Origin of the sequence: Nonomuraea sp. NPDC050394 (assembly GCF_044459065.1) — a bacterium.
Lineage (GTDB): Bacteria > Actinomycetota > Actinomycetes > Streptosporangiales > Streptosporangiaceae > Nonomuraea.
On record NZ_JBITIO010000021.1, the window covers coordinates 56,601 to 112,674 of the forward strand.

The 56,074-nt window shown below is 69.2% G+C and carries 54 protein-coding genes (2 of these 54 only partly in view); 28 read left to right on the forward strand and 26 right to left on the reverse strand.

The window, feature by feature from the left end:
- The 6 genes from ACIBKY_RS48565 to ACIBKY_RS48590 all read right to left on the reverse strand — a co-directional run.
- Positions 1–581: the start of an ATP-binding cassette domain-containing protein gene (locus ACIBKY_RS48565; protein ID WP_397108344.1), read on the reverse strand. The gene continues 1,120 nt to the left of window position 1, outside the view; only the first 581 of its 1,701 coding nucleotides appear in the window; its start codon is at positions 579–581; its stop codon lies beyond the left edge, outside the window.
- On the reverse strand, positions 578–2,236 hold the full coding sequence (locus ACIBKY_RS48570) for an ABC transporter transmembrane domain-containing protein (protein WP_397108346.1): 1,659 nt from the start codon (positions 2,234–2,236) through the stop codon (positions 578–580). The genes ACIBKY_RS48565 and ACIBKY_RS48570 overlap by 4 nt, the downstream gene beginning before the upstream one ends.
- 88 nt (positions 2,237–2,324) lie before the next feature.
- On the reverse strand, positions 2,325–2,456 hold the full coding sequence (locus ACIBKY_RS48575) for a SapB/AmfS family lanthipeptide (protein ID WP_397108348.1): 132 nt from the start codon (positions 2,454–2,456) through the stop codon (positions 2,325–2,327).
- A 5-nt stretch (positions 2,457–2,461) separates the two neighbouring features.
- Positions 2,462–4,948 carry a class III lanthionine synthetase LanKC gene (lanKC, locus tag ACIBKY_RS48580; protein WP_397108350.1) on the reverse strand — a complete coding sequence of 829 codons (2,487 nt, stop codon included), beginning with the start codon at positions 4,946–4,948 and terminating at the stop codon, positions 2,462–2,464.
- A gap of 146 nt (positions 4,949–5,094) precedes the next feature.
- The gene (locus ACIBKY_RS48585; protein ID WP_397108352.1) at positions 5,095–6,153 is read right to left on the reverse strand and encodes a sensor histidine kinase; all 1,059 of its coding nucleotides are present in this window, start codon (positions 6,151–6,153) and stop codon (positions 5,095–5,097) included.
- A 190-nt stretch (positions 6,154–6,343) separates the two neighbouring features.
- The gene (locus ACIBKY_RS48590; protein ID WP_397108354.1) at positions 6,344–7,216 is read right to left on the reverse strand and encodes an SDR family oxidoreductase; all 873 of its coding nucleotides are present in this window, start codon (positions 7,214–7,216) and stop codon (positions 6,344–6,346) included.
- Between the two features lie 193 nt (positions 7,217–7,409).
- Between ACIBKY_RS48590 and ACIBKY_RS48595 the strand changes: the two genes are divergently transcribed.
- Positions 7,410–8,459: a dihydrodipicolinate reductase gene (locus tag ACIBKY_RS48595; protein ID WP_397108356.1), complete on the forward strand. Its 1,050-nt coding sequence runs from the start codon at positions 7,410–7,412 to the stop codon at positions 8,457–8,459.
- A gap of 363 nt (positions 8,460–8,822) precedes the next feature.
- Here ACIBKY_RS48595 and ACIBKY_RS48600 read toward each other — a convergent pair whose 3' ends face one another.
- From ACIBKY_RS48600 to ACIBKY_RS48620, 5 genes are all read right to left on the reverse strand, one after another.
- Positions 8,823–9,329 carry a flavin reductase family protein gene (locus tag ACIBKY_RS48600; RefSeq protein WP_397108358.1) on the reverse strand — a complete coding sequence of 169 codons (507 nt, stop codon included), beginning with the start codon at positions 9,327–9,329 and terminating at the stop codon, positions 8,823–8,825.
- Positions 9,326–9,883, reverse strand: a complete 558-nt coding sequence (locus ACIBKY_RS48605) for an NADPH-dependent FMN reductase (protein WP_397108360.1) — start codon at positions 9,881–9,883, stop codon at positions 9,326–9,328. Before ACIBKY_RS48605 ends, ACIBKY_RS48600 begins: the two co-directional genes overlap by 4 nt.
- On the reverse strand, positions 9,880–11,166 hold the full coding sequence (locus ACIBKY_RS48610; protein WP_397108492.1) for an LLM class flavin-dependent oxidoreductase: 1,287 nt from the start codon (positions 11,164–11,166) through the stop codon (positions 9,880–9,882). Before ACIBKY_RS48610 ends, ACIBKY_RS48605 begins: the two co-directional genes overlap by 4 nt.
- Positions 11,167–11,310: 144 nt before the next feature.
- Positions 11,311–11,994 (reverse strand): ATP-binding cassette domain-containing protein, encoded by a 684-nt coding sequence (locus tag ACIBKY_RS48615; RefSeq protein WP_397108362.1) that lies wholly within the window; start codon positions 11,992–11,994, stop codon positions 11,311–11,313.
- A 180-nt stretch (positions 11,995–12,174) separates the two neighbouring features.
- Positions 12,175–13,239: an MBL fold metallo-hydrolase gene (locus ACIBKY_RS48620; RefSeq protein WP_397108364.1), complete on the reverse strand. Its 1,065-nt coding sequence runs from the start codon at positions 13,237–13,239 to the stop codon at positions 12,175–12,177.
- A gap of 115 nt (positions 13,240–13,354) precedes the next feature.
- Here ACIBKY_RS48620 and ACIBKY_RS48625 point away from each other — a divergent pair, with 115 nt between their 5' ends.
- Positions 13,355–14,455: a sensor histidine kinase gene (locus ACIBKY_RS48625; RefSeq protein WP_397108366.1), complete on the forward strand. Its 1,101-nt coding sequence runs from the start codon at positions 13,355–13,357 to the stop codon at positions 14,453–14,455.
- On the forward strand, positions 14,452–15,057 hold the full coding sequence (locus ACIBKY_RS48630; RefSeq protein WP_397108368.1) for a DNA-binding response regulator: 606 nt from the start codon (positions 14,452–14,454) through the stop codon (positions 15,055–15,057). Before ACIBKY_RS48625 ends, ACIBKY_RS48630 begins: the two co-directional genes overlap by 4 nt.
- 5 nt (positions 15,058–15,062) lie before the next feature.
- Here ACIBKY_RS48630 and ACIBKY_RS48635 read toward each other — a convergent pair whose 3' ends face one another.
- The 3 genes from ACIBKY_RS48635 to ACIBKY_RS48645 are packed head-to-tail and all read right to left on the reverse strand — an operon-like array spanning position 15,063 to position 18,159.
- Positions 15,063–16,352 carry an MFS transporter gene (locus ACIBKY_RS48635; RefSeq protein ID WP_397108370.1) on the reverse strand — a complete coding sequence of 430 codons (1,290 nt, stop codon included), beginning with the start codon at positions 16,350–16,352 and terminating at the stop codon, positions 15,063–15,065.
- Positions 16,349–17,602: an MFS transporter gene (locus tag ACIBKY_RS48640; protein ID WP_397108372.1), complete on the reverse strand. Its 1,254-nt coding sequence runs from the start codon at positions 17,600–17,602 to the stop codon at positions 16,349–16,351. Before ACIBKY_RS48640 ends, ACIBKY_RS48635 begins: the two co-directional genes overlap by 4 nt.
- Positions 17,599–18,159 carry an ArsR/SmtB family transcription factor gene (locus ACIBKY_RS48645; RefSeq protein WP_397108374.1) on the reverse strand — a complete coding sequence of 187 codons (561 nt, stop codon included), beginning with the start codon at positions 18,157–18,159 and terminating at the stop codon, positions 17,599–17,601. The genes ACIBKY_RS48640 and ACIBKY_RS48645 overlap by 4 nt, the downstream gene beginning before the upstream one ends.
- Positions 18,160–18,230: 71 nt before the next feature.
- Here ACIBKY_RS48645 and ACIBKY_RS48650 point away from each other — a divergent pair, with 71 nt between their 5' ends.
- The 7 genes from ACIBKY_RS48650 to ACIBKY_RS48680 all read left to right on the forward strand — a co-directional run bounded on the left by ACIBKY_RS48650 (position 18,231) and on the right by ACIBKY_RS48680 (position 26,487).
- Positions 18,231–18,875, forward strand: a complete 645-nt coding sequence (locus ACIBKY_RS48650) for a B3/4 domain-containing protein (protein WP_397108376.1) — start codon at positions 18,231–18,233, stop codon at positions 18,873–18,875.
- 204 nt (positions 18,876–19,079) lie between these two features.
- A complete protein-coding gene (locus ACIBKY_RS48655; protein ID WP_397108378.1) occupies positions 19,080–22,733 on the forward strand; it encodes a multifunctional oxoglutarate decarboxylase/oxoglutarate dehydrogenase thiamine pyrophosphate-binding subunit/dihydrolipoyllysine-residue succinyltransferase subunit in 3,654 nt (1,217 codons plus the stop codon).
- A 57-nt stretch (positions 22,734–22,790) separates the two neighbouring features.
- On the forward strand, positions 22,791–22,967 hold the full coding sequence (locus tag ACIBKY_RS48660) for a DUF6104 family protein (RefSeq protein WP_184972535.1): 177 nt from the start codon (positions 22,791–22,793) through the stop codon (positions 22,965–22,967).
- Positions 22,968–23,055: 88 nt separating this feature from the next.
- On the forward strand, positions 23,056–23,859 hold the full coding sequence (locus ACIBKY_RS48665) for a DUF4097 family beta strand repeat-containing protein (RefSeq protein WP_397108380.1): 804 nt from the start codon (positions 23,056–23,058) through the stop codon (positions 23,857–23,859).
- Positions 23,856–24,560, forward strand: a complete 705-nt coding sequence (locus tag ACIBKY_RS48670) for a PadR family transcriptional regulator (protein ID WP_397108382.1) — start codon at positions 23,856–23,858, stop codon at positions 24,558–24,560. The genes ACIBKY_RS48665 and ACIBKY_RS48670 overlap by 4 nt, the downstream gene beginning before the upstream one ends.
- 37 nt (positions 24,561–24,597) lie before the next feature.
- Positions 24,598–25,554: a zinc-binding dehydrogenase gene (locus ACIBKY_RS48675; protein WP_397108384.1), complete on the forward strand. Its 957-nt coding sequence runs from the start codon at positions 24,598–24,600 to the stop codon at positions 25,552–25,554.
- 75 nt (positions 25,555–25,629) lie between these two features.
- The gene (locus tag ACIBKY_RS48680) at positions 25,630–26,487 is read left to right on the forward strand and encodes an oxygenase MpaB family protein (protein ID WP_397108386.1); all 858 of its coding nucleotides are present in this window, start codon (positions 25,630–25,632) and stop codon (positions 26,485–26,487) included.
- 197 nt (positions 26,488–26,684) lie between these two features.
- Here ACIBKY_RS48680 and ACIBKY_RS48685 read toward each other — a convergent pair whose 3' ends face one another.
- From ACIBKY_RS48685 to ACIBKY_RS48700, 4 genes are all read right to left on the reverse strand, one after another.
- Positions 26,685–27,572, reverse strand: a complete 888-nt coding sequence (locus tag ACIBKY_RS48685; protein ID WP_397108388.1) for a hypothetical protein — start codon at positions 27,570–27,572, stop codon at positions 26,685–26,687.
- 45 nt (positions 27,573–27,617) lie between these two features.
- Positions 27,618–28,046: a type II toxin-antitoxin system VapC family toxin gene (locus ACIBKY_RS48690; protein WP_397108390.1), complete on the reverse strand. Its 429-nt coding sequence runs from the start codon at positions 28,044–28,046 to the stop codon at positions 27,618–27,620.
- A complete protein-coding gene (locus ACIBKY_RS48695; RefSeq protein WP_397108392.1) occupies positions 28,033–28,314 on the reverse strand; it encodes a hypothetical protein in 282 nt (93 codons plus the stop codon). The genes ACIBKY_RS48690 and ACIBKY_RS48695 overlap by 14 nt, the downstream gene beginning before the upstream one ends.
- Before the next feature lie 98 nt (positions 28,315–28,412).
- On the reverse strand, positions 28,413–29,852 hold the full coding sequence (locus ACIBKY_RS48700; protein WP_397108394.1) for an acetyl-CoA synthetase: 1,440 nt from the start codon (positions 29,850–29,852) through the stop codon (positions 28,413–28,415).
- Positions 29,853–30,173: 321 nt separating this feature from the next.
- On the opposite strand from ACIBKY_RS48700, the gene ACIBKY_RS48705 reads away from it, so the two are divergent.
- Complete coding sequence (locus tag ACIBKY_RS48705) at positions 30,174–31,298, forward strand: trypsin-like serine peptidase (protein WP_397108396.1); 1,125 nt, start codon at positions 30,174–30,176, stop codon at positions 31,296–31,298.
- A gap of 64 nt (positions 31,299–31,362) precedes the next feature.
- Here the strand turns inward: ACIBKY_RS48705 and ACIBKY_RS48710 are convergent, their stop codons facing one another.
- On the reverse strand, positions 31,363–31,722 hold the full coding sequence (locus ACIBKY_RS48710; RefSeq protein WP_397108398.1) for an SSI family serine proteinase inhibitor: 360 nt from the start codon (positions 31,720–31,722) through the stop codon (positions 31,363–31,365).
- Between the two features lie 178 nt (positions 31,723–31,900).
- Between ACIBKY_RS48710 and ACIBKY_RS48715 the strand changes: the two genes are divergently transcribed.
- The 6 genes from ACIBKY_RS48715 to ACIBKY_RS48740 all read left to right on the forward strand — a co-directional run bounded on the left by ACIBKY_RS48715 (position 31,901) and on the right by ACIBKY_RS48740 (position 40,276).
- Positions 31,901–32,992: a trypsin-like serine peptidase gene (locus ACIBKY_RS48715; protein ID WP_397108400.1), complete on the forward strand. Its 1,092-nt coding sequence runs from the start codon at positions 31,901–31,903 to the stop codon at positions 32,990–32,992.
- A 202-nt stretch (positions 32,993–33,194) separates the two neighbouring features.
- On the forward strand, positions 33,195–34,277 hold the full coding sequence (locus tag ACIBKY_RS48720; RefSeq protein ID WP_397108402.1) for a trypsin-like serine peptidase: 1,083 nt from the start codon (positions 33,195–33,197) through the stop codon (positions 34,275–34,277).
- 68 nt (positions 34,278–34,345) lie between these two features.
- Complete coding sequence (locus ACIBKY_RS48725; protein WP_397108404.1) at positions 34,346–34,765, forward strand: hypothetical protein; 420 nt, start codon at positions 34,346–34,348, stop codon at positions 34,763–34,765.
- 312 nt (positions 34,766–35,077) lie between these two features.
- On the forward strand, positions 35,078–36,607 hold the full coding sequence (locus tag ACIBKY_RS48730) for a trypsin-like serine peptidase (RefSeq protein WP_397108406.1): 1,530 nt from the start codon (positions 35,078–35,080) through the stop codon (positions 36,605–36,607).
- 433 nt (positions 36,608–37,040) lie between these two features.
- Positions 37,041–38,609 carry a trypsin-like serine peptidase gene (locus ACIBKY_RS48735; protein ID WP_397108407.1) on the forward strand — a complete coding sequence of 523 codons (1,569 nt, stop codon included), beginning with the start codon at positions 37,041–37,043 and terminating at the stop codon, positions 38,607–38,609.
- A gap of 182 nt (positions 38,610–38,791) precedes the next feature.
- Complete coding sequence (locus tag ACIBKY_RS48740) at positions 38,792–40,276, forward strand: hypothetical protein (protein ID WP_397108409.1); 1,485 nt, start codon at positions 38,792–38,794, stop codon at positions 40,274–40,276.
- Positions 40,277–40,324: 48 nt separating this feature from the next.
- On the opposite strand, the gene ACIBKY_RS48745 is transcribed toward ACIBKY_RS48740, so the two are convergent.
- From ACIBKY_RS48745 to ACIBKY_RS48760, 4 genes are all read right to left on the reverse strand, one after another.
- Positions 40,325–40,546 carry a sigma factor-like helix-turn-helix DNA-binding protein gene (locus ACIBKY_RS48745; RefSeq protein WP_397108411.1) on the reverse strand — a complete coding sequence of 74 codons (222 nt, stop codon included), beginning with the start codon at positions 40,544–40,546 and terminating at the stop codon, positions 40,325–40,327.
- Positions 40,547–40,581: 35 nt separating this feature from the next.
- Positions 40,582–41,940 (reverse strand): hypothetical protein, encoded by a 1,359-nt coding sequence (locus tag ACIBKY_RS48750; RefSeq protein WP_397108413.1) that lies wholly within the window; start codon positions 41,938–41,940, stop codon positions 40,582–40,584.
- Positions 41,941–42,043: 103 nt separating this feature from the next.
- Positions 42,044–42,496, reverse strand: a complete 453-nt coding sequence (locus ACIBKY_RS48755; protein ID WP_397108415.1) for a hypothetical protein — start codon at positions 42,494–42,496, stop codon at positions 42,044–42,046.
- Between the two features lie 109 nt (positions 42,497–42,605).
- Complete coding sequence (locus ACIBKY_RS48760; protein WP_397108417.1) at positions 42,606–43,796, reverse strand: NADP-dependent malic enzyme; 1,191 nt, start codon at positions 43,794–43,796, stop codon at positions 42,606–42,608.
- 274 nt (positions 43,797–44,070) lie between these two features.
- Here ACIBKY_RS48760 and ACIBKY_RS48765 point away from each other — a divergent pair, with 274 nt between their 5' ends.
- From ACIBKY_RS48765 to ACIBKY_RS48780, 4 genes are read left to right on the forward strand one after another with little or no spacing between them, the layout of a single operon-like run.
- Positions 44,071–44,922 carry an ABC transporter substrate-binding protein gene (locus ACIBKY_RS48765; RefSeq protein ID WP_397108419.1) on the forward strand — a complete coding sequence of 284 codons (852 nt, stop codon included), beginning with the start codon at positions 44,071–44,073 and terminating at the stop codon, positions 44,920–44,922.
- Positions 44,922–45,731 (forward strand): amino acid ABC transporter permease, encoded by an 810-nt coding sequence (locus tag ACIBKY_RS48770; RefSeq protein ID WP_397108421.1) that lies wholly within the window; start codon positions 44,922–44,924, stop codon positions 45,729–45,731. The genes ACIBKY_RS48765 and ACIBKY_RS48770 overlap by 1 nt, the downstream gene beginning before the upstream one ends.
- Entirely contained in the window at positions 45,728–46,474 is a 747-nt protein-coding gene (locus ACIBKY_RS48775; RefSeq protein WP_397108423.1) for an amino acid ABC transporter ATP-binding protein, read from the forward strand. Before ACIBKY_RS48770 ends, ACIBKY_RS48775 begins: the two co-directional genes overlap by 4 nt.
- Before the next feature lie 47 nt (positions 46,475–46,521).
- Positions 46,522–47,289, forward strand: coding sequence for an ABC transporter substrate-binding protein (locus tag ACIBKY_RS48780; protein WP_397108424.1), 768 nt, complete (start codon positions 46,522–46,524; stop codon positions 47,287–47,289).
- Here the strand turns inward: ACIBKY_RS48780 and ACIBKY_RS48785 are convergent.
- Positions 47,238–47,573: a S24 family peptidase gene (locus ACIBKY_RS48785; RefSeq protein ID WP_379612212.1), complete on the reverse strand. Its 336-nt coding sequence runs from the start codon at positions 47,571–47,573 to the stop codon at positions 47,238–47,240. The two genes, ACIBKY_RS48780 and ACIBKY_RS48785, sit on opposite strands and share 52 nt — an antisense overlap.
- Positions 47,574–47,645: 72 nt before the next feature.
- Here ACIBKY_RS48785 and sodN point away from each other — a divergent pair, with 72 nt between their 5' ends.
- The 3 genes from sodN (at position 47,646) to ACIBKY_RS48800 (ending at position 49,414) form a co-directional block, all read left to right on the forward strand.
- Complete coding sequence (sodN, locus tag ACIBKY_RS48790) at positions 47,646–48,047, forward strand: superoxide dismutase, Ni (protein WP_221341572.1); 402 nt, start codon at positions 47,646–47,648, stop codon at positions 48,045–48,047.
- A 144-nt stretch (positions 48,048–48,191) separates the two neighbouring features.
- A complete protein-coding gene (locus ACIBKY_RS48795) occupies positions 48,192–48,617 on the forward strand; it encodes an anti-sigma factor (RefSeq protein WP_184972484.1) in 426 nt (141 codons plus the stop codon).
- A gap of 17 nt (positions 48,618–48,634) precedes the next feature.
- Positions 48,635–49,414, forward strand: a complete 780-nt coding sequence (locus ACIBKY_RS48800; protein ID WP_379612213.1) for an RNA polymerase sigma factor SigF — start codon at positions 48,635–48,637, stop codon at positions 49,412–49,414.
- Here ACIBKY_RS48800 and ACIBKY_RS48805 read toward each other — a convergent pair.
- Positions 49,411–49,761 carry a hypothetical protein gene (locus ACIBKY_RS48805; protein ID WP_397108428.1) on the reverse strand — a complete coding sequence of 117 codons (351 nt, stop codon included), beginning with the start codon at positions 49,759–49,761 and terminating at the stop codon, positions 49,411–49,413. The two genes, ACIBKY_RS48800 and ACIBKY_RS48805, sit on opposite strands and share 4 nt — an antisense overlap.
- A gap of 566 nt (positions 49,762–50,327) precedes the next feature.
- On the opposite strand from ACIBKY_RS48805, the gene ACIBKY_RS48810 reads away from it, so the two are divergent.
- Together ACIBKY_RS48810 and ACIBKY_RS48815 are read left to right on the forward strand one after the other, a co-directional pair.
- The gene (locus ACIBKY_RS48810; RefSeq protein WP_397108430.1) at positions 50,328–51,269 is read left to right on the forward strand and encodes a diacylglycerol/lipid kinase family protein; all 942 of its coding nucleotides are present in this window, start codon (positions 50,328–50,330) and stop codon (positions 51,267–51,269) included.
- Between the two features lie 273 nt (positions 51,270–51,542).
- Positions 51,543–51,794, forward strand: coding sequence for a WhiB family transcriptional regulator (locus ACIBKY_RS48815; RefSeq protein ID WP_184972476.1), 252 nt, complete (start codon positions 51,543–51,545; stop codon positions 51,792–51,794).
- Between the two features lie 581 nt (positions 51,795–52,375).
- Here ACIBKY_RS48815 and ACIBKY_RS48820 read toward each other — a convergent pair.
- Positions 52,376–53,866, reverse strand: coding sequence for a histidine kinase N-terminal domain-containing protein (locus tag ACIBKY_RS48820; protein ID WP_379612216.1), 1,491 nt, complete (start codon positions 53,864–53,866; stop codon positions 52,376–52,378).
- Positions 53,867–54,796: 930 nt separating this feature from the next.
- On the opposite strand from ACIBKY_RS48820, the gene ACIBKY_RS48825 reads away from it, so the two are divergent.
- A complete protein-coding gene (locus tag ACIBKY_RS48825; protein WP_184972473.1) occupies positions 54,797–55,516 on the forward strand; it encodes a GntR family transcriptional regulator in 720 nt (239 codons plus the stop codon).
- 212 nt (positions 55,517–55,728) lie between these two features.
- On the forward strand, positions 55,729–56,074 hold the 5' end (the start) of the coding sequence (gene bioD / locus ACIBKY_RS48830) for a dethiobiotin synthase (protein ID WP_397108433.1). 371 nt of this gene lie beyond the right edge of the window; 346 of the gene's 717 nt are visible here — the first part of the coding sequence; its start codon is at positions 55,729–55,731; the stop codon falls past the right edge of the window.

Here is a 56,074-nt window from a genome sequence, read left to right on the forward strand (position 1 = left end):
AGGGTCTGGGCGGTGCGCTCGTCGGCTTCGAGATAGGCGCGCTGGCGGCGGTACAGGGCGGGCAGGGAGAGGGTGAACAGCACCGCCCCCAGCACGAACGGCGGCACCACCAGCACGGCCAGCGCCGGATGCAGCGCGACCAGCCCGAGCACCGCGCCCGCCGCCGTGAACGCGAACCCGCGCACGACGGTGACCACCGCCGCGAAGGCGTCCCTGGCCAGCTCGACCTGCAGGTTGATCCGGGCGACCGCGCTCGCCGGCGCGTCCTGCGGCCCCTCGCACAGCGCCCCGCGCACGGCCAGCGTCAGCAGGTCGTCACGGAACGGCTCGGCCACGGCGGCCACAGCCAGGATCACCTGCCGCGCCGCGAACGCCGCCAGCAGCCACGCCGCCCCGAGCGCCGCCAGCCAGGCCAGACCGACGTCCACACGTCCGGCGGCGAAGCCGTCGTCGATGGCGCGGGCGATCGCCAGCCCGATGAGGAAGGCGGGCGCCACCTCGACCACCGACCAGCCCGCGATCCTGGCCAGCGCCCTGGGCCGGGCACGCAACGCCGTCCACACCACCCGGCCGGGCTTCATGACGCGACTCCGGCGTGCTCGAAGACGGCCCGGTATCCGGGGTCCTTCCACAGGCTGGCGTGGGGGGCGTGGCCGCGTACCCGGCCGCCGTCCAGCCAGATCACCCGGTCGGCGCGGGCCGCGGTGGCGGCGCGGTGGGTGACGACCAGCCGCGTACGCCCGCCGAGCTCACCGGTCAGCGCCTCGCCCACCTGCTGTTCCGTCAACGTGTCGAGGCCGGAGGTGGCGTCGTCCAGCACGAGGAAGCGGCCGCCCTGGGCGAAGGCGCGGGCAAGGCCCACCCGCTGGCGTTCGCCGCCGGACATGGGCGCGCGCTCCAGCGGTGTCAGGAAGCCCTGGGGAAGCCGGGACAGGAATCCGTCGGCCCGTGCGGCCCGTGCCGCCCCTTCCGCGGCGCCGGCCGGGGCCCGGCCGAACTCGATGGCCTCTTCCACGGTCTCCCCCAGCAGCACCGGGCGTTCGAAGGCGTACGCGACCGCCTGGCGAAGGGCGGAGGGCGACAGCTCGCGCAGGTTCACCCCGTCCAGCGACACCGTGCCCCGTTCCGGATCGGTGAGCCGCCCGGCCAGCGCGGCCAGCGCGGACTTGCCCGCTCCGGAACGCCCGACCACGGCCGTCACCGACCCGCCGGGCAGCACCAGGTCGCCGACCTCCAGGCCGCCCGCGGCCACGGCGCGGAACTCCACGGTCCCGTCGCCGGGAGGCAGTGTGGCCGCGCCCGTCTCCGTCTCCCGCTCGTCCAGGACCTCGGCCACGCGGTCGGCCGCCGCGCGCGCCCTGGCCAGCCTGGCCACGAAGCCGAGCGCGCCGCTCAGCGCGGCGCCGAGTACGGCGTACCGGGCGGCGGCGTAGAGGTCGCCGACGGTGATCTGCCGGGAGGCCAGCAGGAACCCGCCCATGGCGAGCACCGCCACCTCCAGCACCGGCACCATGATCCCGGCCCTGACCCCGGCGCCCGCCGTGGCCCGCCAGAGGGCCAGACCGTGCGCGCGCAGCGTGGGCAGCGGCGTCAGGACCCGGCGTACCTCGCGCTCCTCGGTCCCGGCGGCGGCGATCGTCCTGGCTCCGGCGAGCGCGTCGACCAGGCGGGTGGCGATCTCGCCCTGCGTCTCCTGGTAGGCGGCGGCGATCTCGCCGCTGGCGCGCATGAAGGCGCGCAGCACGAACATGATGGCGACGAGACCGGCGGCCAGGGTGAGCGTGAGCCGGGGGTCGATGAGGGTGAGGGCCACGAGGCCGCCGATGGTCGGCACCAGCAGCGTGATCACGCTGACGGCCGCGTCCGGCGCGCCGCCGAGCTCCTCGGCGTTCAGTCCCGCTCTGGTGACCAGGTCGCCCTGGCCGAAGCGGCGGGTCATTCCCGGGCCCACGCCCAGCACGCGCCGCATGAGCGCCCCGCGCATCCGGGCCGCCGCGGCGGCTCCGCTCACGCCGCGGGACCAGACGGACAGGCTTTCGCAGACCATGATCACGGCTACCGCGCCGACGGCGGCGGTGAGCCAGGTGGTGCGGTCCTGGCCGTCGATGGTCCGTCCGATCAGGTACGGCAGGGCCAGCTCGGCCGCGGCCCCGGCGGTCGCCGTGAACGCCAGCACGAGGGGCCAGGGGCCGCTGCGCCGTACAGCATCCAAGACGAGCCGATCACCAGACCGCACGGTGTTCCTTTCGGTCTAAATCCTTATCGCTCGAAACTCGGAATCCCGGGACGTCCTTCGCAGACGCCCCGGGACCCCATTTACTTTCTTAGTGGCACAGAGCGACGCTGAGGTTGCTCGGCTTGCCGGAGTGGCACGAAAGGATGGTAAGCGTGCTGCCGCCGCTGGCGACGTCGCTGCTTGCCGGTGCCTCCAGGCCCTGAAGGTCGAGGAGAGTCATGTTGTCTACACCTCCTTCCTGTGCTCGTCTCGGGCAGGTGACTCCAGGAAGGGGAGGTGAGCTCGCGGCTCCGGCACCGCCGTTGCCAGAGCGAGTAACACACCCGCACTTCCTGTAGCCAGATCCATGGACAGCCGCAGCAGCTGATCACCGGGGAAGGCCAGGCCCCCGCCGTACGGCAGGGCGTGCCAGCGCAGATCGCGCGTGCCCTTCCCGAAGGCGGCGAGGATGCCGGCGCGGCCGGTGAACAGGCCCGACTGCACGAAGAAGCCTGATCGCGCGACCAGCCGCAGCTTCTCCAGCTCGGGAGCGAGCTCGGAGGACGGCCGGTGGCGCAGGTAACGTTCGAGGACCATCGCGATGCCGGCCGACCCCTCGTCGAGGTAGGGCAGCAGCCGCCAGCCCTGGTTGACCTGGAGCGAGCCGTCCTCCGCGGTACGGCAGCGCCGCAGGTCCAGGCGGAGCGCGGTCTCGGCCAGGTCGAGCAGGCCGGAGTCGCCGGTGCGTTCGTAGGCGTGGACGAAGAGCAGCGCGGGGCCGGTGAAGCCGTTCATGAGCCCGGCGTGCGGGTTCGTGCCGCCGCTGATCTCGGGCACCTCGACGTCGAGGCGGCCGGCGCACAGCTCCACGGCGCGGCTGGCCGGTTCGTCCAGGCCGAGGTGGTAGAGGTTCAGCCCGATGCCCGACAGGCCGGAGAAGAGGGACGCCTCCAGGCCTTCCCACTTCTCGCGCAGCACGATGTCGGCCACGTCGAGCGCGTCCTGGCGGTGGCCCAGCAGGTCGAGGACGTGCGCGATGCCGTGCAGCCCGTCGTACAGACCGAGGCCGGAACCGGGCGCCGGCTTGGTCGCCCGCTCGCGCAGCCAGTCCTCGTGCACCGGCTCGCAGCCCGCGCTGACCAGCGCGTAGAGCACACCGGCCGCGCCGTGGGCCAGCCCGAGGCCGCCGCCCGGCTTGAACTGCGCCGGATCGCCGGGGAAGAGCCGGTCGTCGCGCTCGGGTGTCGCGCTGGCGGTGATGGCCTTGGCCAGCGCGTCGCGTACCCGCGGCCAGGGGTCCTCGCCGGGGAGCGGCGGCGGCGTCCAGGTCGCGTCGCCGGCGATCGTCTCGACCGCTTCGCCGAGGTCGGCGCCGAACGTCTCTCCCACGATCGCGCCCAGGTGGCGGACCTTGCCGTGGTGGAGCGGCTGCATGATCGTGCACTGGGGCGCGAACAACGCCATCCGCAGGCACGCCAGCGCGTACTCGTCGACCTCGACTCCCTGCCGCTCCTGCGGGGCGACGAAGGCGGGGTGGGCCAGGGCGGCGCGGGCGCCGTCCTCGGCGAGCGTGGCGACCTCGTAGTCGATCAGCACGATCCGGCCGTCGTCGGTGAGCAGGATGTTGTCCGGGTGCAGGTCGCCGAAGACGACCCCGCGCCCGTGCAGCGAGCGCACCGCCGCGTCCACCTGGGCGAGCGTGTCCAGCGCCCAGGCGGTGTACTCCTCCAGGTCGGCGGCCGTACAGGTCGCCCTGGTCAGTGGATAGCGGTGGACCAGCCTGCGCTGCAGCGTCGTGGCCTCCACGAACTCCTGCACGAGGAAGTGGTGCTCGCCCAGCTCGAAGTGGTCGATGAGCGCGGGGGAAGCGTCCAGGCCGGCCAGCCGCGCCAGCATGTCGCGCTCGTGCCCGAGCCGCGCCACCGCGTCCCGGCCGGCCGCGTCGAGCCCGGCGTGCGGCCTGGCCTCCTTGAGCACGACGCGCGCGCCGGTCCGCAGGTCCTCGGCGAGGTAGACGCCGCCGCCGTTGGAGAAGTGCAGGACACTCTCCACCTTGTACGGCAAGCCGTCCAGCTTGACCGCGTTCCTGACGTCCAGGTGCGGCTGAAGGAAGTCGGGCAGGCTCGTCCAGGGCGGCACGGAGAACACCGCGTTCCGCACGTCCGGCACCAGGTTCCCCTCGCCGTCCTCGACGGCCAGCACACGCTCGCCGCTCTCGGACAGGCAGTGGCGCTCGGCGAAGCCGCCGTACCGGACGAACAGGGGGCCGTCGCCGTAGCGCAGGTCGCTCAGGATGTAGGGGCCCTTCACCCCGCGCAGCAACTCGTTGAGCTCCTTGAGCACGAGTTCGAGCTGCGCCTCGTCACGCGGGTAGATGGTGACGAGCTTGCCGCTGGAGGCGCGGGAGGCGGCCTTGGAGCCGAGCATCACCAGCACCGGCAGGCCGCGCAGAAACTTGAAGGCCACGCCGCGGGGCACGCAGTAGTCCCAGATGGCGGAGAGCGCCTTCTCGGCGTCGTCCACCCGGGCGGAGACGTGGATCTTCCATCCCTGGGCCGGCAACGGCTCCTCGTTGACCGGCGCGTAGTACATCCAGGTGTCGGTGGGGTGATGGGTCCAGCCCTCGGGCACCGGGCGGCGGGCGACGGGGAAAAGAGCGTCCGGCGACTTCCGCTCGTCCAGCACGTCATAAAAGACTGGATCCGCCAGACAATACATCTCGTACTGCTCCATCAAGCCCGCCTCCCTGGTGGGAACACCTCTAGAGAATGCGAGCTGGCGGGGCTATTCGTCTAGTTACACGAATCATCAGCAGGTAGGAATACCACACAGCCATTTGTGATGATTTCACAGACGATTAGTTAGGACTCCCCGGGCGATTAGTTGGAATTTCCGGGAATATATACTGACATTCTGAATCGGCCGTGGTGCATGGCCCTGGCCTCGAACCAGCCGCCGTACTCGACGACCCGCTCCCTCAGGTTCCGCAGCCCCTGCCCCGGCTGGTGACGCGGCTTCTTGGCGCCGTCGTTGAGTATCGACAGCAACACCATGCCGCCCTCCTCCAGAACTTGGATCGAGCATTCACGGGCGGTCGTGTGCCGCAGGATGTTGGTCACGCCCTCGCGCAGGACGTAGGTCAGCACCTGGATGGCCGACTGCGGGAGCCCGCCGCAGGCGACGTGGACATGGCAGCTCAGCCCGGCCGACTCCAGCACCGAGCGGGCCGAGCTCAGCTCGGTCTCCAGGGAGTAGCTGCGGCCCAGGTGCGCCACAGAGCGCACGTCCTCGGTCACCCCGCGCACGAGCTCCAGCGCCTCGTCGAGCTCCTCGCGCCCCCGCTCGCTGCTCTTCTCCAGCTGCCGCTGCGCCAGCTCGATCCGCAGGATCAGCAACGTCAGCCGGTGGCCCACGAGGTCGTGCAGGTCACGGGTGAGCCGGTGCCGCTCGTCCTCGACCGCCCGGCAGACCTGGTCGGTCAGGACGGCCCGCAGCGAGTGCGCCCGCACGGTCAGGCTGACCACCGCGTACTCGGCGAACCCCACCACCGGCGCCGCGAGCAGCCACGGCTGGTCGACCACGCTCAGCAACGCCGGCCCGCACCCCAGGGCCACGACCACCAGCGTCCAGGACCGCTTCCTCTCGGCCACCACCAGCAGCGTCCCGGTCAGCAGCACGGTGACCGGCGCCCATCCCGTCCAGGAGAGAAGCGGAACCACCGTCAGCGCCACCTGCCCGGCCAGCGGCAGCCAGGGCGTCCTGCGCCGGCGCAACGTCGCCAGCACCGCCCAGGCGTGCAGCCCGATCACGGCGACCAGGCAGCCCAGCCACACCGCCAGCACGTCGGAGCCCGACGGCAGCACCCTGAGCACGCCGACGACGACCATCCCCACGATCCCCGGTGCCAGCGCGAAGCCGCACAGCACAAGCGGCGACAAGGCGGCGATCCCTAACGAGCGCAGCCGGGAGGGAGGCTCCATGGGTACCCTTCGCGAGCAGGCGAGTCGTGACCGTAACTGCCGCGATTATTTCTTCCTCGAATCACCGGCTTCTAACGGAACATCCTTCCGCCCCGGGACATGGAAAGCGGGCCCCCGCTTGGGAGGCCCGCTGGAGGATCTTCGCTCCTCAGAGCATGGCCTTCATGGAGTCGCCCGCCGTCAGCACGTACGGCTGCTCCGTCATCACCGCCGCCCAGTTGTCGGCGATCGCCTCGGGCGAGAGGTCGTCGGACTTCCAGCCGGGCCCCTCGGCCACGAACACGCGCGCCACCCGGCCACCGCCCACGCTGAACACCTCGCCCGACGCCTCACACGAGTCGTGCGCCAGGTAGGCGACCAGCGCGCTCACCCGCTCCGGCGTGAACTTCGCCTCGAACTCGGCCGGCAGCAGCGCCTCGGTCATGCGGGTCCAGGCGATCGGGGCGATGGCGTTGGCCTTGATGCCGTTGCGCGCGCCCTCGATCCCGAGCGTCTTGGTCAGGCCGACCAGGCCCATCTTCGCGGTGGAGTAGTTGGCCTGCCCGAAGTTGCCGAACAGCCCGGCGGGCGAGGAGGTGTTGACGACGCGGCCGTATCCGGCCTCCTTCATATAGGGGTACGCCGCCTGGCTGACCAGGTAGGAGCCGCGTACGTGCACGGCCAGCACGCCGTCGAACTCCTCCACCGTCATCTTCCCGAACGACTTGTCGCGCAGGATGCCCGCGTTGTTGATGACGACGTCCACGCCGCCGAACGCCTCGACGGCCGTGCGCACGATCGCCTGGGCGCCCTCCGGCGTGGCCACGTTGTCGGTGCTGGCGACGGCCTGCCCGCCGTTCTTCCGGATGAGCTCGACCACGTCCGCGGCGGGCCCGGTCGAGGCCCCGGTGCCGTCCAGTGCTCCGCCGAGGTCGTTGACCACCACCTTCGCGCCCCGCTCCGCCAGCAGCAGCGCGTGTGACCTGCCCAGACCGTGTCCGGCCCCCGTGACGATCGCGACCCTGTCATCGAACCGAAGCATCGAACCTCCACCTCGTCGACCTCGGTTAAAGAGAACAACATTCTAGTACCCGTCCCCTCCCCGGAGAGAAGGCGTCACGCGGGTGTTTGGCGAGCATGAGGGGTTGATCGTCGCGGATAGTGATCAGACAGGTCTTTTTCTGCTAGAGTTCTGGGCTCTGCGCCCGCCCTCCAATCCGGCTTGGAGGCTCTCCATGCCCGCAATCCGCGTGGTCCAATGGGCCACCGGCGCTGTCGGTCGCTACGCGCTGCGAAGCGTGCTCAGCAGACCAGAGTTAGAGCTCGCGGGTGTGCTCGTCTACGACCCCGACAAAACCGGCAAGGATGCCGGAGACCTGGTCGCGCTCCCCCGTACCGGCGTCACATGCACCGACGACGTCGAACGCATCCTGGCCACCGACGCCGACTGCGTGCTGCACATGCCGCTGCCCGCCTCGTACTTCGGCGCCGACCAGGCCGCCGACCTGGAGACGATCTGCGCCCTGCTGGCCTCCGGCAAGAACGTCATCACCACGACCGGCTTCGTCTACCCCAAGTCCTACGGCCCCGGCGTCGTCCAGCGCATCGAGACCGCCTGTGCGGAAGGCGGCACCTCTCTCCACGGCACCGGCGTGAACCCCGGCTTCATGAGCGACTTCCTTCCTCTGGCGCTGAGCGGCCTTTCGTCCAGGGTCGACCACATCTACGTGCGCGAGTCGTCCGACTTCCGCGGTCACCCGTCCCGGCAGATCGTCGTCGACCTGGTCGGGTTCACACGATCGGCAAAGGACTACATCGCGGCGGTCCGGCCGTACCGGGCCTTCCAGCGCTCGCTGTTCGCCGAGAGCGCCCAGCTCGTGGCCGACGCGCTCGGCGTCGAGCTCGACGAGGTGGAGGAGAGCGACGAGTTCGAGCTGGCGACGGAGGAGTTCGAGATCGCCGCCGGGCTGGTGAGCGAGGGCACCGTCTGCGCCTCGCGCTGGGTCTTCAGCGGTCTGGTACGCGGGCGGCCCTTCATGACCATCGAAGTGGTCTACAAGGCCGACGCCGCCAAGGTGCGCCGCTGGCCCGATCCCGGGTTCTCGATCCACATCGAGGGGGTTCCGCAGATGACGGTGTCGGTGGAGGAGGTCTCCCACGGCCTGGCCGCGGCCGCCTCCCACGCCGTCAACTCCATCCCGGCCGTGGTGTCCGCCAAGCCCGGCATCCGCACCCTCCTCGACCTCCCCCTCCCCACCGCCCGCGGCCTCGCCCGCCTCGCCTGACCCCAGCTCCCCCACCTCACCCGCCCCGGGTCCCCTGCCCCACCCGAACCCGAACCCTGACCCACCCGGCCCTCAACCTCACCCGGCCCCTGACCCACCCGCGCCACTGACCTCCGACGCCCTGGCCCGTCCGAGGCTCTGGCCCGTCCGAGGCTTCGGCCCGTCCGAGGCTCTGGCCTTGCCGGATGCCCTCCCCCGGGCGGCCCAGACCTGAGTGCCTCTCAAACCCAGGTCCGCGCCGGCCCTGCTCATGCCCCACCCCCCAGGCTCCGGGCGTGAGCTGAGGTGGTGAAGTGCTGAGGAGGCCGGGCCGCCAGCCATCGTCCGGCCCCCTCAGCCCGCCCGGCCCTCGGGCGGAGTCCCTCAGTGCGGGAGGAAACGGCCGTAGCGGCCGCGGTGGTAGAGGAGGGGCCGGTGGACCCCGGCCGCGCACTCCACCACCAGCCCCACCACCAGCGTGTGGTCACCTATGTCCACGGTCGTGTGCGGCACGCAGATCAGGTGGGCGGCCACGTCGTCCAGCAGCGGCGTCTCGAAGGGCCCCGGATGCCAGCGGGTCGGCCCGGCGAAGCGGTCGATGCCGCGGCGGGCGAAGCGGGTGGCCAGGTCGTGCTGGTTGCCGGCCAGGACGTTGACGGCGAAGTGGTCGGCCAGCCGTAGCCACGGCCAGGTGGTGGAGGAACGGTCAACGTAGAAGGAGACCAGCGGCGGTTCGAGGCTGACGGAGGAGAACGACGTCGCGGTCAGGCCGACCGGTACGCCCTCCGGGCGGGCGGTGACGATCACGACGCCCGCCGCGTGCTGGGCCAGCGCGGTGCGGAACCCGTCGGCGTCCACGCCATAGCCGGACTCGTACGCGTGGGCCGTCATCGGAGCGCCTCCTCTCTCGTCACGATCTGCGGGCCCACCCGGCCGGCCCAGCGCGCGATGACGTCCTCGCCGGGCAGTTCGGACTTCAGGAGGGCCAGCCCGGGGGTGGGCACGTGCGCGCCCAGCTCGACCAGCAGCGGACGGAAGTGGGTCTCGACCGCCAGCGCGTGCCGCGGGTCGCCCATGACGAGGACGGGCAGCGCGGTCTTGCCGGCCAGCGCGTCCGGCGGGAACCGGTCGACGAACGCCTTGAGCAGGCCGGTGTAGGTGGCCTTGTAGGTCGGGCTGGCGAAGACGACGACGGAGGCGGAGACCACGAGTTCGAGTGCGACCTCCAGCGCCGCGTGCGGGCCCGGGTCCAGGATCACGGGCGCCAGCGCCGACAGGTCCACCACCTCGGCCCGGTGCCCGCCCACCCCGCCAAATCCCGAAGCCCCGTCGCCGAACCCGGCGGGTCCGCCCAGCCGGTCCGCGATCGCGGCGGTGGCCGCCACCGCCGCGCCGTACGTCCTGGAACCGGCCCTTGGGTTGCCGACGACCGTCACGATGCTCATGAGACCTCCGCCAGGGACAGGCCGTAGCGCTCGCGCAGCGTGCGCCCGTCGTATTCGGTACGGAACAACCCGCGCACCTGCAACTCGGGCACGACCAGGTCGACGAAGTCGGCCAGCCCGGCGGGCAGGTAAGGGGGCATGACGTTGAAGCCGTCGGCGGCGCCGTTCTGGTACCACTCCTGGAGCTGGTCGGCGATCTGCTCGGGAGTGCCGGCGACCACCCGGTGACCGCGTCCTCCGGCCAGGCGGCTGATGATGCCGCGCAGGGTGAGCCCCTCCCGGTGGGCCAGGTCGCGCACGAGCTTGATGCGGCTCTGCTGGCCGTCGGGGTTGGGCGGCAGGTCCGGCAGCGGCCCGTCGAGGGGGTGGCCGGTCAGGTCGGCGCCGAAGATGTTGGAGAGCTGGCGCAGGCCGTACGCGGGAGTGATGAGCTCTTCGAGCTCCTTCTCCCGCCGCAGCGCCTCGCGCTCGGTCGAGCCGATGATGGGCGAGATGCCGGGAAGAATCTTCAGCTGGTACGGCGTGCGCCCATAGCCGGGCAGCCGTCCCTTCAGGTCCGCGTAGAACTCCTGGGCGTCTTCCAAGGTCTGCTGGGCGGTGAAGACGGCTTCCGCGAACCTGGCGGCGAACTCCTTGCCGTCCTCCGACGAGCCCGCCTGCACCAGCAGCGGCCGCCCCTGGGGCGAGCGCTGGACGTTCAGCGGCCCTTCGACAGTGAAGTGCGTTCCGGAATGATTAATCGGCCCAATGCTTGATTTATCGGCGTAAATCCCGTTTGCCCGGTCATTGATCACGGCGCCCTCGGCCCAACTGCTCCACAGTGCGTCGGCCACCTCCAGGAACTCCTCGGCCCGGTGGTACCGCACGCTGTGCGAGGGCCGCTCGATGCCGAAGTTCCTGGCCTCGGCCTCCCCCGCGGAGGTCACGACGTTCCACCCGGCCCGGCCGCCGCTGATGTGGTCCAGCGAGGCGAACTTGCGCGCCACGTGGAACGGCTCGTTGTACGTCGTCGACACGGTCGCGATCAACCCGATGTGCTCGGTCACCGTGGCCAGCGCCGACAGCAGGGTCAGCGGCTCCAGCCCGCCGAGCGCGTTGTGCCGCACGTCGCCCCCCAGCGCCAGCCCGTCGGCCAGGAACAGCGAGTCGAGCTTGCCGCGTTCGGCGATCCTGGCCAGTTCCTCGTAGTGGCGGATGTCGGTGATGCGGCCGGGGTCGGTCAGCGGGTGCCGCCAGGCGGCCTCGTGATGGCCGACGCCCATGAGAAAGGCGTTCAGATGCATGCTCAAGGGGTCCTCCACGTGGTGCTCGCGCCGGCGTTCGCCGCTTCCGCCGCCCCGAGCGCGGCGGAATCGGGGACGCCTGGCGCGATGGAGCCGTCGTCGTCGAGAGATGAGGTGGCGAGGCCGGGGGCGACCGGCGACGGCCTAGGCAAGGGAGCCCGCCCTCTCGCGGAGGGGCTCCGTGTCGTGAAGGGACAGGACGCGACCCGGCGAGGAGGTCAGGATGGCGACCCGCCGGCCCAGGTAGGCGGCCTCGTCCAGGGACCGGGTGGCGAAAACAATGGTTGTTCCGGTCTTCTCCCAGACCGACAGCAGGTCCTCGCGCAGTGAGGAACGGGTCCGGGTGTCGAGCGCCGCGAACGGCTCGTCCATGAGCAGCACGTCGGGGTCGTAGGCGAGGCTTCTGGCAATGGCCACGCGCCGGCGCGTGCCGGCGGTGAGTTCGTGCGGGTAGCGGTCGCCGAGGGCGCCGAGCCCGGCCAGGCCGAGGTAGTGACGTGCCAGACCGGCCCGCTCGCCGCGCGGCACGGCCGTGGCCTCCAGCCCGAACTCCACGTTGCCCAGCGCGGTGCGCCAGGGGAACAGCGCGGGCCGCAGGAGCACGACGCCGTTGGCGAACCCGGTTCCGGTCACCGGCGCGCCGTCGAGGAGGATCTCGCCGGCGCTCGGCCCGAGCAGGCCGCCGATCAGGTCGAGGAGGGTTGACTTGCCGCATCCGCCGGGGCCGGCGATGGTCAGGAACTCGCCCTGCCGTACGTCAAAGGTGATGTCCGACAGGACGGTGAGAGAGCCGAAGTGCTTGGTCACATGGTTGATCTGGATCTTCATCGAGCGCCCTCCCGAGGCGATCGAGGGTCAGGGAGCGAAAGATCGTGATCACTGACACTGGGCGCTGACGACGCGGCAGAAGTCGACATGCGCGCGCCGGGTCAAATCCGGGCTCATGTCCACGACGCTACGCGGGAGATTCCGCATAGTCAACATTCCCTACTTGCTATACATGAAATATCAGGCGGGCACCCAGAGATCCACGTCACCCGCGACGCGGCGCAGCCGTCCGCGCGACTCCAGCCACACCAGGTGCGCCAGCGTCTCGTTGTTGGCCGAGCGCCGCATGAACGGCGGGATCGTCTCCCACGGGCGCGACCACGTGAGCCGCGTGGCGATGTCCCAGCAGGAGATCCCCGAGGCCACGCCGGCCGCCACGGCCTCGATCTCGGCCAGCCGCTCCTCGTGGTGGAGCATGACGTGGTCCACGCGCTCGGCCAGTTCGAGGAAGCGGTACTCGTGGGCGGGCAGCACCTCGTCCACGTCCCACTTGCGCACGGCGGCCAGCGAGTCGAGGTAGTCGGCCAGCGGGTTCGGCCCCGACTGCGGGTGCACGGCGACGATCGGAGTGATCTTGGCGAGCACATGGTCGCCGGAGAACAGGATCCGGCGCTCGGGCGAGACGAAGCACAGGTGGCCGGGCGAATGTCCGGGCGTCCAGATCGCCCGCAGGTCCCAGCCGGGCAGGCCGAGCGCTTCGCCGTCCTCCACCAGGCGGTCGGGCTTGGCCATGGAGACCATGTGCCTGATCATCATCGAGGCTCCGGCCAGCTCGTCGAGCGTCGGCCGGGGCACGCCGGAGCGTACGAGGATGCGGCGTTCCTTCTCCACCAGCGCGTCGATGGCACCGTCGTCGTAGCGGTCGTGCAGGAGGCCGGCGTCGGCCGGGTGCAGGGCGATCCAGGCGCCGCTGCTCTCGCGCACGCGGCCGGCCAGGCCGTAATGGTCGGGGTGGATGTGGGTGACCAGCACGCCCTTGACATCGGTGATCGAGTAGCCCGCCACCGACAGCCCGTCGCAGAGCGCCTGATAGGCCTCGTCGGTGTTCCAGCCCGCGTCGACGATCACCACCCCGCCGGGCAGCTCCAACGCGTAGACCAGCACGTACCGCAACGGATTAATCGGAATCGGCACCGGGATCGACCACAACCCGGGCCGGACCCGCTCGACCTCCGGCATCGCCACTCTGCTCTGCCAGGCGGCACGCTGTGCCTCGTTGCCGGGTGTCACCACAAACTTAGCCATTCACCCATTGTTACAGAATTATATTCTAATGGCGGCATCATGCGCTCCGCATCTGCCCTTTGTGCGCGCCCGGCCCGACCGTTGAAGCATGCCAACCGCGCCTAGAATCACGCCCGTGCACGTACGCCTGCGCCGCGCGCGGCTCGCCACCCTGGCGACGCTCAGCATGGCGGTGCTGTCCAGCCTGGTACTGCCGGGCATCGGGGTGTTCAGAGAGCCCGATCCGGTCCGCGCGGTGCTCGGCGCCACGGGCACGCTGCTCTTCGCCGCCGCGCAGACCGCTCTGCTGTACGCGACCGTCACGCCCGACATCTCCAGGAACATCCAGCACCGGCTCGCCCAGGCCTTCGGCGTGACCGCGCTCGCCTCCGTCCCGCTGGTCGGACCCCTCGCCGCCACGGCGGAAGCGGGCCGGTGGGAGTCGTGGGCCTGGATCGGCGCCTCGATCCTGGCGACCGCGCCGGTGCTCGGCCGCCGGTCGGTCGTGGTCGCCACCGTCGCGGCGACGCTCGCCGCCGCCGCGCTGCTGGCCTGGTGGCACGGCGACATCGGCTACTTCACGATCACCGTCGCGGTCGGGCTCTGCCTCGTGGCCGCCAGTGGCCTGCACCTGTGGCTGTGGACGCTGCTCGTCGAGGCCGACGAGGGCAGGAAGGCCCAGGTCAAGCTGGCCGCCGCCGAGGAACGCCTGCGCTTCGCCCGCGACGTGCACGACCTGCTGGGGCACGACCTGTCGGTCATCGCGCTCAAGGCGGAGCTGGCCGAGCGCGATCCCGGCCGCGCCGCCGAGGAGGCCGCGGACCTGCGCAGGCTGGCCGCCGCGGCGCTCAGTGACCTGCGGCGGGCCGTACACGGGTATCGGGAGGTCGACCTGCGCGCGCAGATCACCGCGATCGAGCAGGTGCTGCGCTCGTCGGGCGTGCGCTGCACCGCCACCCTGCCCGCGCAGGACCTCCCGCAGGACGTCGCGGCCCGCCTCGCGCCCGTCGTGCGCGAGGCCGGCACGAACGTCCTGCGCCACAGCAAGGCCACCTGGTGCACGATCGAGGTCGGCCCCGACGGCGTCACCGTGGCCAACGACGGCGCCACCGAGCGCCCGGCCGACCCCCATTCGTCTGGTCTGCGGGGCTTGGCCGACCGGCTGGCCGAGTCCGGCGGCACACTCCACACCCGTCTCGACGGCGGCGTGTTCACCCTGGAGGCGACCCTCAGGTGATCAAGGTCCTGCTCGCCGACGACGAGGAGCTCATCCGCACGGCGCTGGCCGCGCTGCTGGGGCTGGAGCCCGACCTGGAGGTGGTCGTGCAGGCCGCCGACGGCCGCGCTGCGGTCCAGGCCGCGCTGTCCCACCGCCCCGACGTGGCCGTGGTCGACCTGGAGATGCCCGCCCTCGGCGGGCTTGAGGTCAGTGCCGAGCTGGCCGCCGTGCTGCCGTCCTGCCGGGTGATCATCCTCACCGGGTACGGCAGGCCGCCCCTCCTCAAGCGCGCCCTGGACGCCGGAGCCAGCGGCTTCCTGCCCAAGGGCGCACCCGGCGGCGCGCTGGCCGACGTCATCAGGCGCGTCCACGGCGGCGCCCGCTACGTGGACCCCGAACTGGCGGCAGACGCCCTGACCGCGCCGGAGTGCCCGCTCACCCCGCGCGAACTGGACGTGCTGCGCCTGGCCGAGCTGGACACGCCGGTCGCGGTGATCGCCCGCCGGACACATCTGTCCAACGGCACCGTCCGCAACTACCTGGCCGCCGCCGTCGCCAAGCTCGGCACCGCCACCCGCGCCGAGGCCTACCAGCTGGCCAAGCGCCACGGGTGGCTGTAACCGGCTCACGCGGCCATCTGCTCCTTGACCGGCAGACGGAAGAACAGCAGGCTCGACAGCAGCACCACCGCCGCCACCAGCCACCAGGCGGCCGACGTCCCCAGGCCCATGGCCAGGGGCGCCAGCGTCAGGTTGGCCAGCGCGGCCCCGCCGGAACCTGCCAGCGACGCGGCCGAGGCCATCGTGGCCCGCTCAGCGGCGGTGACCCGGTGATGGCTGAGTTCCGCCCGCAGCACGCCGTACGCGCCCAGCCCGACGAAGAGCACCGCGTACGGCAGCCCCGCCAGCACCACGGAGCCCACTCCGGACGCGCCGCCGAGCAGAGCCGACAGGGCCAGGCCCGCCAGCGAGAGCCCCGAGAGCACCAGCCCGGCGACCGCCCCACGCACGGAACCCTTGGCGCCGCCCACGACGGCTTGTCTCCCGGCCAGTCTTCGCGCGAGCGCGGGAGCCAGGCCGCTGCCGAGCGCGCCGCCCGCGAACCCCACCGCCGCCACGACCGCGTAGGCGGTAGCCCCGAGCTCGGCCGAGCCGGTGAGCGCGGCCAGATGGCCGGGCACCAGCAGTTCGACGCAGGTCAGCGCCATCCCCACCACCGCCGACAGCAGGACGAGCCGCCGCAGAACCCCGTCGCGCACGGACACGCGCACCCCCGAGGCCACGGTGAGCGGCACGCCGCGCAGCACCTCGCCCAGCGGCACCCGGGGATGCGGCGGCTCCGGCAGCGCGACCAGCACGACACCCAGCCACACCAGCGCCGCCACGGCCCCGGCCAGCGGCGGCACGGCCAGCGCGGGCAGGCCCAGCGGCAGGTCCAGGAGCGGCACGAAGCCACCGGCCAGCACGCCGGCGCCCAGCGCGACGTCCTCCATCACGTGCCCGCGCGCCAGCCCCGGACGCAGATCCGCCTCGGGTCCCTCGGCCGCGTGCAGGGTGTCGACGTACCAGGCCTCCGCGGGCCCGCTGGACAGCGCCCTGGACACCCCGAGGACCCCGCAGGCCAGCACGAACGCCCAGAACGACGTGGCCAGCACCAGCAGCCCCAGCGACAGGGCGGTGCAGGCCGCGGCGACCGCGAGCACCGCCCGCCGTCCCACCACGTCCGCGAGCCCGCCGGTCGGCAGCTCAAGCACGGCGATGACCAGCGAGTACACGGTCATGACCACGCCCACCTGCACGATCGTCAGCCCCCGGCCGAGCATGAGCAGGACCAGCGGGGCGATCATCAACCCGGCCGGCAGCCAGGTCAGGAAGCTGACCAGCGCGTACCGGCGGGCGGCCGAAGTCGCGTTCACACGGCCTCCCTCACGCGCTCCGGCAGCCGGACGAACAGCAGGCTCGACAGCAGCAGCACGAAGGCCACCAGGCCCCATGCCGCGGCCACTCCCGAGCCGGCGGCGAGCAGGCCGAGCGCCATGTTGGACAGCGCGCCGCCGGCCTGCAGCGACAGGGAGCCGATCGAGGTGACGGTGGTGCGTTCGGCGGTGGTGACCGCGTTGTGCGTCATGGTCTGGGCCAGCAGGCCGGTGGCGCTGATCCCGGTGAACATCAGCACGTAGGCGATCCCGGCGCTCACCAGCCCCGGTGGCCCGTCCAGCCCGGCGGTGGCGGCCAGTGCGCCGAGTGACAGCGCCGCCAGCACGACGCCGGCGCTCGCGCCCCTGGCGTTGCCGCCGGCGACCCTGGCCAGCGCCGGCCCGAGCGACGAGCCCGCCGCGCTGCCCGCGAAGCCGACGGCGGCCACGAGGGCATAGGCGGTGGTGCCGCGCTCCGCCGTACCGGCGAGGTCGGCCAGGCGTCCCGGGGTCAGCAGCTCGACGGCGGTGAGGGCGATGCCGTTGGCGACCGCGTAGAGCATGAGGCGGCGCAGCCGCGGCCCGCCGGTGGCCAGCCGCAGCCCGGCGGCCACGGTGAGCGGCACCTCGCGCAGCACGCCGCCGATGGAGCGGCGCGCGTGCGGCGGTTCCGGCAGGGCGAGCAGGACCACGACGAGGAGGACGGCGGCGGCCAGCGCGCTGGCCAGCGCCGGCGCGGCGAGCGGCAGGATGGGGGCGCCGGGCGGCACGGCCAGTGGCAGGACGCCGCCGGTCAGCATGCCCGCGCACAGGGCCACGGAGCCCATCGCGCTGCCCCTGGCCAGTCCCGGGCGCAGATCGGCGCCGGGGCCCTGGGCGGCGTGGAGGGTGTCGACGTACCAGGCCTCCGCGGGCCCGCTGGAGAGGGCTCTGGCCACGCCCTTGAGCACGGCGGCGGCCAGGAACACCCCCAGGGTGGTGGCGAAGGCCAGCGTCGCCATCGCGAGCACGCTGACGGCGGCCGAGGCGGCCAGGACCGTGCGCCGGCCGATCACGTCCGACAGGCCGCCGGTCGGCAACTCCAGCGCGATCGTCACGACCGAGAAGACGGTCACGGTCAGGCCGATCTGCGGCAGGCTGAGCCCGCGCTCGGTCATCAGCAGCACCATCGGGGCCATCATCAGTCCGGGTGGCAGCCAGGTGAGGAAGCTGACGAGGGCGTAGCGGCGGCGCGCGCTTAAGGGAGTCACGCGTCCAGTTCCCTTCTGGGGTATCCGGCGAGGAACACCTGTGCCTTCACGGTCTCGGGGTCGTCGGCGTAGCGCTCTTCCAGCTCGGTGATCAGGGCATCGGCGCGATCGAAGAACTCGCGCAGCCCGGCGGGCGGCAGCTTGACCAGGATGTCGGTCATGCCGCCCGCCTCGACCCACGCGGTGGACCAGTCGCTCTCGTCGAAGCGCTCGATGGCGTGGACCAGCGCCTCCACCTGGCGCATCTTCATGATCTTCAGGGCCTCGCGGCCCTGGGGGGTGGCGCCCATCTGGACGTTGTCCCAGCTCGTGTAGTGGTGGCGGGCGCGCCAGCGGCGTTCTCTGCCGTCCGCCGACGGGTCCTCCTCGATGAAGCCGTACTTGGCCAGCTCGCGCAGGTGGTAGCTGGTGGAGCCCGAGCTCTCGCCGACCCGCCTGGCCAGCTGGCTGGCGGTCGCGGGGCCGTCGGCGCGCAGCATGCCGAGCATCCGCACGCGCAGTGGGTGCGCGACCACCTTGAGCACTTCGGGATCGGTGATCCGGTACTGCTCTTCCATGCTTTGACGATAAGCCGCAAAGACAATTTTGCAAAGTGATTTTTGCGAATTGGCCGCCTAAGCTGCCAGGCATGATTGAGCACATCCGGGTGGACGAGGCGATCTTCGAGCTCCGTCCCGACTTCGCGGTCCTGGTCATGACGGCCCACGGCATGAAGAACGGGCCCACGGACGAGCGGGCGCGCGGCTGGCTGGCCGAGGCTTCGGCGCGGGCCGTTCAGACCGAGAAGATCGACGCCTGGAAGGACGCCTACCGCGCCTTCGGCGCCAAGCCCCAGCGCACGCGCCCGAGTGTCGACGCGCTGACCCGCAGGCTGCCGCTGCCGGAGATCAACCGGATCGTCGACGCCTACAACTCCGTGAGCGTCACCCACGCGCTGCCGGTCGGCGGCGAGGACCTCGACCGGTACGCGGGACCCGCCCGGCTGATCAGGGCGGGCGGCGACGAGGCGTCGGAGGAGGCGCTGGGCACACCCGAGCCCGGCGAGGTGATCTGGCGTGACGACCTCGGCGTCACCTGCCGGCGATGGAACTGGCGCCAGGTCGCGCGCACCCGGCTGACCGAGGAGACGGTCAACGGCCTGTTCCTGCTGGAGCGCCTGGAGCCGATGACGCTGGAGGAGCTCAAGGTCGCCGGCGAGGAACTGGCGGAACTCCTGACCGAACTCTCCCCCGGCGTGCGGATCACCAGCAGAGTCATCTCCGCCGGGAACTAAACCTCCTGCCAGTCTGTTGATACCAAACAGTAATATTGGCTGCACCACCTGGATTGACTAGGGGGGCGTGACCTCTTTGGACTCTCCTGAGAGGATCAGGCGGGGCGCGGTGGTCTCTCCGGCGCGCTCTGCCGGTCTGTGCGAGTAGCCTTGGACCGGTTCTCTAACATCAACGCCGATCTGCGGAAGAGGGCGATTTCCGCCGTGTCGTCTGAGTCGTCGCGGTCAAACCCGCTGGCAAGCTTTGGGCAAAACGAGTGGCTTGTCGACGAGCTGTACCAGAAGTACCTCCAGGATCCCGAGTCTGTGGACAAGGCCTGGTGGAACTTCTTCGCTGACTACAACCCTGACTACGGACCGGGCCGAACCCCGGCCAGGGAGGCGGCGAACGGCACTACAACCGCGCCCGCCCCCGCACCAGCACCCGCCAAGGCGCCGGCCACCCCGGCGCCCGCGGCCGAGAAGCCGAAGCAGCCTGCCGCCGCGGTGCCCAAGGGCGCCGAAGAGGTCAAGTTGCGCGGTGCCGCGGCCCGTACGGCGGCCAACATGGACCTGTCGCTGTCGGTACCGACGGCGACGAGCGTCCGGGCCATCCCGGCCAAGTTGCTCATCGACAACCGCATCGTGATCAACAATCACCTCAAGCGGGGACGCGGCGGCAAGGTCTCCTTCACGCACCTGATCGGATTCGCGATCGTCAAGGCGCTGAAGGCCATGCCGGAGATGAACTTCTCCTACACCGAGGTTGAAGGCAAGCCGACGCTGGTCAAGCCGGAGCACGTGAACTTCGGCCTGGCCATCGACGTCCAGAAGAGCAACGGTGAGCGCCAGCTCCTCGTGCCGTCCATCAAGGCGGCCGACGACATGGACTTCCGCCAGTTCTGGATGGCCTACGAGGACATCGTCCGCAAGGCGCGCGGCAACAAGCTGGGCGTCGACGACTTCGCCGGCACCTCGATCTCGCTGACCAACCCCGGCACGATCGGCACCGTCCACTCCGTGCCCCGCCTGATGCCCGGCCAGGGCACGATCATCGGCGTGGGCGCGATGGAGTACCCGGCCGAGTACCAAGGCGCCGCCCCCGACACCCTGTCGAGGCTGGCGGTCTCCAAGGTCATGACGCTGACCAGCACCTACGACCACCGGATCATCCAGGGCGCCCAGTCGGGCGACTTCCTGCGGCAGATCCACCGGTTGCTGCTGGGCGAGAACGGCTTCTACGACGAGATCTTCGAGGCGCTGCGGATCCCTTACGAGCCGGTCCGCTGGGTCCAGGACATCTCCGCCTCCCACGACGACGACGTCTCCAAGTCGGCGCGGGTGATCGAGCTGATCCACGCCTACCGGGTACGCGGCCACCTCATGGCCGAGACCGACCCGCTGGAGTACAAGCAGCGCAAGCACCCCGACCTCGACATCCAGTCGCACGGCCTGACGCTGTGGGACCTGGAGCGCGAGTTCGCGACCGGCGGTTTCGGCGGCCGCCCGCTGATGAAGCTGCGCGAGATCCTGGGCGTGCTGCGCGACTCGTACTGCCGCACGGTCGGCATCGAGTACATGCACATCCAGAGCCCGGAGGAACGGTCCTGGATCCAGGCGCGGGTGGAGATGGCACACGCCTCGCCCGACCGCGAGGAGCAGCTCAACATCCTCGGCCGGCTCAACACCGCCGAGGCGTTCGAGACGTTCCTGCAGACGAAGTTCGTCGGCCAGAAGCGCTTCTCGCTGGAGGGCGGCGAGTCCCTGATCCCGCTGCTCGACTCGGTGATCAGCGACGCCGCCGACCAGGACCTCGACGAGGTCGTCATCGGCATGGCCCACCGCGGCCGGCTCAACGTGCTCGCCAACATCGTCGGCAAGTCCTACGGGCAGATCTTCACCGAGTTCGAGGGGAACATCGACCCGCGGACCGCCCACGGCTCCGGCGACGTGAAGTACCACCTGGGCGCCTCCGGCACCTTCACCGCACCCGGCGGCAAGACCATCACCGCCTCGGTCGTGGCCAACCCCTCCCACCTGGAGGCGGTCGACCCGGTGCTCGAAGGCGTCGTCCGCGCCAAGCAGGACCTCCTGGAGCGTGGCGAGGAGGGCTTCACGGTCCTGCCCGTCCTCATCCACGGCGACGCGGCCTTCGCCGGCCAGGGCGTCGTGGCCGAGACGCTCAACCTGTCGCAGCTGCGCGGCTACCGCACCGGCGGCTCGATCCACATCGTGGTCAACAACCAGGTCGGCTTCACGACCTCGCCCGCTTCCTCCCGAAGCAGCGTGTACGCCACCGACGTGGCCAGGATGATCCAGGCCCCGATCTTCCACGTCAACGGAGACGACCCGGAGGCCGTGGTCCGCGTGGGCCAGCTGGCCTACGAGTACCGTCAGGCGTTCCGCAAGGACGTGGTCATCGACCTGATCTGCTACCGCCGCCGCGGCCACAACGAGGGCGACAACCCCGCCTTCACCCAGCCGCTGATGTACGACCTCATCGACGCCAAGCGCTCCACGCGCAAGCTCTACACCGAGGCCCTGATCGGCCGCGGCGACATCACGGTCGAAGAGGCCGAGTCGGCGCTGCGCGACTACCAGGCCAAGCTGGAGCAGGCGTTCACCGAGGTCCGCGAGGCGGCCAAGCAGCCGCGTCAGGACTCCGGCGAGCTGCGCGTGCCGCCCACCGAGGTGATCAAGTGGTCGCACACGGACACGCCCACGGCGATCACCGACGAGACGCTCAAGCGCATCGTCGACACCCAGCTCAACCTGCCCGAGGGCTTCACCGTGCACCCGCGCCTGTCGCCGGTGCTGCAGCGGCGTGGCCAGATGGTCGAGCAGGACGCGATCGACTGGTCGATGGGTGAGGCGCTGGCGATCGGCTCCCTGCTCATCGACGGGCACCCGGTCCGCTTCGTCGGCCAGGACACCCGCCGCGGCACCTTCACCCAGCGCCACGCGGTGCTGGTCGACAGGATGACCGGCGAGGACCACACGCCGCTGAAGACCTTCAACCACGGCACCACGAAGTTCTACGTCTACGACTCGCTGCTCAGCGAGTTCGCGGCGCTGGGCTTCGAGTACGGCTACAGCGTGGTCCGCCCCGACGCCCTCGTGGCGTGGGAGGCCCAGTTCGGCGACTTCGTCAACGGCGCCCAGACGATCATCGACGAGTTCATCTCGTCCGGTGAGCAGAAGTGGGGCCAGAAGTCGGGCGTCGTCCTGCTGCTGCCGCACGGCTACGAGGGTCAGGGTCCCGACCACTCCAGCGCCCGGATCGAGCGCTTCCTCCAGGTCTGTGCCCTGGACAACATGACGGTCGTGCAGCCCACCACCCCGGCCAACTACTTCCACCTCCTCAGGTGGCAGGTGGAGTCCGGGCGGCACAAGCCGATGGTGGTCTTCACGCCCAAGTCGCTGCTGCGGCACAAGAAGGCGACCTCGAAGGCGGCCGACTTCACCTCGGGCACCTTCCAGCCGGTCATCGGCGACACCACCGCCGACCCGTCGAAGGTCACCAAGGTCGTGCTGACCTCCGGCAAGCTCTACTACGACCTGGCCGCGGGTCGTGAGGCGGCAGGCCGCGAGGATGTCGCGATCGTCCGCCTGGAGCGCCTCTACCCGTTCCCGGCCGAGGAGCTCACCGCCGAGCTCTCCCGGTACGGCGCGCAGGCCGAGCTGTTCTGGGCCCAGGACGAGCCGGTCAACATGGGGCCGTGGCCGTACCTCACGCTGAAGCTGGCGGAGGACCCGCAGCTGCTCGGCGGCCGTGCCCTCCGCCGGGTCTCGCGCACCCCCAACAGCTCCCCCGCGACCGGCTCCCACGCCGCTCACGACAAGGAGCTTGAGGAGATCGTGCACGAGCTCTTCGGCTAGTCGTTTCCACCTGGAAGCCCCCGCTCCGGCGGGGGCTTTCTGTTAGAACGGAGCACCATGTACTTCACCGATCGGGGGATCGAGGAGCTCGTCGAGCGCCGCGGCGAGGAGGAGGTCAGCATCCTCTGGCTCGGGGAGCGGCTGAAGGAGTTCGTCGATCTCAACCCGGAGTTCGAGACGCCCGTGGAGCGTCTGGCCACGTGGCTGGCCCGGCTGGACGACGACGACGAGTAGGCGCGACCTCCCGGGCAAACGCGATACATCTTGAGTTTTGGCTTGACGCGACATATCGTGTATGGAGTAAACCTAACGCGGAGGGGTCATGGCTCAGTGGACTATCGACGGGCCCGAGCAACTCACGTTCGGCCCGGTGACGGCGCTGGACGTACGCATCGTCGCGGGCAAGCTCAACGTGCTGGCCAGCGACGGACCGCCGGGACTTGAGGTGTCCGAGGTCGAGTCGGCCTCGCCGCTGATCGTCACCTATGACGAGGAGGCCGGGGAGCTCAGCGTCACCTACAAGGACCTCACCTGGGACGGCCTGCTCGGCTGGCTGCGGCGCGACAAGCGGCGCTCGGTGCTGACGCTCACCGTGCCGAAGACTTGCAGGGTCAACGCGGGAGTCGTCTCCGCGCCGGCCGTGGTCGCCGGGTTCGAGCGCCAGACGCAGGTCAGGAGCGTCTCCGGGGAGATCGTGCTCGACGGCGTGAGCGGCGACGTGAGCGCCACCACCGTCTCCGGCGACGTCGAGAGCCGCGCGATGGCCGGCGACCTGGCCTTCAAGAGCATCTCCGGCGACCTCACCGTCGCCGACGGGATACCACGGCGGCTGAAAGCCAACACCGTGTCCGGCCGCATCACCGCCGACCTGGCGCTGCGGCCCACCGGTCACGTGACGCTCAACAGCGTCTCGGGCGGCATCCTGGTCAGGCTGCCGGAGAACGTCGAGGCCGACGTCGCCGTCCGCTCGACCTCCGGCCGGGTCGTCAGCACGTTCGACCGGCTCGTCAACCAAAGCAAGCCCGGCTCGCAGTCGATGTCGGGACGGCTCGGCGGCGGCATGGCCTCGCTCACGGTGACCACGGTCTCCGGCGAGGTCGCGCTGCTCAAGGGAGAGAAGGAATGAGCCCCGTCTTCGGTCACGGCCGCCTGCGGCTGTACCTGCTCAAGCTGCTGGAGGAGAGCCCCCGTCACGGCTACGAGGTGATCCGCCTCCTGCAGGACCGCTTCCTCGGCGTCTACTCGCCCTCCCCCGGCACCATCTACCCGCGGCTGGCCCGTCTGGAGGAGGAGGGCCTGGTCACCCACGAGGTGGTCGACGGCAAGAAGGTCTTCTCCATCACCGACAAGGGCCGCGAAGAGCTCGACGAGCGCCTCGACGAGCTGGCCGATCTGGAACAGGAGATCTCCGCCTCGGTCCGCGACATCGCCCGCGAGGTCAAGGAGGACGTCCGCGACACCGTCAAGTCGCTCCGCGAGGAGCTGACGAAGATGGCCAAGGACGTGCGTACCGGGCAGAAAGCCGACATGCGGCGCCTCAAGGAGGAGCAGAAGCGCCAGTGGACCCAGAACGTGAGCTCGTGGCAGGGCGAGAGTGAGCGGCTCAAGCACGAGTGGCGGCGCATCTGGGGCGACATCTGGACCACGATCGGCGGCGTCTCCCCCAACCGGGTCGAGCTGGACAACGAGCTCGGCGGCATGCTGGCCGACTTCGTGGGGCAGGTGCGCGAGGAGGCGTCGGAGAGCCAGCTCACCCGCGAGCGGCTGGAGGAGGTCCGCGAGGCCCTCGACACGGCCGCACGGCGGATCCGCGACTCGCTCGGCTGACGGCTGATGTGCTGACGGGCTGAAGTAGGGTGCGGCCATGTTCGCCGCAACCGCCGCACAGACCGATCCCGACAACCCGCTCGCCGGCCTGAGGCTCGGCGAGCACGCCGAACCCAGGACGCCCGACGGGTGGACGACCGTCACGGTCAAGGCCACCGCGCTCAACCACCACGACCTGTGGACGCTGAAGGGCGTCGGCATCCGCCAGGACCGGCTGCCGATCGTGCTCGGCTGCGACGCCGCCGGCCTGGACGAGGACGGCAACGAGGTCATCGTCCACTCGGTGATCGGCTCGGGCGCCGACGAGACGCTCGACCCCAAGCGCTCGCTGCTGTCGGAGACCCACGACGGCACCTTCGCGGAACGCGTGGCCGTCCCGAGGCGGAACCTGGTGCCCAAGCCGGCGGCGCTCAGCTTCGAGCAGGCGGCCTGCCTGCCCACCGCGTGGCTGACCGCCTACCGGATGTTGTTCGACAAGGCCGGGCTGCAGCCGGGCGCGACCGTGCTGGTGCAGGGCGCCGGCGGCGGCGTGGCCACGGCGCTGATCGCGCTCGGCCGGGCCGGCGGCTACCGGGTCTGGGCCACCAGCCGGTCGGCCGGCAAGCGGGAGCGGGCCCTCGAACTGGGCGCCGACCGGGTCTTCGAGCCCGGCGCGCGGCTGCCCGAGCGCGTGGACGCGGTCATGGAGACCGTCGGCCAGGCCACCTGGGACCACTCGCTGAAGTCGTTGCGGCCGGGCGGCCGGATCGTGGTCTCCGGCGCGACCAGCGGCGCGGTCCCGCCCACCGACCTGAACCGGGTCTTCTTCCTGCAGTTGTCCGTGGTCGGCTCCACGATGGGCACCAGGGACCAGCTCCAGCGCCTGGCCGTCTTCCTGGAGCAAACCGGGGTACGCCCGGTCATCGACAGGACGCTTCCGCTGGCCGAGGCGGCGGCCGGGTTCGCCGCGATGCACGAGGGCGAGATCTTCGGGAAGATCGTCTTCACCCTGTAGATAAGTGATGGGTTACTGGGGTGACTTCCGGGTGATACAAAGAAAGAGAAGATGTATCACCCAGGAGGCGCCGTCATGGACGTTGAGCCCTTCGGCCCGGGATCGATGCACTGGGACACCGCGGGCGAGTACCGCAACCTGCTGGTCGCCGGCAGCGCGCTGATCCTGCAGACCATGCACCCCGCCGTGGGCGCCGCCGTCGCCGAGCACTCCACCTTCAAACAAGACCCGTGGGGACGCCTGGACCGCACGCTCACCTCCGTCCAGACCTGGGTGTACGGCGGGCCGGACGGCCTGGCGGAGGGCCGGCGCCTACGCGAGCTCCACGAGCCGATCAGCGGCGTGGACGAGCAAGGCCGGGCCTACCACGCGCTCAACGGCGAGGCGTGGGCGTGGGTGCACTGGTCGTTGTTCGAGCGGTTCCTGACGTTGAACCGGGTGTTCGGCACCCCCTACTCGGCGGCGGACGAGGAACGGATGCTCGCCGAGTCACGGCAGCTCGCCCGGATCCTGCGGGTGCCCGAGCGGAAGATGCCACCGGACATGCCGGCCTTCTGGGCCTACTTCGACGACATGGTCGCCAACCGGCTGGAGGCACACGCCACGGCGCTGGACGTGCTCGCGGTCATGCGCGGCACGCCAGCCCCGCCTCGGCTGCCCGCGGCGGTGCGGCGGCTGTGGATGCCGGTGGGGGTGGCCTCCGGGGGATTCAACGCGTTCGTGACCGTGGGGACGTTGCCGCCCGCCGTACGCGCGACGCTCGGCCTGAGGTGGACGGCCCGCGACGAGCGGCGGCTGCTTCGGATCGGGCGGCTGGTGGCGATGGTGACGCCGCGGCTGCCTGAGCGGTTGCGCTACATGCCCCTCGCCTACCACGCCCGCCGCGCCGCCCGCACCCACCCAGAACGCCACCTGGCCGGCGCCACCCACTGACCTTTCGGCCGTTTCACCACGATCCCCGCCACGCCGCCCCACGCTGTGTCTACGGTCGGTTCACGGCACGCTGTGTCCGCCGTCGCTTCACCGCACGCTGTGCCTGCCGTCGTTTCACCGCGCGCCGTGTCCGCCGTCGTTTCACCGCACGCCGTGTCCGCCGTCAGTTCACCGCGCGCCCCGAGACCCGCGGCCGGTCACTTCACGGTGATCCGGATGTCGCTGACCGCCTTCCGCACGAACTCACGGGAGCCCGAGGCGGCCACCATGAAGTCGCCCATGCAGACGGACTCGGTGTGGCGCCCGCGCGCGCCGATGGCATTGGGCACCTCCGGCAGCGCGCAGTCCGGCGTGGGCACGAGGGCCAGCATGTCGCTTGACCCGCCGCCGAACAGCAACTGCGGCCCCACCGGATCGCTACGCCGCCCGTCACCCGGCGCGGCCAGCCGGATCCGCCCCGACGACTTCAGCACCAGGTAGCCGTCCTTGGTCACCGTGCCCTTGAGGCTCGTGGCCAGCTCCATCCGCTGCTCGAAGCGCATCCCGGCAGGCCGGTCGTACATCGCCATCCGCCACGGCCCGAACGCGAACAACATCACCTGCCCCACCAGCCCCGCCCCCGGCGGCCGCGGCCAGAGCGTCACGTTGCCGGTGAACGACCGCAGCGGCTTCTCTCCCCGCGTCACCTCGATGTCACCCCCGTAGGGCGCCGTCAGCTGCCGGTACTGCGAGAACTCCCCGCCCGCGATCCACACCCCCACGAACGGCCGCGACCCAAGCTCGTCGAGCCCCAGCTCAGCCGGATACCGCACATCGGCCCGCAGCCCATGCGGAAAGACCACCTGAATGACCTCGTCGGCCCCCTTGGCGCGCGCCTTGGCATGCAGCACGTTGGGCGCCGAGGTGAGCGTCGTCAACGTCGGGACCGGATCGGCCGTCGGCCGCGCGGGCGGCTCCGCCTCCGGCGCCCGGCTGGCCAGCAGACCGACGACGGGCACCGCGAGTACCGCGACCAGCACCACGATGCCGATCCACCGCCGGCGCCCCTTCTCGCCGGCCTCGATGACGTCGAACTGATCCGCCACCAGCGATCCTCGCGCAGAAGTGCGGCTTACGCCCTCGGCCCCAGTTCAGTTGAGCGGCGACCTCCAGCGCAACCCCTCGAACCGGGCAAAGTCCTTGTCACAGGTCACAAATTCACAACCGTGCTCAATCGCCAGCGCAGCCAGGTAGGCGTCGGGCACGAGCTTGCCTTTGGCCTCGATCTGGTGGCACAGACGGCTGAAGATCTCCCAGTGCCGCTGCCCAGGCACGACCACCACCGCATGCGGCCGGTTGCGGACGTCCTCGGCGAAGCTCATGGCGCTGTCCAGAGGGTCGGGATTCTTGAAGATCCTTCCGTTGGTGACGATACGGAGGAAGCCGTTGACGACGAAGTCGCTCACGGCATAGGCGGACTCCCCCGCCACCATCTCGGCGACGAGACGGTGGAACTGCGCGTGTTCGTGCGCTTCGCGACGGAAGGCGTGCACGAGGATGTTGGTGTCAAGGAGCAGCATCGGACAGGTCCACTCCCAGCCGCTCGTTGTCGTCGAGCTCCCACGCTATGCCGACCAGGCTCTCGCCCCGATCGAGCCGGACCCGCACGTGCGCTTGGTAGCCCGGTTCCTGCTCGGAGACCGGAAGCTCTACCCGTGGCCGTTGGGCCGCTTCTGTGGAGCGGTTGAGTAGTTGCCGCAAGGCGTCCTCCATGACCGAGGTGAGACTGCGTCCGTTGCGTGCTGCGTACGCCTTCGCCTCGTTGAGGAGCGTCTCGTCGATGCGCACCGTGGTCCTCCGCATGACTCCAGCGTTCGCCGGTGACATAAAAATGTCAACACACGAAGGGTAGCCGCTCGGCTACGGTCGCGCATCGAGTTGGCCTGTCACCAATGGGCTACGTTCACCTGCCCCTCGGGGCGCAGGCGCACCTGGCGGCCCACCAGTTCGCGGGACTCGGCATCCGCCAGCAGGTCGGCATGCCGTACGACGGCGTGGGCCCTGGAGGTTCCGCCCGGGACGTCGACGACCAGGATGGCGCGCTCGGGGGCCCCGTCGCGGCCATGGGCGACCGTGTAGCCGGCCACCGTCGCGGGGCCCTCGTACAGGTCCTGGATGGGGACGGGGGTGGCGGCGTGCACGGGGGCGGCGTCGCCGAGCGTGCCGCCGGGGTCGGTGGACCAGACGGCGCAGGTGTGTTTGGTCAGGTGCATGCCCACACCGGTGACCAGGCCGTGGCCGCGCTGGGAGCGCAGGAGCCCGGCCATGGTGGCCGTGGAGTGCAGGACGTAGTTGCTGGCGGGGCCGCCGGCGTACGGCAGGCCGCCGGTGACCGTGAGGCCGCGCGGGTCCAGGAGGTCGAGCTTGAGCGCGTCGCAGGCCTGCCGCAGGGCGATGGCGAAGCAGCTGTAGAGGTCGAGCGCGTCCATGTCGTCCAGGCCCAGCCCGGCGCGGGCGAACGCGGACCCGGCCGCTTTCCCGAGCGCCGGCGAGGAGGCCAGCGAGGGGCGGGCGGCGACCTCCCAGGTGTCCTCGGCGTAGGCCCAGCCCCGCAGGTACACGCGCCGCTCCGGCGGGATCGCCAGCCGGTCGGCCAGCTCCGAGCTGACCAGGATGACGGCGGCGGCCTGGTCGACCTCCAGCGTCGCGACCGTGTTGCTGGTGTACGGCCAGCCGACGAACCGCCCGGTCTCCAGCTCATCCGGAGAAAACGCCGTGCGCCGCCAGGCATGAGGATTGGCCGCCGCCACTTCCGACATAAGCGACATAAACCGCGCCCGCTCCGACATTTCCCGACTTATCGCCATATTTCGGGAAAAGCGGTGCGCCGTCTCCAGGATCGGATACGTGTGGACAGGAAGGAACAACTCGTGCGCCAATTCCGCCGGATGCGGCGGCCGGTCCCACCCGTACGGCGGCTTCGGATCGGCCGGATGGCTCCACGCCACATGCTCGCCCAGCTTGCGCACGTGCCTGCGCGTGGCCAGCGCCTCCGCCCCCGCCACCAGAGCGCTGTCCAGCTCCCCCGCCGCGATCCGTCCCGCCGCGGCGCCGATGAGCATCTGCGGGGCCGTACCGCTGACATTGGAGTAGACGCTGTGACGCGGCGCCGCGCCGAGCCGTTCCGCCAGCCGGTACGGCGGCGCGTCGTACTGCCAGGAATCGGTGTAGACCAGCCCGATCGAGTCGAGCCGCGACGGCGAGAGACCGGCGTCGCGCGCGGCCTGCCTGGCCACGTGCTCCCAGAGGTCGAGGGGTTCCGGTCCGGGCTGCGTCCGGACGGTCAGCTGGGCGGCGCCGACGAGGCAGGGGGTGCGCGGATCCATGTCGCCCATCTAACCAGAACAAGATTCGGTTTGGCTCGCCTGTGACGTTTCTGACCGGAGTGAGCACAGGCGGCGCACGGATATAAGTGGCCACTGTTATCGGTGGGAAAAATGAATTCAGGACGTCGCGGAGACCTGCGCGAATACCGATTGAGAATACATGCCCAATTGCTATTTCTATAACGGAACGGAACCGGCCCAGACTTTTTCACGTCGTTTCCTGGAACTCGCCCCGCGCCATTCATTAGCGTTCCCAGCGTTTTCCTGGCCCACCGGGGCGCCGTACCCCGCTCTGGGCCGCCGAGAACTGGAAGGAGCTCCATGATTTCCCGAGCAAGGCGCATGGCGATTCCGCTCGCCGGCCTCGTGGCCATCGGACTGGCCGCCGGCATGATGAGCGGCACCGCTTCGGCGACTCAGGCACCCAAGGACGTCGTCTCCAAGAACGCGACGACGCCCGCGACTCAGGCAGTCCAGTTCTGGACGCCCGACCGCATCCGGTTGGCCACGGACATGAAGGACTCCCTGGACATCTCGTCCAGAGGCGTCAAGGGCGGCACCCAAAGCCCTGACGGTCCGCCCGGATCGGTCCCGCCGATCGGCGAGGAGAAGACGAAGACCGCCAAGAGCAAGCACGTCAATCTGCCCAACACGGTCGGCCGCGTCTTCTTCACGCTGCCCGGCGCCAACCCGAACGACCCGAAGAGCTGGCGTTTCTGCTCGGCCAGCTCTGTCCAGGGCAAGTTCCGCAACCTGGTGGCGACATCGGCGCACTGCGTCTACGACACCAAGAAGGACGTCTTCTACGACAACTGGATCTTCATCCCGTCGTACTGGGACGGCAACAACGCGTGGGAGGGCAAGGCTCCCTACGGGATCTACGCCGCCAGGACCTTCAACGCGCACGACGACTTCGTGGTGAAGGAGGACTACGACTTCGACTACGCGTTCGTCAACGTCTACAACGGCATCAAGGTCAAGTGGGAGAAGGTCAACGGCAAGTGGCAGTGGACGGTCAAGAACGTCGGCCGCCTCGGTGACAACGTCGGTGGCCAGGGCTTCGCCTGGAACCGCAGCACGAAGGTGAACGTCTTCTCCTTCGGCTACCCGGCCGGCGAGCACCCCGACGGCGACAAGCCGTTCACCGGCCGCACCATGAAGTGGTGCTACGGCAAGACCAAGCCGATGCCGTCAGCGCCGAAGTACAACCTGCAGGAGCACATCGGCTTCAAGTGCTCCTTCACCGCCGGCGCCAGCGGCGGGCCGTTCATCTACAACTACAAGAGCGCCTCGCGCACCGGCTACCTGGTCGGCGTCAACAGCGTGGCGTGGGACACCGACGGCAACGACAGGTACGACCACATCTCGTCGCCGTACTTCAACGCCGACACCTACAAGGTCTACAAGGCCGCCGCCAACCGGTGGACCGGCAACTTCCCCCTGTAGCGGTCTGACGCGAGCTGAAAGTCCCCGGGCCCTCCCCGGGGACTTTCCCCTTGTCCGAGGTCCTTCAGAACGCGAACAGCGGGCCCGTGGCGGCGGACATCCTGCAGCGGTTGCCGTACACGGCCGTGTAGTTGATCAGCCGCTCCCCCCAGACGCCGGTGGCCGTGACCTTCACCGGGCTGTACTCCTCCGTGCACAGCACCTGCGCCACCGGCATGCGCGCCGGGTTGCCCGCGGCCGCCGTCAGCGCGGCGCAGGCCTCGGTGGCGCGCGGGTGCACACTGGGATTGCCGTCACACACGAGAAGGACGTGGCGGGCGCCGTGGGTGAGTACGTATCCGTTCTTCGGTGGTTCCGCGGGATTTGCGGCTGGACCAGCGGCGATAGCCGTACATGAAAGGACGGCGAGACACATGAGTCGCATACCCGCAGCCTTGCTCGCAGATCAGCGGTGACCAACGACCGACGCGCGGGACGCATGCCTCACATGGGCTTTATAGGACACACGTCAACCTTGATCAGATAACGAATCTCCATCCGAGCTGCCATAGAGTGAGTCGATCTGGAAAAATCCTCCCTTACGACCCCAAGAAAGGCATTTCATGATCCCCCCGGTCAGGTCCCTCGCGGCCGCCGCCCTCGGCGCGCTGCTGATGGTGCCTGCCCTGACAGGGATCGCGAACGCCGCGCCGAGCAAGGTGATGACGGTCCCGCTGGCCAAGACCGACGCGGACATGAAGAAGGTCGCGGAGTACTGGCAGCCCGACCGGCTCAAGAAGGCCGACAGCTACTCGCCGGCCACGCCGGCGGGCAACGCCCCCGCCGCCTCCTCGACCGCCGCCGGGGCATCGGCCGGCGCCGCCGTAAAGGCCGCTTCCGCCACCGCGAAGCAGGCGAAGACGGGCCCCCGCGACGTCGCGCCCGCGCTGCCCAAGAGCGGCTCGGCCGCCAAGACCATGGGCAAGGTCTTCTTCCGGTTCGGCAGCAAGGAGTTCTGGTGCTCCGCCAGCGCGGTGGCGTCCAAGAGCAAGAGCGTCGTCGCCACGGCCGGACACTGCGCCTACGACCCGCGCCAGCCCGGCGAGGCGCACAACTGGATCTTCGTCCCCAACCCGCAGGCCGACGGCACCACTCCTGACGGCATCTACGTCGGCGCCTCGCTCAGCCTGCACGAGGACTGGGTCAAGGGCGACTACGACTTCGACTACGCCTTCGTCACCGTCCACCGCGGCTTCGTCTGGGAGAAGCAGAAGGACGGCACCTACTCCATGAAGGACGTCGGCAAGCTGCAGGACAACGTCGGCGGCCAGGGCCTGGCGATCTCCAAGGGGTACGGCAACCGCGTCAACGCCTTCGGATACCCGGCGGGCGCCCAGCCCGACGGCACCCGCCCCTTCAACGGCAAGACGCTCGAGACCTGCGCCGGCGGCACCAGCAAGACCACCGCGCCGAGCCGGGAGCTGCAGTACGGCGTCCTGCTCCAGCCCTGCAACCTCACCGCGGGCGCGAGCGGCGGTCCCTGGCTGTGGAAGTTCCAGAGCTCGACCAAGCTCGGCTACCTCAACGGGGTCAACAGCCTGACCTGGAACCGCGACGCCCGCGGGGCGTACGACGCGGTGTCCGCGCCGCCCTTCATCGCCACCACCGCCGACGTCTACCGGCAGGCCGACGCGCAGGGCAGCAGCGAAAAGTGAGGCAAGTCACATCGGCCCCATAGGCCGACTCTGTGATCAGGCACTCCTTCTGTCTCGGAACGATCACACCGCGTGTTGGAGCGGTTGACATGATCTACCGAAAATTCACATGACATGAGTCAGCGCTGTAGGTTCCGGGCTGTCCGTTTTTGCTGAGTTCGGCGCGCATGGAGCGCCCATACCAGCGCAACCTGGAGTTACCTTGAAGCGAATCCTTCTCCCGGCCGGTGGCGCTCTGCTGGCGACCGGTCTCGTGGCAGCCGGCCTGTCTGGCACCGCCCAGGCCGCCGACGACATCGCCAAGGACCCGATGGCCACCAACACCAAGGCGGCCTACTCCGTCGCCGCGTTCTGGATGCGGTCCAACTACGCAGCCCTGCGCAACGCGACGGCCTACACCTGGGACGCCGCCGACGTGAAGAAGGTCGTCCAGAAGGGCGGCTACAGCCCCGACGGCCGTCCCGGCCAGACCGCGCCGCAGTCCGCCGGCTCCGGCAAGTCCCAGAACGTGAACCTGCCGAAGACCATCGGCAAGGTCTTCTTCGTGGACGCGTCCGGCAAGTACCGCTGGTGCTCGGCCACCTCGATCCAGTCGAACTACCGCAACGTGGTCTCCACCGCCGCGCACTGCGTCTACGACACCGACGGCAACCGCGACGTCATGGACCGCTGGGTCTTCGTCCCCGGCTACTACCAGGGCAAGGCGCCGTTCGGCATCTACGTGGGCAAGCAGGCCTTCACCCACTACGACTTCACGACGTACGAGGACTACGACCGCGACTACGCGTTCGTCACCGTCTACAACGGCATCGGCCACAACGGCAAGAAGTTCGTGGACGCCGGTCGCCTCGGTGACAACGTCGGCGGCCAGGGCATCTCCTGGAACCAGCCGAGCGGCAAGCCGGTGCGCGCCTTCGGCTACCCGTACGCGCCGCACCCGGACGGCAACAAGGTCTACTCGGGCGTGACCCCGAAGACCTGCTACGGCCCGACCACCGGCAAGAAGGTCGGCGCCTCCTGGCTGAAGATCGAGGAGCACGTGGGCCTCAAGTGCGCCGTGACCCCCGGTTACGACGGCGGCCCCTGGCTGAAGAACTACAGCAACGCCAAGCGCCTCGGTTACGTGAACGGTGTCACCAGCACCTTCGCCGACCAGGACGGCAACGACCGCATCGACTGGATCACCTCCCCGTACTTCGACGGCGAGACGGCTGACGTCTACAACGCCGCGAAGAACGTGTGGTCCGGCAAGGTCGTCGGCCCGAACGGCGAGCTCTACAAGTAAGACCACCGTGTGAGGGGGCCCGGCTCGATGCCGGGCCCCCTTCCGCGTTTCTGGGCATATCTCCCGGCATGACCGGCCACTTTCACGCCTACCGGTGGACCGGGATCGGCGAGGAGCTGCGCCTGGAGGAGGAGCGCCGGGCCGGCACACCCGAGTTCCCGGGCTCGCCGCTGCCTCCGGTACGCACCGCCGACTGGCTCGCGCGCCCACGCCGCCAGGTGGCCGCCACCTTCGAGTCCGCAGCCGACGCGGTGGACTGGCTGGGCCGGGAGTACACGCCGGCGTGCCGCACGCTGCTCCTGCCCGCCGACGAAGAGCACATCGGGCGCGCCGTACGGCTGGCCAACGCGACCGAATCCCTCGCGGGCGGCGTCGACGTCCAGTGGGGTTTCTGGCTCACGGGAGGCCGGTTCACGTCCCTGGCGGTCGTCTGCTGCCCGAATCGGACCGCCGCGCACCCGTGCCCGCTCATGATCGGAGCGACTTAGACGGGGTGAGAGCCCCATCTGGTTCCTGTGATCTGCGTCACATTCACCGGATCACGGGGAGTGCCGAGGCACTTACCGCTCATTTGCACCATTCGCCACATGCCCCCGACTGGCCAGTGGAAACATGCCGAAACGATCACCGCGGGTAATTGTATCTGACAGATAACAGCACGGTCACGGCGGTAAGGGTGACTACCAGACCGGGCGAAACGGCTTCCACCTGCAAAGATCACACGGGTATGTTCCTTGCTATCCCTTTACTGACGCATGGGACGCATGTTGCGACCCACGACAGACCAAGGAGCAGTTCCCTTGAAGCGCATCCTCATCCCCGCCGGTGGAGCCGTTCTGGCAACCGGCCTGCTGGCTGCCGGCCTGGCCGGCACCGCCTCGGCCGCCAACGACGTCGACACCGACCCGATGGCGAAGAGCGCGGCCACCGCTAAGGCCATCGCCGCTTTCTGGGCGGACAACAACGGCGCCGCCCTCAAGGGCGCCAAGGAGTCCAACGTCTGGGACGGCAAAGACGTCGAGAAGCTGAAGCAGAAGGGCGGCTACTCCGCGGACAGCCGGCCCGGCACCACGCCCCCGATCGGCGCCGAGAAGAAGACCACCGCCAAGGTTCAGAACGTGAACCTGCCGAAGACCATCGGCAAGGTGTTCTTCGTGAACGGCAAGGGCGAGAAGAAGTGGTGCTCGGCCACCTCGATCCAGTCGCAGTACCGCAACCTGGTCGCCACGGCCGGCCACTGTGTGTACGACGTCAAGGACAACCAGGACGTCATGTCCAAGTGGGTCTTCGTCCCCGGTTACTACCAGGGCAAGACTCCGTGGGGCATCTACGTGGGTAAGCAGGCCTTCACCCACTACGACTTCTCCACCTACGAGGACTACGACCGCGACTACGCGTTCGTCACGGTCTACAACGGCGTCCAGCTCGGCAACGGCACCGCCAAGAAGGTCTCCAAGGCCGAGTTCGACAAGTACCAGGGCGTCAAGGACGCCAAGGACATCGAGATCACTCGCGCGGAGTTCCGCAAGTGCAAGCTCGACCCCACCTCGATCGAGGCCTGCTGGGTCAAGAAGGGCTCGGACGCTGAGCCGACCGGTCCCGACTACCCCGGCGCCGAAGTCGCCAAGGTCGAGGTCAACGCGGACAAGTACAAGGCCGCGAAGGTGGGCAAGGGCAACGGCTTCAAGTTCGGCGAGCCGGTCACCGAGATCGTGACCGACCCGGCTGCCAAGGCCTACCTCGAGAACCAGAAGAAGGACCCGGTCAAGTACCCGGCCACGGTCAAGCAGGACGCGCGCGGCAACTGGACCATCACGCACTACTACGTGCAGCAGTGGTACAAGCCGGGCCAGGCGACCAAGTTCTACAAGACCGAGTTCTACATCATCGAGGGCTACGTCAAGGACGCCGGTCGCCTCGGTGACAACGTCGGCGGCCAGGGCTTCGCCTGGAACCAGCCCACGGGCAAGTACGTCCGCGTGTTCGGTTACCCGGCGGCCCCGCACCCCGACGGCAACAAGAACTACACCGGCATCACGCCGAAGTGGTGCTACGGCAAGACCTCTTCGAAGCTGGCCGCCTCGGCCGCCAAGAAGATCGAGGAGCACGTGGCGCTCAAGTGCGCGATGACCGAGGGCGCCGACGGTGGCCCCTGGCTCCTCAAGTACAGCAACGCCAAGCGCATCGGTTACGTGAACGGTGTCACGAGCACGTTCGCCGACCAGAACGGCAACGACCGCGTCGACACCATCACCTCGCCGTACTTCGACGGTGAGACCGCGTCGGTCTACCAGGCCGCCGCCAAGGTGTGGTCCGGCAAGGCGTTCTAAGTAACGCAACGCGAGCGGCACTAGCTGTTCGTAGATCGTGAATAACCCGTAGGGCCCGGCAACCGCCGGGCCCTACGGCTGTCCCGCCGAAAGTTGAAGCCGTTTTGACGCATGGGGCCCGCAGACGGTGCCATCAACTTGATGTGATCTGCGTCACATTGGCGGGGAACCACCCATCAGGGCAGCACCCCAACCCCACACGTCACACCAGCAACAAGCATCTGTTGATCTGCGAAAACATCACAGGTCTGGCCTCTCGCCCGGTCAGCCCCATCGGCTGCATAAACATCACGAAGCGATCACGGCCGACTTGTCCCATCTTTTCCGCCCGAAGCGGGTTCCTGTTTTCAAGATCGGCGCTGTATGTTCCTGGCTATCCCTTTACTGACGCATGGGACGCAAGAGGCGTTCCACGACAGCGCAAGGAGTTACCTTGAAGCGCATCCTCCTCCCGGCCGGTGGCGCCATCCTGGCCACTGGTCTGCTGGCCGCCGGCCTCGCCGGTGCCGCCCAGGCCGAGCCGAACATTGACGCCGACGCCCTCGCTGCGTCGAACGCCAAGGCGGCCGAGGTTCTCAACTTCTGGACCAAGTCCAACAACGCTGCCCTGAAGCAGGCCACGGCCTACTACTGGGACAACAAGGACGTCAAGAAGATCGTCGAGAAGGGCGGCTACGTCGGCAACACCAAGCCGGGCGAGCTCCCCCCCATCGGTGCCGAGAAGAAGGTCACCGTCAAGTCCCACAACGTGAACCTGCCGAAGTCCATCGGTAAGGTCTTCTTCGAGGGTCGCGACGGCAACCTCTACTGGTGCTCCGGTACCTCGATCCAGGCCAAGTACCGCAACCTGGTCTCGACCGCTGGCCACTGCGCGTACGACTACAAGAACAACGGCGAAGTTGTCTCCAAGTGGGTCTTCGTTCCCGGTTACTACCAGGGCAAGACTCCGTGGGGCATCTACGTGGGTAAGCAGGCCTTCACCCACTACGACTTCTCGAACTACGAGGACTTCGACCGCGACTACGCCTTCGTCACCGTTTACAACGGTATCGGCGGCGTGCAGGCGGACGCGAAGAAGGTCACGAAGAAGGAGTACGACGCCTTCACGGGGTCCAAGGACACCAAGGTCGTCGAAGTGACCGCCGAGGAGTACAAGAAGGGCAAGCTCGACCCCGCCACGACCGACGACTACAACGTCGAAGAGGGCAGCTCGGACGAGGCCTCCGGCCCCGACTACCCCGGCGCCGTCGTCGGCAAGGTCGAGGTTCGCAAGTTCATCTACGACGCTGCCAAGGTCGGCAAGGGTAACGGCTTCAAGTACGGCGAGCCCGTGGTCGAGCACGTGACCTACGACGAGGCTGTTGCTTACATCAAGAAGCAGAAGCCGAGCTGGAAGCCGGGCGACCCGCTGCCCGCGCCCACCAAGGACTACCCGGGCGTTGTCGCGGTCGACGGCAACACCAACGCCACCATCACGCACTACTTCGTGCAGCAGTGGTACAAGGCGGGCAAGGCCACCAAGTACACCCGCACGGACTACTTCATCTTCAGCTCCGCGCTGAAGGACGTCGGTCGTCTGGGTGACAACGTCGGCGGCCAGGGCTTCTCGTGGAACCAGGGCACCGGCAAGGTCGTTCGTACCTTCGGTTACCCCTACTCGAAGCACCCCGACGGCTCGAAGCCCTACTCCGGCGTCACGCCGAAGTGGTGCTACGGCAAGACCGGCCCCAAGGCCACCAAGGTCGCGAGCCTGAAGATCGAGGAGCACGTGTCGCTGAAGTGCGCCGTCACCGGCGGCTACAACGGCGCCCCGTGGCTGCTCAAGTACAGCAACGCCAAGCGCATGGGCTACGTCAACGGCGTGACCAGCGTTCTGTACGACACGGACGGCAACGACCGTTGGGACTACATGTCCTCGCCGTACTTCGACGAGGAGACGCACGCGGTGTACTCGGCCGCTGCGAACGTGTGGTCTGGCGCGATCACCGCGGTTGCCAAGTAACCTCGTGATCACCTGAGTCGGAGGTCCAAACTCTGACTCGCCCCAGCATCACCCGAAGGGCTCGGCTTCTGCCGGGCCCTTTGGTCTTTCTTCAGGAATTTTCCGCGAAGATCCCTTATCAGAGGGGCGCAAGGGTCGATAGGGTCCTGACATCCCCTTTGTTACTCCTGTGGAGCCCCCCTGTGAAGCGCCTGCTCGTCCCCCTCGCCGTCGCCGGTTTGAGTGCTGCCGCCGTCGCCTTCCCCGCCACCGCCGAGCCCAGCTGGGTCCAGGACCCGCTCGCTCCGAAGCCGGCCGACGCCTACAGCAACGCCTTCTTCTGGCTGGACGGCAACGCCGCCGCACTGAAGAAGGCCACCCAGTACCACTGGGACGCCAAGGATGTCCCGAAGCTGGTGACCACCCAGGCCAAGAAGTTCGACGGCAAACCCGGCATGACCGCCCCCATCACCTCGTCCAAGCCCGGCGCCAAGGTGAAGAACGTCAACCTGCCCCGCAGCATCGGCAAGGTGTTCTTCCTCGACCGCAAGGGCAACTACCGCTGGTGCTCGGCCACCTCGATCCAGTCGCGCCACCGCAACCTGGTCGCGACCGCCGGCCACTGCGTGTACGAGGACGGCAAGGACGTCTACCGCAAGTGGGTCTTCGTACCCGGCTACTACCAGGGCAAGGCCCCCTGGGGCGTCTACGCCGGCGCGTACGCCTTCACCACGTATGACCTCGACGTGTACGACGACTACGACGGCGACTACGCCTTCGTGGCCGTGCACAACGGCTTCACGCTGACCGAGGAGAAGAAGGTCACCGCCCAGGAGTACAAGGCCTGGGCCGGCGACAAGTGGATCAAGCCCCGCGAGATCACCGCCGAAGAGTTCGCCAAGTGCAAGCTGAACCTCGGCGACTGCTGGTCCGAGGGCGAGGACAAGCCCGCCGACCTGGTCGGTCCCGACTACCCCGGCGCGGTGCTGGAGAAGGTCGAAGTCAACGAGAAGACCTACACCGACGCCAAGATCGGCAAGGGTCAGGGCTTCAAGTTCGGCGAGCCCGTGGTGGAACAGGTCACCAAGGTGGCTCACGACGCCTACAAGGGTCCGGGCAAGCCCGGCACCGACAAGTTCGGCAACCACACCATCACCCACTTCTACACGCAGAAGTGGGTGAAGCCCGGTACCAGCCGCAAGTACTTCGTGGCCGAGTACGTCATCGGTCTCGCCAAGGACACCGGGAAGCTCGGGGATGTCGTGGGCGGGCAGGGGTTCGCGTGGAACCAGCCCAAGGGCCAGCCGGTCTACGCCTTCGGCTACCCCGGTGACCCGCACCCCGACGGCGACAAGCCGTACTCCGGCGTCACCCCCAAGTTCTGCTACGGCAAGACGGGCACCAAGACCTACCAGGTCAACAGCTTCAGGGTGGAGGAGCACCAGGTGCTCAAGTGCTCGCTGACCGGCGGCGCCGACGGCGGGCCCTGGCTGCTCAGGTACAACAACGCCAAGCGCACCGGCTACCTGAACGGCGTGACCAGCATCTTCCACGACCAGGACGGCAACCAGCGGATCGACTTCATCAGCTCCGCCTACTTCGACAGCGAGACCGCCGACGTCTACAACAAGGCGACCTACGCGCAGACCAAGTCCGTCGTGGGCCCGAACGGCGAGATCCTGCACTAGAAAGCGGCACGACGAAGGCCCGCGGCCCCGCCGCGGGCTTTCGCGCGTTCAGGGGTGACCGTCCACGCGGCGGCGGGCGTCGGCGACGAGCCGCCGCGTCGCCGCCGGTGAGAGGTTCAGGAGGGCCGCGATCTCCTGGTACGGCAGGCCGAACAGACCATGCAGCACGAAGGCGAGCCGTTCGGCCGGTGACAGGGTCTTCAGCACGTCCAGCAGGGCCAGCCGCACGGCGTCGGCCAGCGGCGTGTCCTCGTCATCACTGCCGTTCATACCGCAGTGACGGTTGGCGGGCGCCGGATGTGACGTCAGACGGAAGCCAGATCGCGGGTGCGTTCCGCGAGTTCCTGCACGGCCCGCTCCTGCTTGTGCGGTTCGAGGCGGCGGCGTAGGTCGGCGGCGTAGGAGCGGGAGCGGGCCGACTGGAGTTCGGCGCCCAGGACCAGCGCGTCGGTCGCGGCGGCGCAGGCTTCCTCCAGTTCGCCGTCCTGCAGGAGCCCGGCCGACAGCAGGGACAGGTTGAACATGCGGCCGCGCACGAAGCGGCCGTCCATCTGCAGCGAGCGGCGCGCGTGGCGTACGGCGCGCTCGCCGTCGCCGAGGTCGCGGAAGCAGTGGGCGAACTTGGCCGCCAGGTACGCCTCGTCGAAGTACCCGAGCCACGCAGGCTCCTCCTCGGTACGGCGGGCGGCGAAGGCCTGCTCGGATTCGTTGAGCGAGACGCCGCAGGAACGGGCGTCGCCCAGTCCGGCGTGGGCGTGGGCCTCCAGGACGTGGGCGGAGGCCAGGAGCGTCCGTACGCCCGCCCGCCCGGCCGACAACTGCGCGGCGCGGGCCAGGTCGAGCGCGTGGCTGTGCTGGCCCATGTAGATGGCCTGGTGGGCCATCCCGGCGAGGATCTCGCCGCCCAGGGCGTGGTCGGCGGCGCCGCGGGCCAGGCGCAGCGCCTGGATCAGGTAGCGCTGGGCGAGGCCGTGCTGTTCGAGGTCGTAGGCCATCCAGCCGGCCAGCCGGGTCAGTTCGGCGGCGGCCGAGGCCAGCTGGCGGCCGGTGGCTTCGCCGTAGGAGCCGTCCTTGAGGAGCGGCGAGACGGCGGTGTCCAGATATTTCACGACCGAGGAGCGCACGCGGCCGCTGCCGAAACGGTTGTCCAGTTCCCCGAACGAACGGGTCACCTCGTGAATCGCGGCGATGTCCGCGTTGCCGACCCTGCGCCCTCCCCCGCCGGTCGGCCGCCCCTCCGCCGGCGCCGCCAACCAGCGCAGGGCCCCCACCGAGCCCGCCCCGATCGCGAACGTCGAGTCGAGCAGGAACCTCCGCCTCTCCACGTCCGCGCGCCACAGTGCTGTCACGGTAGCGACCCCCTCCTGCCAGGTGTGCGTGAACTCCTGCCCGAGATCGAGGGGTGTGGTCATGGCCGGCATGCCGAGTTCTTCCGCGGTCACCGGCCTGCCGAGCCGGAGCGCGAAGATCTCCGCGAGAAGGCACGGAACGGGTTCCCTCGGCCGCTGACCACCGATCCAGCGCAGAACGGAGCTGTGGTCGTACTTGAGGCCGGGGGTGCCGCGCGCCGCTCCCAGATCGTTCAGCCGCCGGGCAAGGCCTTTGTGTGAGAAGCCCGCCTCCACGATGACTCGCTGGAGCAGTCGGTTGGGCTCGCGTTCCATAGCTCTCCTCGCCCGGGAGCCGGCGCCCGCCATCCTTACAGAGCGCTCTCTTTATAGCACGAAGAGTAAAGAGGTTTTCTGCAGTTCCAAAAGACGAGGCGGGCTACGGCAGGTTCAGCTCCCAGACGCGTACGGCCATCGGGCGCTTGGTGTTGTCGAACACCACGCGCACCGCCATCCGGCCCTTCTTGAGCCGCTGCCAGAGGTGGATCGGGTCGCACTTGGTCTTGCCGTAGGCCTTCTTGGTGGCGCTGTCGTGCGGGTATCCGGCGGCCCTGTTGCCGCACTTCTTGTTGACCTGGCGGTAGTCCAGCCCTTCCGTGTACGCGATCCGGATCGGCTTTCCGGTCTTCTTGTCCAATGACCAGCCGAGCAGGCCGCTCTCCCCGATCTCGCCCAGCGACGCCTTGTGCGGGGTCAGGATCAGGTGGGAGTCGCCGGAGATCTTCGCCCAGCCGTACACGGTCTTGAGGCCTGTGGCGGTTTCCGCCGAGGCCGGGGTGGTCGCGACGAGAAGCATCGCGGCGGCCGCCGCGCTGACCAGAACCGCTTTCATCTGTCCTCCAAGATCGACGTTTCCGCGAGCTTCTCAAACGCCGCTTAAGAACGGCTTGCAGAAAGCGCCCGGCCGGATCGCTCCGGCCGGGCGCTGCGATCGTGCGGTTCTAGATGCGGCTGACCCCGTCGATCTGGGCCTGGGCGGCGACGGCGGCCGTCACCGCGGGCGCCACCCGGGCGTCGAACGGGCTCGGGATGATGTAGTCGGGGGTCAGGTCGTCGGCCACCACGTCGGCCAGGGCGTCGGCGGCGGCCACCTTCATGTTCTCGGTGATCGTGCGGGCGCGCACGTCGAGGGCGCCGCGGAAGACGCCGGGGAAGGCCAGCACGTTGTTGATCTGGTTGGGGTAGTCGGAGCGGCCCGTGGCCACGACGCTCGCGTGGCGGCGGGCGACGGCCGGGTCGATCTCGGGGGTCGGGTTCGACAGGGCGAACACGATCGAGTCGGGTGCCATGGAGGCGATGGCCTCCTCGGCGACGGTCGAGCCCGACAGTCCGATGAAGACGTCGGCGCCGGCCAGCGCCGACTCGGTCGAGCCGGTGTGGCCGCCCTTGTTGGTGTCGCGGGCCAGCGCGGCCTTGACCGGGTTGAGGTCGGTGCGGCCCAGGTGGAGCAGGCCCTTGGAGTCGGCCACGGCGATGTCGCCGATGCCCGCCTCCAGCAGGATGCGGCTCACCGCGACGCCGGAGGCGCCCGCTCCGGCCACCACGGCGCGCAGGTCGGACAGGGAGCGTCCGGTGATCCGCGCGGCGTTCTTGAGCGCGGCCAGGGCCACGATGGCGGTGCCGTGCTGGTCGTCGTGGAAGACCGGGATGTCGAGCAGGTCGCGCAGCCGGTCCTCGACCTCGAAGCACCGGGGGGCGCTGATGTCCTCCAGGTTGATGCCGCCGAAGGAGGGCGCGAGCCGTACCACCGTCTCGACGAGCGCGTCGACGTCGGTGCAGGCGAGGCAGATGGGGACCGCGTCGACGCCCCCGAACTCCTTGAACAGGAGGGCCTTGCCCTCCATGACGGGCATCGCGGCGGCCGGGCCGATGTCGCCGAGCCCTAGCACAGCGGTGCCATCGGAGACGACGGCGACCACATTCGAGACCCAGGTGTAATCGTTGACCAGCTCCGGGGAGTCGGCGATGGCCGAGCAGACGCGGGCCACTCCGGGGGTGTAGGCGAGGGAGAGGTCGTCCTTGTTACGGACGGGGATGGTCGAGCGGACCTCCAGCTTGCCGCCGCGGTGCAGCGCGAAAGCGGGATCCAGGTCGAAGGAATCGAGCGAGGTAGAAGCGGGCGTGACAGCCACAGAGACCCCTGTAGGTTCATCGGACGGAAGGACAGACGCCACAAGGAGGCCTGGCTTCGGTAGCTGCCAGGTTCCCCTCGTCGATGGGTCGTCTCGTGAGGGGTACGGGGGTCACCCGTTTCATGATTGTGCCACATGGTGAGATAGATCAGGTGTCGGAGCTGACGCCGTTCTGTTGACGCATCGTTAAATCAGAACGCACGGACTGCTACTAACCGCCATCTAAACTTCACAAAACCTTACTTTCGTGGCATACCTCATGAGGAGGCCGAACATGGCCCTCTGGTCCTCGCGACGCCGTGGCTACGCCGTAGGCACGCTCGCTATCACCGCCGCCCTGACGCTGTCCGCCTGCGGCGGCCAGCAGGCGGGCACCGACACCGCGCAGCCGACGGGCGGCACCGCCGCGGGCGGCGCCAAGCTGGTGAGCCCCGGCAAGCTCACGACATGCACGAACATTCCTTATGAACCTTTCCAGTTCAAGGAAGGCGACAAGGTGGTGGGGTTCGACGTTGACATCGTCGACCTGGCCGCCAAGAAGCTCGGCGTGACCCAGGAGATCGTCGACATCGACTTCGCCCAGATCAAGAGCGGCGCGGCCATGGCCTCCGGCAAGTGCGACGTCGCCGCCGCGGGCATGACGATCACTCCCGAGCGTCAGAAGAACATCGACTTCTCCGTGCCGTACTTCGACGCCACCCAGGCCCTGCTGGCCAAGAAGGGCACCGGCGCCACGTCTCTGGAGGACGTCAAGGCCAAGGGCCTCAAGCTCGGCGCCCAGGCCAGCACCACCGGCCTGGAGTTCGTGAAGGACAAGGGCTTCGACCCGGTCGAGTACGCCGACTCGGCCAAGGAACTGCTCGCCCTGCAGGCCGGCCAGGCCGACGTCATCGTCCAGGACCTGCCCGTCGTCCTCACCTGGCTGAAGAAGCCGGACGTGGCCGCCAAGTTCGAGGTGATCGCCAGCCTCGACACCGGCGAGCAGTACGGCATCGGCCTCAAGAAGAACGCCGACCCGGTCCTGCTCAAGACCATCAACGAGTCGATCGAGACCGCCAAGAAGGACGGCACCTACGAGCAGATCTTCGTGAAGTGGTTCGACAAGAAGCCTGGTGAGCTGGGCTGATGAAGCCGTCCACGGCGGCTGAACCGGGCCGGGCCCGGTTCAGCCCTCGCCAGAAGCAGCGGGTCACGCGGATCGTCCAGTACGTCGTCCTGGGCCTCGCAGCCATCGCGCTGGTCCTCTACGTGGACTGGCCGAACCTGGCCCAGAACTTCGCCAAGCCCGAGGTCGCCAAGGAGACTCTGCCCGAACTGTTTACGATCGCGTTGAAGAACACGGTCGTCTACACGTTGGGCGGGTTCCTGCTCGCCTTCGTCTTCGGGCTGCTCTTCGCGCTCATGCGCATGTCCCAGGTTGCCGTCTACCGGTGGATCGCGACGATCTACATCGAGATCTTCCGCGGCCTGCCCGCGGTCCTGATCTTCATCATGATCACCTTCCTTCCGGTGGCACTGCCCGGCTTCGTGCTGCCGTTCGGCATCTACGGCTCGGTCTTCCTGGGCCTCGGCGTGATCGGCGCGGCCTACCAGGCCGAGGTCTTCCGCGCCGGGCTCCAGGCCGTGCCGAAGGGCCAGACCGAGGCGGCCAGGTCCCTCGGCATGTCGGCGTCCAGGGCGCTGTTCACCGTGGTCGTCCCGCAGGCCGTCAGGATCGTCATCCCGCCGACGACCAACCAGTTCGTGATGCTGCTCAAGGACTCCTCACTGGTGTTGTTCCTCGGGGTGTCGAGCCAGTACGTGGAGCTGGCCAAGTTCGGCAACGACCTGGCCTCCGAGCACTCCAACGCCACTCCGATCATGGTGGCGGGCATCACCTACCTCCTGGTCACGATCCCGCTCGGCTACCTCGCACGCAGGCTGGAGAAACGATGACGCCACACGCCATCGACGTCAGGAACCTGCACAAGAGCTTCGGCGACAACCACGTGCTCAAGGGCATCGACTTCACCATCGATCCCGGGCAGGTCGTCTGCGTCATCGGGCCGTCGGGCTCGGGCAAGTCCACGCTGCTCCGGTGTGTGAACATGCTGGAGCAGCCGACGGAGGGCAAGGTGTTCGTCGAGGGCGTCGAGCTGACCGACCCCGACGTGGACATCGACGCCGTACGCCGCCGCATCGGCATGGTCTTCCAGCAGTTCAACCTGTTCCCGCACATGACGGCTCTGCAGAACGTCATGATCTCCCAGCAGCGGGTGCTCAAGCGCAGCAAGAAAGAAGCGGAGATCATCGCCAGGGAGAACCTGGACAAGGTCGGCGTGGGCGCCAAGTGCTCCGCCCGCCCCGCAGAGCTCTCCGGCGGCCAGCAGCAGCGCGTGGCCATCGCCAGGGCGCTGGCGATGAACCCCGACCTGATGCTGTTCGACGAGCCCACCAGCGCCCTCGACCCCGAACTCGTCGGCGACGTGCTCACGGTCATGCGCAAGCTGGCCGAGGAGGGCATGACGATGATGGTGGTCACCCACGAGATGGGCTTCGCCCGCGAGGTGGCCGACCGGGTCGTGTTCATGGACGGCGGCGTGATCGTCGAGGAGGGCACCCCCGCCCAGCTCATCGGCGACCCGCAGCACGAGCGGACCAGGGCGTTCCTGCGGCGCGTCCTGCACCCCGAGGGCTGATGAACACCGCACGCGGCACAGCGCCTCACGCGGGCTCCCCCGCCCGCGTGAGGCGTCGCGCGGTGATCTCGGCCGGGCTCGCGCTGCTCGCGCTCGCCGCCTGCGGAACCGAGCGCGTACGGCACGGCGACCCCTCCGGCGCCCTCACCATGTGCACCAACACGCCCTACGAGCCGTTCGAGTTCGAGCAGGAGGGCGTCATCGTCGGCTTCGACGTGGACCTGGTCTCCCTCGTGGCCCGGGAACTGCGCCGCCCGCTCAAGGTCGTCAGCGTCGACTTCGACGCCATCCAGAACGGCAGCGCCCTCGGCGACGGCACCTGCGACCTGGCCGCCGCCGGAATCACGATCACCGCGGAGCGCAAGAAGAACCTCGACTTCTCCACGCCCTACTTCGAGGCCTCCCAGGCCGTCCTGGTGCGCAGGGACAGCAAGCTGAAGAAGCTGACCGGCGCCAAGATCAAGGTCGGCGTCCAGACCGGCACCACCGGCGCCGACTACGCGCGGGACAAGGGCCTGACCGTCGTCGAGTACGACGACTCGCTGCAGCAGCTGATCGGGCTGCAGGCCGGGCACGTGGACGCGCTGATCCAGGACCGGCCGGTGATCGCGCTCTGGCTGACCAAGCTCAAGCTCGGCAAGGAGCTGAAGCTGCTGGAGAGCCTGGAGACCGGTGAGGAGTACGGCATCGCCGTACGCAAGGGGAACACCGAGCTGCTCCGCACGGTCGACACCGTCCTGGAACGTGCCAGAAAAGACGGAACCTACGCGCGGTTGCGTGACAAATGGCTGGGCAACCTGAGCAACGGCCAGTAGCGCAGCACGACACGGCCCACGATGTCGTCGACCGGGCCGAAGTCCCAGCTGTCGCGCCTGCCTGAGGCGCGCTGGTTGTCGCTCTCCAGCCACCATCCCTCCTCGCCGTGCCACTGGGCCCGCTTGACGATGAGGCGCGCGGGATCGCCGGGCAGGCGGGCGACGACCAGGTCTCCCGGGTGGACCGTGGCGCCCCGCCGTACCAGCAGCCAGTCGCCCGGACGGAGCGCGGGCCGCATGGAGTCCCCTTCGACACGCACCCTCATGTGCTGTGACCCCCTCATCCATGGGCGTTTGCAGCCGAGTAAGGTCGGTAACCGGACCAAGCTGACTCAGCATCAAGGAAGGACTTTCTGATGCTCGCACGACTGCTACGACCCAAGCATGTCGCTTCCGCTCACTGCGACCTGCCCTGCGGCGTCTACGACCCCGCTCAGGCCCGGATCGAGGCGGAGTCGGTCAAGGCGATCATGGAGAAGTACGCCGGCAACGAGGACCCGGTCTTCCGCTCGCGCGCACTCACGATCAAGGAGGAGCGGAGCGAGCTCGTCAAGCACCACCTGTGGGTGCTCTGGACCGACTACTTCAAGCCCCCGCACCTGGAGCAGTACCCGCAACTGCACCAGCTGTTCTGGGAGGCCACGAAGCTGGCCGGCGCGGCGGGCGGCAAGGGCACGGTAGACGTGGCCAAGGCCGACGACCTTCTCGGCAAGATCGACGAAATCTCCAAGATCTTCTGGGCGACTAAGGCCGCTTAAATCGGGAGATAAGGCTCTGTGTGGTACCAGCCACGCAGAGCCTTTTCGTTCGTTGGCGAGTCTGAATCCGCCAAGCACCTCTCCGGGGCGGTAAGTTGCAGTCAGCGTCGAAACCGTACGGGGTCGCTGACCCGAGGGAGGAACGTGACCGAGGAAACCGAGACGCGCGCCGAGGGCGTGGCGGGCATCCGCGACGTGGTGAGCATCAGGCTCCCCGCAGCGAGCGCCTACCTGTCCGTGCTGCGTACGGCAACCGCCGGGCTGGCCGCGCGGCTGGACTTCACGCTCGACGAGATCGAGGATCTGCGGATCGCCGTCGACGAGGCGTGCGCCATGCTGCTGACCGAGGCGGTGCCAGGCACCGACCTGACGGCCGAGTTCGAGCTGACCGGGCAGGAGATGCAGGTCAGTGTGGAGGTCGCGACCGTCGGAAACTCCGCGCCCAAACGCGATGACTTCGCGTGGATGGTGCTGACCGCCCTGGCGGACGACGTGGACGCCGTGACCGACTCCCCCGACCGCATGGCGATCGTCCTGCGTAAGCGCCGAGGCGCGGCGAGGCCGGCGTGACGGAAAGGACTGGAGCCATGGCCACCAGCGAACACGCCGTCCCCGACAGGGTGCGTGCCCGCATGCTCTTCGCCGAGCTGGCCGAGCTGGGTCCCGACGAGCCGCGCCGTCAGCGCATCCGGGACGAGCTGGTCGAGCTTCACCTTCCCCTTGTCGAGTACCTGGCCCGCCGCTTCCGCAACCGCGGCGAATGGCTGGACGACCTCACCCAGGTCGCCACCATCGGCCTGATCAAGTCCATCGACCGCTTCGACCTCGCCCGCGGCGTGGAGTTCTCCACCTACGCCACGCCGACGATCGTCGGCGAGATCAAGCGTCACTTCCGCGACAAGGGCTGGGCGGTCCGCGTACCACGCCGCCTGCAGGAGCTGAAGCTCTCGCTGACGAAGGCGATAAGCGAACTGTCGCAGCGCGAAGGCCGCGCGCCGACCGTGGCCGAACTGGCCGCCTTCCTCAAGATGACCGAGGAAGAGGTCCTGGAAGGCCTGGAGTCGGCCAACGCCTACTCGACCGTCTCGCTCGACGCGCCCGACTCCGGCGACGACGACGCGCCCGCCGTGTCCGACTCGCTCGGCATCGTGGACGAGTCGCTCGAAGGCGTCGAGTACCGCGAATCGCTCAAACCACTGCTCGAACGGCTGCCGCCGCGCGAGAAGCGCATCCTGCTGCTGCGGTTCTTCGGGAACATGACGCAGTCGCAGATCGCCACCGAGCTCGGGATCTCGCAGATGCACGTATCGCGCCTGCTGGCCCGCACGCTCGCCCAGCTACGCGAGGGACTGACCGCCGAGGACTAGCCGTCCTCCCCGTAGAGCGCCTTCGTGGTGGGGGGCGCCAGCAGCACGCCGAGGCCGACCAGGGCGACCGCCATCAGCGGGAACCCCAGGGCCGGCCGGTCCGCCTGGATCAGCGTGACAGCCACCGGGATCATGAAGATCTGGGTGAGCACGCTCGGCGCCCTCCCCCACCGCTCCACCTTGAACAACCCACCCCACGCGACCCACAGCAGCCCGGCCCCGACCAGCAGCCCGAACCCGGCCTCCGCGACGGCGCTCGTCATGCTCTCCGGCCTGCCCACGATGGCCTCGACGGCGACGTAAACCCCCAGGCCCAGGGCCACAAGCCCCTCCAGTGCCACCAACACCGCCGCCACCAACAAAGTCCCAGGACGCGTCACCCCCTCACCCTAACGGGCATTCCCCTCCCCCGACCGGGCCTCTCCTCCCACGCGCTGTTACAGCCTCTCTCACAAGCCCACGCTCTGTTACAGCCTCTCTCACAAGCCCACGCTCTGTTACGGCAAGCCCACCCACCCCCACCCGCCGTCGTGGGCGGGCGCCGATCGTGGGGATCGCTTCTCACGTCGGACGTGGTACCCGCCGCAACGGCCCACGTTGACCAGCCACCATGCCCCAGGCCGGCCACCTGCCGAGAGCGCCGAGCCCCGCCGCCCAACGTCCCGCCGTCTCGGCGCACGGAAGAGCGCGGGCTAACGCCGCGCCAACCCGAGCTCCCGCCGCCACCCCGAGGCCGTCTCCCAGCCGTCTCCCGGATCATGTCGCGGTATCCGGTGTGGCCGGATCGTGTCGTGGTACCCGGTGTGGCTGGGTTGTGCTGGTTCGCGGTGTGGGTGGGTTGTTCTGGTTTGGGGTGGGGTTTTGGGTGGGTGTGGGAGGAGTGGGGCGATCGAGTAGCGGTTACGGTGGAGGCATGCGTGCGATGTTGCTGGTCAACCCCAAGGCGACCACCACGAACTCGCGGACCCGCGACGTCCTCATCCGCGCCCTGGGCGCCGCCGTTGATCTGACCGTCGAGGAGACCGGCTACCGCGGGCACGCGGCGGCGCTGGCCGGGAAGGCCACGGCGAGGGGGTTCGACGCGGTAGCCGTACTCGGTGGGGATGGGACCGTCAACGAAACCGTGAACGGCCTGCTCAACACGCCCGCCACGAGCGCGACCGAGCGGCCCGCGCTCATCGTCATCCCCGGCGGCAGCGCGAACGTCTTCGCCCGTGCGCTCGGCCTGCCCAACGACCCCGTCGAGGCCACGGGGGCGGTGCTGGAGGCGCTGCGGGAGGACCGGCGGCGGATCGTGAGTTTGGGACATGCCCAATGGGAGGATGAGGGCAGGTACTTCACCTTCTGCTCAGGCATGGGCTACGACGCGGAGGTGATCAGGGCCGTCGAGGGGCTGCGTGGGAGCGGCAGAAAGGCCACGCCGGCGCGTTATGTGAACACCGCGCTACGCCACTATGTCGCCACCGACAAGCGCACCCCGGCGATGACGCTCACCGGTCCGGGCATCCCGAGCGCGCACGGGATCTTCATGGCGATCATCTCGAACACCTCGCCCTGGACCTACGTGGGCACGCAGCCGGTCACCCCGACTCCGTGGGCGAGTTTCGAGACCGGGCTGGACCTGCTGGGGCTCCAGCGCCTGGGGCTCCCGACCATGGTGCCGCTGATCCGCAAGATACTCACGGAGAGTGATCGGCTTCCGTCCGGACGCCACCTGGTTCAGCTGCACGACGAGGCCGCGTTCACGCTGACCGCCGAACGCCCCGTCGCCTTCCAGCTCGACGGTGACTACCTCGGCGAGCGAGAATCCATCACATTCCGGGCTACACCGAACGCGTTACAAGTTCTGGTCTAGATGGTTACATTCGGTCATTGTGTGACGCATCCGACATCCATCTCCGCCAAAACTTCCCACCAACCCTCTTGCGTGCACTCTGCGTGGCTGAAAAGCTCGTGAATGACATCGGAACGTAGGACCTTTAATCAGCCCCTTAGAGGTCTGCCGATGTTCAGCGGGCATCCCCGGGTCCACAGGATTCGGGAATGGTTCGCGCGAGTTAGTGAATCTCTTCACAAAGTACTAGCCGCACGGAGTCAACCACCGGCTCCATCCACTAAGGAGTGACGCATGGACTGGCGCCACCGAGCTGCCTGCCGTGACGTGGACCCCGAGCTGTTCTTCCCGATCGGCAACACCGGCCCCGCGCTCATGCAGATCGAGGAGGCCAAGCAGGTCTGTCGTTCCTGCTCGGCCGTCGAGAAGTGCCTGAAGTGGGCGCTGGAGTCCGGTCAGGACGCCGGCGTGTGGGGTGGCCTGAGCGAAGACGAGCGCCGCGCACTCAAGCGCCGCCGCGCCCGCACTCGCGCCGCCGCCCTCTGAGAACACGGTCTTTGAAGATCATCATAAGGTACGGCACAGCCGACCTGACACCACCCGCCGCCTTTGGCGGGCGCCGATCGTGGGGATCGCTACTCACGTCGGACGTGGTACCCGCCGTCACGGCGCATCCTTGGCCGTCCAAGTGGTCCGACCCCTTGGACGACCAAGAGCGCGCCGTGGCGGCATCCGCATGCCACCCCCACAACACCTGACCAGACCGGCCCAAGCGCTCGGCCCCAGGTTCCGCCCGTCACGACACCGCGAACACGGGCCCACACCACTCGCCTGAACTCCAGAACCGCAGGCCGACGCCGCCTGTCCCGGCTCTGGAAGCACGGCCGGCACGACGCATCCCGGCTCTGGAAGCACCCGCCCGCACCACGCATCCCGGCTCTGGAAGCACCCGTCGGCACCACGCATCCCGGCTCTGGAAGCGCGGGCTAACGCCGTGCCATCCTCACGTGGCCGCCCAAGCTCGCGCCGGAAGCCGTGTCGTCAGCTCCGCCTCCGGCCGAGGAACTCGCCCGCCGTACCCCGGAAGATGGCGCCGGCCGTACCCTCGAAACGCCCTTTTGCGCGTCTCAGGGGCGGGACGCGTCGGGAGGGGCGGTGGGGAGGGGGATCGAGAGGGAGGCCTCTGTGCCGCCGCCGTCGCGGGGGGCGAGGGCGAGTTTGCCGGACAGTTCCCCGACCACCAGCGTGCGGACGATCTGGAGGCCGAGGCTGGTGGAGTTCTCCAGGTCGAAGTCCTCGGGCAGGCCCAGGCCGTCGTCCCAGACGAGGATGTTCAGGCGCTCGGGCTCGGCCTTCACCACCACCTGGAGGCGCTTGGGGCGGCCGTGCTGGAGGGCGTTCTGGAGGAGTTCGGTCAGGGCCATGGCCAGCGGGGTGGCGATCAGCGACGGGAGGATGCCGAACGCGCCCACCCGGCGCGGGGTGACGGCGGCCTCGGGGGCCGACACCTCTCCCGCCATGGCGATCACGCGGTCGGCGATGTCGTCGAAGTCCACGAACTCCTCGGGGGCGTGCGAGAGCGTCTCGTGCACGATCGCGATCGAACCCACGCGGCGCACCGCCTCTTCCAGTGCCTCCCTGCCTTCGGGGACGCGCAGGCGCCTGGCCTGGAGGCGGAGGAGGGCGGCCACGGTCTGGAGGTTGTTCTTGACGCGGTGGTGGATCTCCCGGATGGTGGCGTCCTTGGTCATCAGCTCGCGTTCGCGGCGGCGCAGCTCGGTGACGTCACGGATGAGGACCAGCGCTCCGATACGGCCGCCGCCCACGATCAACGGGATCGCCCGGAGCTGAACGATCGTGCCGCCCGACTCCACCTCGGTCTCCTTGGCCGCGCGCCCGCTGGCCACGATCATGAGGTCCTCGTTGATGGGCTCGTCGGAGTAGCAGAGCTGCGCGGTGACGCGGCCCAGCTCGGCGCCCACCAGGTCGGCGTGCAGGCCCAGGCGGCGGTAGGCGGACAGGGCGTTCGGGGAGGCGTAGGTGACGCGTCCGGCACGGTCCAGCCTGAGCAGGCCGTCGCCCACCCGTGGCGAACGCACCAGGATCGGCTCCTCGCCCGAGAACGGGAACCGGCCCTCCGCCACCATCTGGGCCAGGTCGGAGGCGCTCTGGAGGTAGGTGAGTTCGAGGCGGGAGGGGGTGCGGGCCGACGACAGGTTCGTGGAGCGCTGGATGACGCCGATGAAGCGGCCGGAGCCGTCGGGCAGCGTGCGGCGTACCGGAATCGTCTCCTCGCGGACCGGAACGCCCGTCGACCAGTCGGGGTCGCCCTCGCGGCAGATGCGGCGCTCGTTCCAGGCGGTGTCGATCAGGTGGCGCTCGCCCCGGCCGACGACGCTGCCGACGATGTCGTCGTGGTAGACGGTGGGGCCGGTGGTGGGGCGCATCTGCGCGATCGCGATCCAGCCACGCTCCTCGAGCAGGGGCGTCCACAGGATGAGATCGGCGAACGAGAGGTCGGCCAGCAGCTGCCAGTCGGAGACCAGCGAGTGCAGCCAGTCGAGATCAGCCTCGTCAAGGGCGGTGTGGCGGACGACGAGGTCGCTGAGAGTCGGCACGAGTGCATCATGCGTGCTTAACACCGCAACAACCAAACCGACCACCCGCGACACGGGCCGGTTCACGCCCTACCGGACCAATCCCGGGCACAACTACCCGATTGCCCATGGGGCTGCCGGGGCGGGGATGCGAAACGCCGGTAGACCGGAGGAGGGCGCACGGACACGGGCACGTGGGGCACAGCCACCCGTGACGCCAGCGCCGGAGGGCGCAAGCGCGGTGGGCAGGTGGAGATTGCGGCGGGCGGGCGGGGACACGGGCGGGCGGCCGGAGGCGTAAGGCGTGGTGGACCCGAGGTGCGGTGGGCGGGTGGCCGGAGCTGTGGTGGGCGGGTGGAGCTGTGGGCCCGCGGAGAGGTCGGGGGTGCGGGGCGGGGGCTGGGTGAGGCGGCTAGGACGGGAAGAGTGGGGGGATTGTGCACTCAAATGGGTTTTTTCGGGAATCTCACATTGTGAGAACCGTCACACTGTCCCAATCACTCAGTTCCCCGGCCGGAACTGTGCAGGCGACCCGGAGGTGACCAGCACGTTGATCGACTCAGCGAGGTCGTTCACCTCGGACACGGCCGCAGCCCAGGCCCGCGTGAGCGCCGCACGCCCCGTGGTGGATATCCTTCTCAGTCAGCCTGAGCTGCCAGTACGCGCGCGTGTCCAGGCGGGCGAGCCGGCCGCCATGGCCCGCGAGTCCGGCCTGGAAACCCGCGTCCCGGCAGGAGCTGTCGTGCCGGTCGTCCGAGGGGCGCCGGAGGCCGCACCGGGGGCCGCCGCCACCTGTGCGGAGCACGGCGTACGCGTCGGATGCCTCCGTCCGCCGCCAGTGCCCACACGACACTCTTGCCTGTGGTTGACCGCTCGGGCCAATCTGAGTTCCGATGATCTCGCGGTGATCAGACACGCCCTCACCGCCGTGGCAGAAGTGAAGGTGAGAGCGTGACTGAGGACCCCCCTCGCGTACCTAAGTACTACGACGTCAAACGCAGCCTGCTCGAACTGACCAAGAGCCTGCCGCCGGGTACCGCACTGCCGCCCGAGCGGACGCTGGCCGTACGCTTCGAGACGTCGCGCACGACGGTGCGCCAGGCGCTCACCGAGCTCGTGGTGGAGGGCAGGCTGCTGCGCATCCAGGGCAAGGGCACGTTCGTCGCCCAGCCCAAGGTGGCGCAGGTACTGCAGCTGACCTCCTACATCGGCGACCTGCGCACCGCCGGCCTCGAACCGGACACCAAGATCCTGGAGATCGGCTACATCACCGCCGACGAGCCGCTCGCCCGCCGCCTGGCCATCAACCCGGGCGGGCGCGTGCTGCGCATCCACCGCCTGCGCCTGGCCAACGGCGAACCCGTCTCCATCGACACCACCCACCTCTCGGCCCGCCGCTTCCCCAGGCTGCGCCGCGAGCTGGAAGTGCACTCCTCGCTCTACGAGACGCTGCACAACGCCTACAACGTGCGCCTCACGGACGCCGAGGAGATCATCGAGACGGTCCTCGCCACGCCGTACGACGCGAAGGCCCTCGGCGTGGACGTCGGCCTCCCGATGCTCCTGCTGACCCGCCACGCCTTCGACGCCGACGGCAATCCGGTCGAGTGGGCACAATCCCTCTACCGCGGCGACCGCTACAAGTTCGTCACCCGCCTGCGCCGCCCCTAACCGACAACCCCCATTCCCCATTACGGCAAGCCGCACCACCCACTCCCCGCCGACACCCGCGCACCCCAGTCGCCTCCACGCCCACCGGGCGCGCCGCCACCTCACCGTGACGGCCGCCCCCTGGGCCACCCAAGTGGCCGCCACCGTGGGCCAACCAGACCGCCCACGCCACCCCGCCCTGGGCCACCCAGGTGGTCGCTATCGTGGGCCACATGAGTGTCGTGGTAGTCACGGGGACCGACACCGGAGTGGGCATGACGGTCGTCACCGCCGCGGTCGCCGCCCTGGCGAGGCGGCGGGGTGCGAACGTGGCCGTGGTCAAGCCCGCCCAGACCGGCGTGAAGCCCGGCGAACCCGCTGATCTGGACGAGGTGATCAGGCTCTCCGGGGTCACCACCACCTTCGAGTTCGCCCGCTACCCAGACCCGCTCTCGCCCGCGGCCGCGGCCCGCGCGAGCGGTATGCCGCCGGTGTCGCTGCCCGAGGTGGCGGTGCGGGTGCGGGAGCTGGCGGAGTCGAACCAGCTTGTCCTGGTCGAAGGCGTGGGCGGCCTGCTGG

Excerpts from the sequence above, each read along its gene's own strand:
- ACIBKY_RS48680 (WP_397108386.1), top strand. The coding sequence starts at position 25,630 with ATGGACGTTGAGCCCTTCGGCCCGGGATCGATGCACTGGGACACCGCG.
- ACIBKY_RS48675 (WP_397108384.1), top strand. The coding sequence starts at position 24,598 with ATGTTCGCCGCAACCGCCGCACAGACCGATCCCGACAACCCGCTCGCC.
- ACIBKY_RS48785 (WP_379612212.1), bottom strand. The coding sequence starts at position 47,573 with ATGAGGGGGTCACAGCACATGAGGGTGCGTGTCGAAGGGGACTCCATG.
- ACIBKY_RS48755 (WP_397108415.1), bottom strand. The coding sequence starts at position 42,496 with ATGAAAGCGGTTCTGGTCAGCGCGGCGGCCGCCGCGATGCTTCTCGTC.
- ACIBKY_RS48645 (WP_397108374.1), bottom strand. The coding sequence starts at position 18,159 with ATGGAAGAGCAGTACCGGATCACCGATCCCGAAGTGCTCAAGGTGGTC.
- ACIBKY_RS48665 (WP_397108380.1), top strand. The coding sequence starts at position 23,056 with ATGGCTCAGTGGACTATCGACGGGCCCGAGCAACTCACGTTCGGCCCG.
- ACIBKY_RS48750 (WP_397108413.1), bottom strand. The coding sequence starts at position 41,940 with ATGGAACGCGAGCCCAACCGACTGCTCCAGCGAGTCATCGTGGAGGCG.
- ACIBKY_RS48620 (WP_397108364.1), bottom strand. The coding sequence starts at position 13,239 with ATGGCTAAGTTTGTGGTGACACCCGGCAACGAGGCACAGCGTGCCGCC.
- ACIBKY_RS48660 (WP_184972535.1), top strand. The coding sequence starts at position 22,791 with ATGTACTTCACCGATCGGGGGATCGAGGAGCTCGTCGAGCGCCGCGGC.
- sodN (WP_221341572.1), top strand. The coding sequence starts at position 47,646 with ATGCTCGCACGACTGCTACGACCCAAGCATGTCGCTTCCGCTCACTGC.
- ACIBKY_RS48595 (WP_397108356.1), top strand. The coding sequence starts at position 7,410 with ATGCCCGCAATCCGCGTGGTCCAATGGGCCACCGGCGCTGTCGGTCGC.
- ACIBKY_RS48610 (WP_397108492.1), bottom strand. The coding sequence starts at position 11,166 with ATGCATCTGAACGCCTTTCTCATGGGCGTCGGCCATCACGAGGCCGCC.
- ACIBKY_RS48600 (WP_397108358.1), bottom strand. The coding sequence starts at position 9,329 with ATGACGGCCCACGCGTACGAGTCCGGCTATGGCGTGGACGCCGACGGG.
- ACIBKY_RS48775 (WP_397108423.1), top strand. The coding sequence starts at position 45,728 with ATGACGCCACACGCCATCGACGTCAGGAACCTGCACAAGAGCTTCGGC.
- ACIBKY_RS48725 (WP_397108404.1), top strand. The coding sequence starts at position 34,346 with ATGACCGGCCACTTTCACGCCTACCGGTGGACCGGGATCGGCGAGGAG.
- ACIBKY_RS48700 (WP_397108394.1), bottom strand. The coding sequence starts at position 29,852 with ATGGATCCGCGCACCCCCTGCCTCGTCGGCGCCGCCCAGCTGACCGTC.
- ACIBKY_RS48765 (WP_397108419.1), top strand. The coding sequence starts at position 44,071 with ATGGCCCTCTGGTCCTCGCGACGCCGTGGCTACGCCGTAGGCACGCTC.
- ACIBKY_RS48590 (WP_397108354.1), bottom strand. The coding sequence starts at position 7,216 with ATGCTTCGGTTCGATGACAGGGTCGCGATCGTCACGGGGGCCGGACAC.
- ACIBKY_RS48800 (WP_379612213.1), top strand. The coding sequence starts at position 48,635 with ATGGCCACCAGCGAACACGCCGTCCCCGACAGGGTGCGTGCCCGCATG.
- ACIBKY_RS48575 (WP_397108348.1), bottom strand. The coding sequence starts at position 2,456 with ATGACTCTCCTCGACCTTCAGGGCCTGGAGGCACCGGCAAGCAGCGAC.
- ACIBKY_RS48670 (WP_397108382.1), top strand. The coding sequence starts at position 23,856 with ATGAGCCCCGTCTTCGGTCACGGCCGCCTGCGGCTGTACCTGCTCAAG.
- ACIBKY_RS48745 (WP_397108411.1), bottom strand. The coding sequence starts at position 40,546 with ATGAACGGCAGTGATGACGAGGACACGCCGCTGGCCGACGCCGTGCGG.
- ACIBKY_RS48690 (WP_397108390.1), bottom strand. The coding sequence starts at position 28,046 with ATGCTGCTCCTTGACACCAACATCCTCGTGCACGCCTTCCGTCGCGAA.
- ACIBKY_RS48705 (WP_397108396.1), top strand. The coding sequence starts at position 30,174 with ATGATTTCCCGAGCAAGGCGCATGGCGATTCCGCTCGCCGGCCTCGTG.
- ACIBKY_RS48615 (WP_397108362.1), bottom strand. The coding sequence starts at position 11,994 with ATGAAGATCCAGATCAACCATGTGACCAAGCACTTCGGCTCTCTCACC.
- ACIBKY_RS48815 (WP_184972476.1), top strand. The coding sequence starts at position 51,543 with ATGGACTGGCGCCACCGAGCTGCCTGCCGTGACGTGGACCCCGAGCTG.
- ACIBKY_RS48710 (WP_397108398.1), bottom strand. The coding sequence starts at position 31,722 with ATGCGACTCATGTGTCTCGCCGTCCTTTCATGTACGGCTATCGCCGCT.
- ACIBKY_RS48715 (WP_397108400.1), top strand. The coding sequence starts at position 31,901 with ATGATCCCCCCGGTCAGGTCCCTCGCGGCCGCCGCCCTCGGCGCGCTG.
- ACIBKY_RS48605 (WP_397108360.1), bottom strand. The coding sequence starts at position 9,883 with ATGAGCATCGTGACGGTCGTCGGCAACCCAAGGGCCGGTTCCAGGACG.
- ACIBKY_RS48650 (WP_397108376.1), top strand. The coding sequence starts at position 18,231 with ATGATTGAGCACATCCGGGTGGACGAGGCGATCTTCGAGCTCCGTCCC.
- lanKC (WP_397108350.1), bottom strand. The coding sequence starts at position 4,948 with ATGGAGCAGTACGAGATGTATTGTCTGGCGGATCCAGTCTTTTATGAC.
- ACIBKY_RS48770 (WP_397108421.1), top strand. The coding sequence starts at position 44,922 with ATGAAGCCGTCCACGGCGGCTGAACCGGGCCGGGCCCGGTTCAGCCCT.
- ACIBKY_RS48810 (WP_397108430.1), top strand. The coding sequence starts at position 50,328 with ATGCGTGCGATGTTGCTGGTCAACCCCAAGGCGACCACCACGAACTCG.